Genomic DNA, 56,248 nt, shown 5'->3' on the forward strand with positions numbered 1-56,248 from the left:
CCGTTACCTTCCGCTATGGCGAGCCACTCCCCCCGGGCCTGCCGCGCGAGGAAATCGAGGCGGCGGTACATCGTGGGATCAACGCGTTCGAGGTTTAATCTGTAGCGCCGCGGTTTCCGGCCTTCAGCGCGCGAGCTAGTAGAGCGTTCGCCTCGCCGATGAACTGTTGCGTAATCTCGCCCGCGAACGGGTTGAGGTTCTGGATCGCGAAGAACAGCTCCTCGCTATCGTCACCGATCAGCGCGCACAGCTCCAGCAGATGCTGGTAGCTGTCGGTCTTCAGCTCCTCGTCCGGGATGCGGATATTGACGAGCGTCCGGCCGATGAGGTGCGTGAGCGCCTGGACATAGGCCATTTCGCGATCATGTTCCTCTGCGCTGGTGATCGAAACCTTTAGGCCGAGCTTGCGCCCGAATTCGGCGACGCGATGGTGACGCTCGCCGCGCACTGGGCACACCACCAAAGGCTGTCCCGCCAGCCCGCGCCGGGCGCTCTGCGGGCCGAACAAGGGGTGGGTGGCGACGATATCGACGCTCTCGGGCAGTACCTCTGCCATCCAGCGCGCGGGCAGCATCTTGACCGATGCCACGTCCACGACGAGCGCGCCGGGGCGGACGTGCGGGGCGATGGCGGCGAGCGTCCGCTCGATCGCCTGCACCGGCACCGCCAGCATCACGACATCACACGCGGCGACTGCCCCGAGCGTGTCAGCGGCGACGCCGATCCGCGCCGCATCCTCCGCCACGTCGCGCGAATCATGCACGACCACCGTGAAATGGTCGCGCAGATGCGTCGCGGCGAGCTGACCGAACCGGCCGAAGCCGATGATCCCGAACCGCTTCATTCGGCGTCGGCAGCGGCCACCAGCCGTTGCAGGATCGCCGCGACCGCGCGCGTCTCCTCCTCATTGCCGATGGTGATGCGCAGGCCGTGGGGCAGGCCCTGACCGGGCAGCCAGCGGACAATATAGCCCGCGTCCATCAGCCCCTTATAGGCCGCTTCGCCGGTCAGCTTGCCCTCGAACAGCACCAGCACGAAGTTCGCCTGGCTCGGCACTGCGCGAAGGCCAGCATTGCCGAGCTTGGCGATCTCGTCGCTGAACCAGCGGCGCCACTTCGCATTCTCCGCCTTGCAGCGCGCGACGAAGTCGTCGTCATTGAGCGCGGCGATCGCGGCTGCGGTCCCGGCGATGGTGATGCTGAACGGCAGGCGGATGCGGTGCATCGCCTCGATGATCGCAGGGCTGGCATAGCCCCAACCGATCCGCTCGGCGGCGAGGCCGTACATTTTGGAGAAGGTGCGCGTGACCAGCACATTGGGCGCGGTCATCGCCAGCTCCATCCCGCCATCGTCGATGTCGCCATCGATATATTCGGCATAGGCATGGTCGAGGACGAGCAAAATGTCGTCGCGCAGCCCGGCGTGGAGGCGGGCAATCTCTTCACGACTGGCGTGCGTACCGGTCGGATTGTTGGGGTTGGCGATGAACACGATCCGCGTCTTTTCGGTGACGCTGGCGAGGATCGCGTCGACATCGGTCGCATAATCCTTGTCCGGCGCGACCACCGGCACCGCGCCGACGCGCTTGGTCGCGATCGGGTATACGGTGAAGCCGTAATTGACGTAGATGATCTCGTCGCCCGGCCCGGCGAACGCGCCTGCGGCAAGGTGGAGCACCTCGTCCGATCCATTGCCATAGATGATCCGGTCGGGATCGAGCCCGTGCTTGGCGGCGAGCGCCTCACGCAATTCGGTGCCGCTCGCGTCGGGATAACGCTCGAGGCTGTTCGCCGCCGTCGCAAATGCGGCGCGCGCGGCGGGCGAGGTGCCGAGCGGATTTTCGTTCGACGACAATTTGATCGCCTTGCGACCATCATCGGTCTTCGACTTGCCCGGCACATAGGGGGCGATGTCCATGATCCACGGCTTGGGGGTCGGTCCAGTCATGGGCGACCCCTTTGCCCAATGGTTACGCAATAGCAAGGTCATGGCGCTACGCCCGGCGCAACGAAACCGGGGGTTGGATGCGAAGCGGGGGTTTGTTTTGGAGTGCATTGGCGGCGGCGCGGCGGCGGAATCTGGCCGCGGCGGGTGAGGCTGCGCCGGTTTCGGCCCAGCCCGGCGCGACCCGCCGCGCGCTGCTCAAGGGCTTTGCCGCCGGCGGTGTGGCGGCTGCGATCCCGACTGCGGCCCCCGCACGCACCGGCATCGGTCGGGTCGCAATCGTCGGCGGCGGCATCGCGGGGCTGACCGCGCTGCATCATCTGCGCGAAGCCGGGGTCGATGCCAGGCTCTATGAAGCAGGCGGCCGGTTGGGCGGGCGTGTGTTCACACAGAAGGCGGCAGGCGAGCCTGCGTTCGAACTTGGCGCTCAGCTCGTCAACAGCGACCATCATGACATGCGGATGCTCGCCACGCGTTTCGGCATCGCGCTGTTCGATCGGAAGGTCGATCCGCATCGCAGCATCGTCGTCGCGGGTGGCCGCACGGTGGCGGAAGCGGAGCTGGCCGACGCGCTGGCGCCGATTGCCGCACAGATCGGTCACGACGCCGACCGGATTGACGCCGACCCCGTCGCGTTGCGCGCATTCGACGCGATGTCGGTCGCCGACTATCTCGATCGCCACGGGGCGCTGCTGTCCGCACCCTGGGTGCGCGGTCTGCTCGAAACGACCGGGCGCACCGAATATGGTGCCGAGCCCGATGCGACCTCGGCGATCTCGTTGCTGTTCAACTTGCCGACGGTGAACGGCGAACGTGCCGACATTTTGGGCGGATCGGATGAGCGCTATGCCATTGCCGGGGGCAGCAGCACGCTGATCGATGCGCTGGGCAACCGCCATGCCGACCAGATCGAAACCGGGCGCAGACTGTGCCGCGTGCAGCGGGCGACCGGTGGTGTGCGTCTGAGCTTTGCCGATGGCTCCACGGCGCACGCCGACGTGGTGATCGTCGCGGTGCCAGCGCCGGTGGCGCGCCGGATCGACTTTGCGGTGCCGCTGCCGACCGCGTGGCGCAATTTTATCGATGCTATGACGCTGGGCCGGAACGAGAAGGTGCTGGCCGTGGCGGATTCGCCACGCTGGCGTGACGCGATCGGGTCCGGCGGCGATGTGTGGCACGCCGGCGTCCACGCCAGCTGGGCGAGCGGCTGGGACGGCAGCGTGCGCGGCGTGGACGGTCCACCGGTGTGGACCTGGTATCTCGGCGGCGACGCGACCGCAGCGCCGGAGTCGGCACGCGCGCTGGCGCAGCGTTATGCGTCGGATGCGGGCGCGGCGCTCGGCGATCTTGCCGCTGCCTGCGCCGACGCGCCGGTGCGGCGAACCGCCTGGCATCGCGATCCGTTGATCGGCGGCTCCTATGGTAGCTATCCGCCCGGACACCTCACCCGCTTCGGGTCGTTGCTGTGGATGGAGGGCGAGGACGGCGCGGCAGTGCAGTCGGCCCCGGCGCTCGGCCGTGTCATCTTCGCCGGCGAGCATCTCTCCGATGCCTTCCCCGGTTACATGAATGGCGGGGCGCAGACCGGCAGGTTGGCTGCGCAGGCGATTCTCGGGCGGACCATCCCCACGCGAACCGCTTGAACCTACGCCGCGCGGCTTCTAGGCACGCGGCGATGTCCGACGATGTGCGCTTTGGCCTCGACCGCCGCGTGACGCTTTCGGGGCCGCTGCGCCTCGATGGGGGCGTGCTGCTGTCGCCGGTCGAGATCGCCTATGAGACCTATGGCACGCTCGCGGCGGATGGTGGCAATGCGATCCTGATCTGCCACGCGCTGACCGGCGACCAGCATGTCGCGTCGGACCACCCGATCACCGGCAAGCCCGGCTGGTGGACCCGCATGGTGGGGCCGAGCAAGCCGATCGACCCCGCGCGGCACTTCATCGTCTGCGCCAATGTGCTGGGCAGCTGCATGGGGTCTTCCGGCCCGGCGACGGTCAATCCGGCGACTGGTGCGCCCTGGGGGATGAGCTTCCCCGTCATCACCGTCCGCGACATGGTGCGGGCGCAGGCGATGCTGCTTGACCATCTCGGCGTAGCAAGGCTCAAGGCCGTGGTCGGCGGGTCGATGGGCGGCATGCAGGCGCTGAGCTGGCCCGCCACCTTCCCCGACCGGGTTGAGGCGGCGGTGGTGATCGCCTCAACCGCGCGACATTCGGCGCAGAATATCGCCTTCCACGAAGTCGGGCGACAGGCGGTGATGGCCGATCCGCGCTGGAATGGCGGCGCCTATTATGAGGGCGAGCCCCCTGCATCGGGCCTCGCCGTCGCGCGGATGGCGGCGCACATCACCTATCTGTCCGAGGCGGGGCTGACCGAGAAATTCGGGCGCAAGCTGCAGGCGCGCGAGGCCAAGACCTTCGGCTTCGACGCGGATTTTCAGGTCGAATCCTATCTGCGCCATCAGGGGCTGAGCTTTGTCGACCGGTTCGACGCCAATGCCTATCTCTACATCACCCGCGCGATGGACTATTTCGATCTGGCCGAGGAGCATGGCGGGGTGCTCGCCAATGCGTTTCGCGAGACCAAGGCGCGTTTCTGCCTCGTCAGCTTCGACACCGACTGGCTCTACCCCACCCGCGATTCGCGCGCGATCGTCCATGCGCTCAACGCAGCGGGTGCGCCGGTCAGCTTCGTCGAGCTTTCCTCGCCGTTCGGCCACGACGCCTTCCTGCTCGAAGCACCCGAGCTGAACCGCGTCGTCGACGGGTTCCTGAGGGCCGGCGAATGAGCGAGTTGCGCCCCGACCTTGCGATTATCGCAGCCAATGTCGCGCCGGGCAGCCGGGTGCTCGATGTCGGGTGCGGCGATGGGGCGCTGATGGCGGCGCTGCGCGACCAGCGGCAGTGCGACGCGCGCGGGCTGGAGATCGACGCGCATAATGTCGCGTCGGCGGTCGGACGCGGGTTGTCGGTGATTCAGGGGGATGCCGACACGGATCTTGCCGATTATCCCGACGCCAGCTTCGACTATGCGATCCTCAGCCAGACGCTGCAGACGACGATGCGACCGCATGTCGTGCTCGATCATTTGCTGCGCATCGGCGAGCGCGCGGTCGTGTCCTTCCCCAATTTCGCGCATTGGCGGGTGCGGCTGTCGCTGCTGTGGGGCGGGCGGATGCCGGTGACGCGGCTGTTGCCGGTGCCCTGGTATGCGACGCCGAATATCCATCACGTCACGATCGACGATTTCCGTGCGTTCGTGCGTAAGCGCGGGATTACGGTTGAGCGAGCCTGGTTTCTGTCGGGCGATCAGCTAACCAGCTCCGCCGCGGCGAACTTCCGTGCCGAACATGCCGTCTTCCTGCTGAAGCGCTAGTTTTCGACGAAGCGCGCGTGACGGGTCCGGTTTCGCCCGTTACCAATCGCTCCCAGAACATATTCAGGGAGTCCCATATGCGTCAGTCGGTCGCCGGCGTCCTCGCCGCGCTCTTCGTCATCGGTCAGGCAAACGCGCAGGACAAGCCCGCCGAAAAGCCCAAATGGGACGTCAACGCGCCGCAAGGCGCGACGCTGAAACAGGCGAAGATCGACACCGACGAAGGCACTTGGATCGACGTCGATGTCAGCCCGGATGGCAAGAGCGTCGCGTTCGCACTGCTCGGCGACATCTACACCATGCCGATCGCGGGCGGCACGCCGACGCGAATTGCCGAGGGCATGGCGTGGGAGGTGCATCCGCGCTTCTCGCCCGATGGCCGCCGCATCGCCTTCACCTCCGATCGTGGCGGTGGGGACAATATCTGGATCATGAATGCCGATGGCAGCGACAAGCGTCAGCTGACCAAGGAGGATTTCCGCCTGCTCAACCAGCCGAGCTGGTCGCCGGACGGGCAGTATATCGTCGCGAAGAAGCATTTCACCACGGGCCGCTCGCTCGGCACCGGTGAGGTGTGGCTCTACCACGTCTCGGGCGGCGCGGGCGTGCAGCTGGTCAAGCGCCCGAACGAGAGGCACCAGAAGGAACTCGGCGAGCCGATCTATTCGGCGGATGGCAAGGGCGTGTATTTCACCCGTAACATTACGTCCGGCCCGATCTTCGAATATGCGCAGGATTCGAACACCAATTTGTTCAATATCGAGCGCTATGACCTCGAGACCGGCGAGACGACGACTGCGGTGTCGGGGCTGGGTGGATCAGTGCGTCCCGCGCCTTCGCCTGACGGCAAGTCGATCGCATTCGTCCGGCGTGAGGCGGGCAAGTCGAAGCTGTGGGTCAAGGACATGGCGAGCGGTGCCGAGCGCATCGTCTATGGCGCGCTCGATCAGGACGTGCAGGAAACCTGGGCGGTCACCGGCGTCTATCCCAACATCGACTGGACGCCCGACAGCAAGTCGATCGTGTTTTGGGCGGGCGGCAAGATCCGCCGCGTCGATGCGAACGGCGCAAATGCGGCGGTGATCCCGTTCCGCGTCGCCGATACCCGCGCCGTCGCCGATGCACCGCACCCGCAGATTGCGGTCGCCCCGGCAAGCTTCACGACCAAGATGCCGCGTTTCGCCACCGTCTCGCCCGATGGCAGCCAGCTGGTGTTCGAGAGCCTGGGCAAATTGTGGGTGAAGCCGGTCGCGGGCGGAACGGCCAAGCGGTTGACCAACCTGGCCGATGGCGCGGGGACGGAGCTGTTCCCGGCCTGGTCGCGCGACGGGCGTTCGATCGTGTTCGTCCAGTGGAATGACGAAAGCCTTGGGTCGATCCGCGTGGTTGCCGCTTCGGGCGGCGCGGCGCGGAGCGTGACGCAGCAGCCGGGCCATTATGCGCGCCCGCAATTCTCTCCCGACGGCAAGACGATCGTGTTTGAGAAGGGCGATGGCGGCGGGCTGACTGCGCCCAAATGGGGTGAGAATCCCGGCGTCTATCGCGTCGCGACCGCTGGCGGCACGCCGGTGATGGTCACGCGCAGCCTGTCGCGCCCGCACTATGGCGCATCGAACGACCGCATCTTCATGGTCGAGGGTGGCGAGAAGCTGCAGCTGGTTTCCACCGACCTCAATGGCGAGGCAAAGCGCGTCCATGCGGCCGGCGAGCTGGCGAACGAGTTCGTCGTCGCGCCGGATGGCAAGAGCGTCGCCTTCCGCCAGAATTATCAGGTGTTCGCGATGCCGTTGATGCCCGGTGGGCAGCAGGTGACCGTCGCGCCGCGTGGCGATGCGCTCCCGGTGGTGCGCGTCAGCAGCGATGGCGGCGATTACATCACCTGGTCGGGCGACGGCGCGCGGCTGCACTGGAGCCTCGGTCCGACGCTCTACACCGCCGACCGCAGCGCCTTTTTCGCCTCGGCTCCCGGCGGTGCCAAGGTCACCGTGACCCCGCGTACCGCGTCGATGGCGATGGAGGTCAAGGCCGCCAAGGCGAGCGGCACGGTCGCGCTCACCGGCGCGCGGATCGTCACCATGGCGGGTGCCGATGGCGGGGTGATCGAGAATGGCACCATCGTGATCGAGGGGGACCGCATTGTTCAGGTCGGCCCGACTGCCGCGATCCAGCTGCCAGCCGGGATCAAGACCATCGACGTTACTGGCAAGACGATCATCCCGGGTCTGGTCGATGCGCACGCGCATGGTCCCTATGGCACCGATGAGCTGATCCCGCAGCAGAACTGGTCACTGCTCCAGAACCTCGCGCTCGGCACCACCACGTTGCATGACCCGTCGAGTCAGGCGGCACATGTCTTTGCCGCGGCGGAGATGCAGCAGGCCGGCAAGATCCTCGCCCCCCGCATCTTTTCGACCGGCGAGATCATTTATGGCGCGAAGAACGCCGGGGTCTATGCGCAGATCGACAGCTATGACGACGCGCTCAATCATGTCCGCCGTCTGAAGGCGCAGGGCGCATACTCGGTGAAGAACTACAACCAGCCGCGCCGCGAACAGCGCCAGATGGTGGTCGCCGCCGCACGGGCGGAGGGCATGCAGGTGGTGGCCGAGGGCGGGTCGCTGTTCGGCATGGACATGAACCTGATCGCCGACGGCAATTCGACGCTGGAGCATAATGTGCCCGGCGAGGTGTTCTACAAGGATGTGCTGCAGTTCTTTGGGCAGAGCGACACCAACTACACCCCGACACTGGTCGTCACCTATGGCGGCCTGGCCGGCGATCCCTATTGGCGGCAGGCGACCAACGTCTGGGAAAACCCGCTGATGGTGCACACGCCCCCGGCGCAGCTGCGCGCCGATACGATGCGCGTGACCAAGGCGCCGGAAAGCCAATTTGTCGACGATGACAATGCGCGTGAGGCGAAGAAGGTGATGCAGGCGGGCAAGCTGGTTGCGATCGGCGCGCATGGCCAGCAGGCCGGAATCGGGGCGCATTGGGAGTTGTGGTCGTTCGTGCGCGGCGGCATGACCCCGGTCGAGGCGTTGCGCGCGGGTACCATCGATTCGGCGAAATCGCTGGGTTACGCCAAGGATGTCGGGTCGCTGGAGCCGGGCAAGCTGGCCGACCTGCTTGTCCTCGACGCCGATCCGACAGCGGACATCCGCAACAGCGACAAGATCAACCGCGTCATGCTGGGCGGGCGAATGTACGACCCGCGCACGATGAACGAGGTCGATACCGGGACCGCGAAGCGCCGCCCTTATTGGTGGGAGTGAGGGGCTAACGGCCGGGGCGGCGACGTCCAGGTCGACCCTTCGGGGTTTCGCTGTAAACTGTAACCGGTTACAGTCTCGGCGAGCGCGTCGCTGCGCAGGTTTGGGAGATGATCGATGCGTGCAACCCTTGCTTTGGCGATGGCCGCCCTGTGCACGGCAGGCGCCGCGAGCGCTCAGTCCGGCAAGCGCAGCTATGCCAATCCGATCGATCTCGATTACCGCTACAATTATGAGCAGGTGAACGAGGATATCTCGTACCGCACCGGCGCCGATCCGGTGATCATCCGCCACAAGGGCGCTTATTATCTCTTCCAGACGCTGGCCGAGGGCTATTGGCGCTCGACCAACCTGATCGACTGGACCTTCATCACCCCCAGCCGCTGGGAAAAGGGCGGGTTCGTGGCGCCCGCCGCCTGGTCGGATGGCGAGCGACTATATTTGATGCCGTCGATGATGGAGCCGGGGTCGGTCTATATCTCCGACGCGCCGGAGACGGGCAAGCTCGACTATTTCGTCCGCCGCATGCCGCGCCTGCCTGGCCAGATCTGGCCGGGTGGCGAGGCAAACATGAAGCCCGGTGATGTGCCGCCCGGACCATGGGATCCGGCGCTGTTCCTGGACGATGACGGCAAATGGTATTTCTATTGGGGATCATCCAACGTCTTCCCGCTCTATGGCATCGGGATCGAGTTCAAGGACGGCCGGATGATCTACAAGGGCCGCGCGACCGAGGCGTTCAAGCTCGACCCCGACAATCATGGCTGGGAACGCTTCGGTCAGGATCATTCGGGCACCCTGCCCGACGGCACCCCGATCAAGCCGTTCATGGAAGGCGCCTGGATGACCAAGGTCGCCGGGACCTACTACCTGCAATATGGCGCACCGGGCACCGAGTATAATGCCTATGCCAATGGCGCCTACACCTCAAAATCGCCGCTCGGTCCGTTCACCTATGCGCCGTGGAACCCGGTCGCCTACAAGCCCGGCGGGTTTGTCGAAGGCGCGGGGCATGGCTCGACGGTGCAGGATCATCACGGCAATTGGTGGAACAGCGGCACGCCGTGGCTCGGCCATAACTGGACGTTCGAGCGGCGGATCAACCTGTTCCCCACGCGGTTCGAGGCGGATGGGCAGATGTGGGCCTCATCGCGCTTCGGCGATTTCCCGCACTGGATGCCGGAGGGGAAGGTCGAGGACATCGAGGGGCTGTTCACCGGCTGGATGCTGCTGTCGTACCGCAAGAAGCTGACCGCATCCTCGACGCTGGGCGAATATGACGCGAGCCGCGCGGCGGACGAGAATCCGCGGACCTTTTGGGTCGCCGCCAGCAAACAGCCGGGTGAGACGCTGACGATGGACCTGGGCGCGGCGAAGAGCGTGCGCGCGATCCAGGTCAATTTCGCCGACTATAAGTCCGGTCGCTATGGCGACGCGCCGGACATCTATACCGAGTTCTCATTGGAGGGATCGCTCGACGGCAAGAGTTGGTCAAAGCTCGCAGAGACCGAAGCCCCGCGCCGCGACCGGCCTAACGCCTATTTCCAGCTTGAGGTGCCGGCCAAGGTCCGCTTTGTCCGGTACGTCCATGGCCATATCGGCGGCGCGCATCTGGCGATCAACGACCTGCGGGTGTTCGGGAATGCCGATGGCCGAGCTCCCACCATGCCGGGGGCGGTGGCGCCGGTGCGCGACACGGACGAACGCAATGCGACGGTGCGCTGGCGCAAGGTGCCAGGGGCGGTGGGGTACAACGTCATGTGGGGGATCCGCCCGGACCGGCTGACGCTGACCTATCAGGTCTTTGCCGACGAACTGAGTGACGGCCCGCAGGCGCGCCTCGACCTGCGCGCGCTCAACAAGGGCGTCGGCTATTACGCGGCCGTCGAGGCGTTCAACGAAGCCGGCGTATCGAAACGCAGCAAGCCAGTGCGGGTGCGTTAACCCGCACTGGTCGCCCGAACGACCAGTTCGGCCTGATGAAGCTCGGCGCGCGTGTCGGCGCCTTCACCCTCCAGCACGTTGATCACCCGGCCGATCGCCTCCTCGCCCAGTTCGGCAATCCGCACACGCATCGTGGTGACGCCGAGATAGCGGGCGAGCGGGATATCGTCGAAGCCCGCGACGGCGACCTGTCCCGGCACATCGATTCCGGCGGCGCGCAAGCCTTGAAGACAGCCCAGCGCCATCATGTCGTTGGCAGCAAACACTGCGTCGCATGCGAACTCGCCCGCGGCTACCGCGCGTGCGACAGCCTCTCCGCCCTCTTCGGCGAAGTCGCCGGGCAACACGATCGGCTCGGTCCCGGGCAGGTGCCGCGCGATGCTGGCGCGGAATGCGGTGGCGCGCTCGTCCGCATCGATATTCCCGTCCGGCCCGGCGATATGGACGATCCGGCGGCGCCCGGTGGCAACCAGATGCGCGACCATCGCCTCGGTCGCGGTGGCGTTGTCGAGCCGAACAGTGGCAATATCGGCAATGCTGCGCGGCCCGTTGATGATCAGCGCGGGCAGCGCGGTTGGCAGCGCGCGACGCAGCATCCCTTCCGACAAATGCGGCGCCATCACCACCAGTCCGTCAACACGACCGCGCATCGCGCGCAGCGCCACCGCCGCCTGCTCGCTATCGTCGTGCATCACCGACAGCAGCATCACATAGCCGCGCCGGCTTGCCTCACGGTCCATGCCGCGGACGAACTCGCTGAAGAACTCGCCATGCAAGTCGGGCAAAACGACGCCGATCGCGTGCGCGCGCGCCAGGCTGAGGCTGCGCGCACCGGCATGGGGGACATAGCCAAGCTCGGCAGCGGCGGCGATCACCCGCTCGCGCGTCTCGGCGCGGACGTTGCCCAAGCCATTGAGCGCGCGCGAGACCGAGGCGATCGACACCTGTGCGTGCCGTGCCACATCCCGAATCGTCGCCTCGCCCATCTCGTCTTGTCCCCCCATTTTGAGAACGTTCTTCTCTACCGGGTCATTCCCGATTGCAAACGCGTTCGTTAGGCGTCATGTAACCGGTTACGGTTTGCCGCGACGCCGTCAATTCGGCGCGCGCCAGCCATTGTTATTTCGCATACGCTTGCCGGTGCAACCCGTTCAGGAGAGGATCACCATGTTCGACACCCGGATTTCCCGCCGCGCCGCTCTGATGGGCGCAGGTGCGGTCGCCGCATGGCTGCACAGCCCGGCGCGGGCGTTGATGGGCGAGGCCGCGAAGATCGAGGTCCCCGGTTTCGTTGACGCGCTGATCGCCAAGATGACGCTCGCCGAAAAGGCGGGGCAGCTCAGCCTGATGGCGTCCGCCTGGGGCGGCGGCGCGGCGATCGCGATGAACCCGCCGAGCGGCTCCAACGCGAACTTCGCGCAGCAGGTCGACGAAGTGCGTCAGGGTCGGATCACCGGCGTGTTCAACGGCAACAATGCCCGCATGTGCCGCATCATGCAGACTGCGGCGATGAAGGACTCACGGCTCAAGATTCCGCTGATCTTCGCCGCCGACATCATCCATGGCCACCGGACCATCTTCCCCGTCCCGCTGGGCGAGGCGGCGAGCTTTGAGCCGCTGCTTGCGCAAAAGGCGGCGGCTGCCGCGTCGTTCGAGGCGGCGGCTGCGGGCATCGACTGGACCTTTGCGCCGATGGTCGACATCGCGCGCGACCAGCGCTGGGGCCGCGGGGTCGAGGGTGCGGGCGAGGATGTGCTGCTCGGCAATTTGTTCGCCGAAGCGCGCGTGCGCGGTTTTCAGGGCAAGAGCCTCAAGGCGATCGACACAATGATGGCCTGCGCCAAGCATTTCGCTGCCTATGGCGCGGCGGAGGCCGGGCTCGACTATAACACCGTCGACGTGTCCGAGCGCACGTTGCGCGAAGTCTATTTCCCGCCGTTCCAGGCTGCATTCGCGGCTGGTGCGCCGACCGCGATGGCTGCGTTCAACGAATTGTCGGGCGTTCCGGCGACGGGCAATGAATGGCTGATGCGCAAGATTTTGCGCGACGAATGGGGTTTCGACGGCTTCGTCGTCTCCGACTACACCGGCGACATGGAAATGATCGCGCACGGCTATGCCGCCGATGCGCGTGAAGCGACCAAGCTCGCCTTCATGGCCGGCGTGGACATGAGCATGACCAGCGGCTTCTACCGCGATCACCTGCCCGACCTGGTCGAGAAGGGCGAGGTGCCGATGGCGCGCGTCGACGAATCGGTGCGCAAGGTGCTGGCGCTCAAGGCCAAGCTCGGCCTGTTCGAGGATCCGTTCCGTCGCATCGACGAAAAGCGTGAAGCAGCGCGCACCCGCACCAAGGAGAATCTGGCGCTGGCACGCGAGGCGGGCAAGCGCTCGATCGTCATGCTCAAGAATGACGGCGACCTGCTGCCGCTGCCCAAGAGCGACAAGAAGATCGCGATCATCGGCCCGTTCGCTGAGGGGCAGCACGACCTGAATGGCCCGTGGTGTGTCTATGGCGACAACAAGCAGGCGATCGATCTGGCGACCGGGGTGCGCAATGCGCTCGGCAAGAACGCGCCCGTGACGGTGACGCTCGGCTCCAAGGTCGAAGAACCGCTCGACGGTGGCATTGCTGCGGCGGTAGCGGCGGCGAACGCGGCGGACGTCGTGCTGCTCGCCATCGGCGAGAGCGAGAACATGTCGGGCGAGGCGCAGTCGCGCACCAGCATCACCGTTCCTGCGCCGCAGATGGCGCTGGCCGAAGCGGTCGCCGCAACCGGCAAGCCGATCGTCGTGCTGCTCAAGAATGGCCGCGCGCTGGCGCTGGAGGGGGCGGTCAAGAACGCGCCCGCGATCCTTGTCACTTGGTTCCTGGGGTCGGAAAGCGGCAATGCCATCGCCGACGTGCTGTTCGGCGACTATAGCCCCTCGGCGCGTCTGCCGATCAGCTTCCCGCGCGAATCGGGGCAGCAGCCCTATCATTATGCGCACAAGCCGACCGGCCGCCCGAACCCGAGCGACGACAAGCTCGAGCCCTACAAGACCCGCTGGCGGACCAGCCCCAACTCGTCGCTCTATCCGTTCGGTCACGGCCTGACCTATGGCAAGGTCGAATATGCGGGTCTGGCCCCGCAACAGGGAACGCTGTCGTGGGACGGCGAGATCGCCTTCACCGCGACGATCACCAATCGCGGCACCCGGGCGATCGAAGAAGTGGTGCAGCTCTATATCCGCGACCGCGCGGCGAGCATCACCCGTCCGGTGCGTGAGCTCAAGGCGTTCCGCAAGCTGGCGCTGGCCCCCGGCGCGAGCGAGACGGTGCGCTTTGTGCTGCGCCGCCGCGACCTGCAGTTCATCGGCATGAACCTGAAGCCCACGGTCGAGCCGGGCCTGTTCGACGTGTGGATCGCGCCCTCGGCGGAAGCGCAGGGCGTGCATTCGACCTTTACCCTCGCAGCGGCCTGACGGCCGCGCGCCCCGGACCTGGTCCGGGATTCGGCACCGCTCCAGCTCCCCCTCCTCCCCCGGGGCGGTGCCGAATTTGGGGGAGTTTGAAACGTTTTCAGCTTCGCTGAATCGGCACCGGCCCGCTCCCCCACCCGGCCACCCAACGCCAGTGTATTCTATGGGTGGCCGGGTGGGGGAGCGGGCCGGTGCCGCCTAACTGAAAACAACTCTATCCGCGTAGATCGCGGACAATCTGGGCATGTGCCCCGCGCGCGAGCGGGTTGAGCGCCATCATGACGCACGAGAAGATGAGGAAGGCGAGCGGGACCGCGCCGATCGTCAGGCGCATGGCGGTCAGGGTCGCCGCGCTTTGCTCGACATTGGCGACATAGCCCGCGGCATCGAAGCCAAAGCCGATAATCGCGGTGGCGATGCCGATCGCGACGCGTTGCAGCAGCGCCGCCATGCCGAACACCGCGCCCTCGACGCGCAGGCCGGTGCGCTGCTCGCCATATTCGATCGTGTTGGGCAGCATCGCCCAGAACACGAAATTGAGCCCGACGATCATCGCCTGCATCGCCATCAGATAGGCCTGCATCACCCCCGCGCGGTGGATATCGAACAGGGCGAATGCCGCGAGCCCTGCGCTGGCAAGCCCGGCGGCAAGGAACCACAGCCCGCGCGCGCCGATGCGGCGGCGGAGCAACATCCACAACGGGACCGACACCGCGCTGACCACGCTCATCGACGCGAGCGCCAGCTGCCCGCTCGCCTCGTCGTGCAGGAAATATTTGAAATAATAGAGGACCGACTTGTTGAGGATCGTCACCGCGACGATGACCGCCATCATTGCGAGGTTGAGCGTGACGAAGGCGCGGTTGGCGGCGATCACGCGCAATGCGGTCAGCACCGGAACCGCCGCGGCGCGCTCGGGCACATCGGCTTCGCGATAGCTGGCACCGACCACCGCAAGGATCGCCGCTCCGGCGAGTGCGAACAGGATCGCCGCGCCGAAATAGGCGTCCGCCGCTGCCTCTACGCCGAGCAGACCCGAGCCCAGCGGAACGGTGCCGAGCGCGACGACGATCGCGGCGAGCGTGCCCGACAGCATGCGCACGCCGGCGACGAAGGCGCGGTCATTACTGTCGGCGCTGACCCGCGCGCTCATCGCCAGATAGGGGACGTTCAAAAAGGCATAGGCGGTGCGGAAGAGGATATGGCCCGCAAAAATGCCCGCCATCCCCCAATAGCCGGGCACGAGCGGCGGGAGATAGGCAAGCATGAAGCCAAGCCCGAGCGGCGCCCCGCCGAGCGCAAGCAAGCGCCCGAGTCCCCCGCGCGGCTCATGCCGGTCGGCGAGCAGCCCGGCGGCGAAGTTCGCAATCCCGTCCCACACCGATGCCGCAAGGAAGATCGTCGCCGCCACCCCCACCGGCAGCCCTAAGGCGTCGGTGTAGTAGAACAGCAGGAAGAGCATCGCGCTCTGCCAGTAGAGATTGAACGCAAAGTCCCCGAACCCGAACAAGGCGAGGCGGAAGCGGGTGGGACGCGGCGCGGGGATCGCGTCAGTCGGCAAGGCGCACCGCGATCCCGTTGGTGGCCAGCTGGCGCAGCAGATCCGCCGCGCGCTGCGCGTCGAGCGCCCGTTGCGGAACGATCAGCGGGCCGCAGCGCGATAGCAAAATGATGTAGTCGGGGCTGGCGATCGCGGCACGGATCGACTTCCACGGAAACACGCTATCCGTCCCGTGAATGCATCCGCCATGACGGATTTCGACATCATCCCATGCCGTGAAGGGCGCGCAGAGAGCGTGCTGGTCGATCCATTGCTCGAGCGTCCGGCGAGATAGGCTGGGCGTCAGCCATGCGACAGTGGCGATCGCCACCGCCACCCCTGGAATGGCGACCAGCTTAGCCTCGCCTACTACAAGTGCCAGCAGCCCGAGTGATGCGGTGATGGTCACGAGGATCGCGACCGAGCGCAGCGAGGGGCGTGCGAGTTTGCCGAGAAGCCGCCGTATCGGCGCGATATCCGCGACCGAGAAATAATGAACGTCGCTGCGCATCACTCCGCCGCCAGCAGCGATTCGGCGCCGCCCAGGTCGACCGAGACGAGGCGGCTGACGCCGCGCTCGACCATGGTGACGCCGAACAGGCGATGCATGCGGCTCATCGTCGCGGCGTTATGGGTGACGATCAGGTAGCGAGTCGCGGTTTCGCGCGTCATCGCTTCGAGCAGGTCGCAGAAGCGCTCGATATTGGCGTCGTCGAGCGGCGCGTCGACCTCGTCGAGGACGCAGATCGGTGCGGGGTTGGTGAGGAAGAGGGCGAAGATCAGCGCGACTGCGGTCAGCGCCTGTTCCCCGCCCGACAACAGCGTCAGCGATTGCAGCTTCTTGCCCGGGGGCTGGGCCATGATCTCCAGCCCCGCCTCCAACGGATCGTCGGAGTCGATCAGTGCGAGATGCGCCTGGCCACCGTTGAACAGGGTGGTGAACAGGCGGCGGAAATGCTGGTCGACCGCCTCGAACGCGGTGAGCAGGCGCTGGCGACCCTCGCGGTTGAGCGTGCCGATGCTGCCGCGCAGGCGATGGACCGCCTGAATCAACTCGTCACGCTCGGCAGCGGCGGTCTGCGCGGCGGTGGTGAGTTCGGCGAGCTCGGTTTCGGCGACGAGGTTGACTGGGCCGATCCGCTCGCGCTCGGCGATCAGGCGGTCGTGCGCGGCGGATTCATCCTGTGGTCCGCGCACGCTCTCGGGGTCGAAGCCGACGCGTTGCGACAGGACGGGCGGCGGACATTCGAAACGCTCACCCGACAGGCGGTTCATCTCGACCCGGCGCAGATCGTGATTCTCGGCGCGCGCGACGGCACCGGCGCGTTGCTCGCGCGCTTCGCCCAAGGCGTCGCCGGCAGCGCGGACGGCAACTTCGGTGTCGCGCAGTTCGGCTTCGGCCTCACGCTCGGCCAGCTGGGCGGCGGCGCTTTCGATCCGGGCTTCCTCGCTCGCGCGTTCGGCCTCGCTGACCGATGCGTCCAGTTCGGCCGGGCGGGTCGCCAGTGCTTCCGAGGCTTCGGCAAGCTCGATTGCGCGGGCGTCCATCTCGGCGATGCGGCGCGCGGCCTCACCGGCACGGGAGGTCCAGCCGCGCCGTTCGGCCTGGGCGGCGGCAAGGCGCTCGCGTGCGGCGGCGATATCGCGTTCCAGCGCGCCACGCTCGGCCCGCGCGGTCGCGGCTGCGGTGCGGCGCAATTCGGCTTCGGACGACAGTGCGCTGACCTTGGCGCGGGTTTCGCTGCCATCGGGCAGGGCGGCGCGCGCGGCTTCGGCACGTGTGACTTCGCCCGCTGCTTCCTCCTGCTCGGCGACGGTGCGCGCGCGGCGCCCCTCAAGATCGGCGCGCTGAGCATCGAGGCGTTCGAGCGCGGCGGCGGCGCGGTCTTCGGCGCGGGCGGCCTCGCGCCCGCTGGTTTCGGCGCTGTCGAGCAGGCGGCGGCAATCGGATGCGGCGCGCTTCGCTTCGGCGATCTCGGCCTCGATCCGCCTCAGCTCGGCATCGGCGGCATCGACCGCGCGGACGGCGGCGGGACGCGCTTTCTCGATTGCGTGCAGCCGGTTGACCCGCTCCAGTCGCTCCGCAGCCGCCGCGCCGCCCGAGCGTGCGACATAGCCGTCCCAGCGACGCAGCACGCCCATCAGCGTCACCAGCCGCTGCCCGACCGCGAGCGGCTGGCTGTCGTCGGTTTCGGCCACCAGCACTTGCGCCAGCCGCCGGGCAAGCGCGGGCGGTGCGGTAACATGCGCAGCAAGCGGGGTCGTCCCGCGCGGCGCCGATGGGTCGCCGGGCAGCGTTTCAGCCCCTGCCCAATGGCGCTCGCCCGCGGGATCAAGGCCGGCTTCCAGATCGTCGCCCAGCGCGGCGGCGAGCGCGCGTTCATAACCGGGCGCGACCGTCAGCCTGTCGAGCAGCCGCTCCTTCCCGCTAGGACGGGTCGCCTTGGACAGGGCCGCCGCCTCGCTGTCGAGCTGGGCGAGTTCGGCATGCGCCTCGGCGCGGGCGGATTGAGCGCGGCTGCGCGAGTCGATTGCGGCGCGCTCGGCGGCGTCGGCACGAGCGAGGCCAGTGCGCGCGGATTCGGCCTGATGTGCCGCCTGCGCCCGGGCTTCAGCTGCGCGTTGGCGTTCGGCGGCGAGCGGGGCGGGATCGCCCAGTGCGCGAATTTCGGCCTCGACCCGCGCGGCTTCGCGCGTCGCACGCTCGGCGCGGGTACGGGCAGCGGCCAAAGCGGCATCGGCGACACGGGTCTCGGCGGCCTCGGCGGCCTGTGCGGCGAGGGCTTGCGCCAGCGCCACCTCAGCGTCGCGTGCAGCGCGTTCGGCGTCGGCGAGTGCCGCGTCGAGATCGGGCATCCGTGCAGTAGCCTCGACGACGCGGGCGTTGAGCGCCTGTGTCTCGCTGTCGAGCCGGGCGAGCGCGTCGGCGGCGTCGCGCGCGAGGGCGCCTTCGCGTTCCTTGTCGGTTTCCAGCCGCGCAGCGCTGTCCCGCAGCTCGGCAACGCGGCGGTCGATTGCCGCGCGTTCGCTGCGTAATGTCGCCAACCGGTGCATCGCCTCGCTCGCACGGTCGCGCTGGGCCAGCGCCGCAGCGCGCGCGGTGGCGAGCGTCGTCGCAACCGCCTGTTGCGCGGCGAGCGCCACCTCCTGCGCGGCGGTGCGCTCGGCGACCAAAGCCTCCGCAGCGGCGGCTTCCTGCTTGGCCGCGTCGGCTGCGGCAGCGGCGTCGCGCCAGCGCGCGAAGATCATCCGTGCCTCGGCGACGCGAATCCGGTCGGACAGCTCGCGATAGCGTTCGGCCTGACGCGCCTGACGCTTGAGCGCGGCCGCGCGCGCCTCCTGGTCCGAGATCATCTCGTCGAGCCGGGTCAGATTGGCCTCGGTTGCGCGCAGCTTTTGCTCGGCGTCCTTGCGCCGGACATGTAGGCCGGAGATGCCGGCGGCTTCCTCCAGCATCTGGCGGCGCTCGCCGGGCTTCGCCTGAATGATCGCGCCAATCCTGCCCTGGCTGACCAAGGCCGGGGAGTGCGCGCCGGTTGCCGAATCGGCAAAAAGCAGGCCGACATCCTTGGCGCGCACGTCGCGACCGTTGATGCGATAGGCCGACCCCGCACCGCGTTCGATCCGGCGGACGACCTCAAGCTCGCCGTCATCGGGGCCGCCGGCCTGTTCGGCGAGGATCGAGACTTCGGCGAAATCGCGCTGCGGGCGGCTGGCGGTGCCCGCGAAGATGACGTCCTCCATCCCAGCGCCGCGCATCGATTTGGCGCTGTTCTCGCCCATCGCCCAGCGCAGCGCCTCGAGCAGATTGGACTTGCCGCAGCCATTGGGGCCGACGATGCCGGTCAGTCCCGGCTCGATGCGCAGATCGGCGGGATCGACGAAGCTCTTGAACCCCGTCAGGCGGAGCCGCTTGATCTGCATGTCAGCGGCCCCGCCCGATCATGCGGTTCAGGCGCCTGCAGCCTTCAGCGCGGCTTCGACCTGCGGCCAGGTGCCGGTGTTCTCCAGCACCTTGTCGTTGAGGATGAAGGTCGGCGTGCCGGAGATGTTATACTTTTTCTGGCCCGCCTCGGAAGCCTTGACCAGCGCATCGGTCGCGGCGGCATCGGCCAGGCAGGCGCGCGCCTGTGCTTCCGGGACGCCGCGCTGCTGGACGAAGGCGAGATAGCCGAACTTCTCCGCCACTGCGCCAATGCGCTGTTGCGGCGCCATCGCTTCGACCTGCTGGATGAAGGGGTCGCCCTGCTTCGGTCCGTTGCTCATCAACGTCTGCTGTTCGGCGAACATCTGATCGAGAATCGGGAAGAACGGGCCGGGCCCGGCGCACTGGCCGGCCAGCGCTGCGCCGACGTCGATCTGGTTGAGCAGGAAGTCGCGGAATTCGAAACTGACCTTGCCGGTCGCGATATAGGCCTTGAGCGGCTCCATCCCCGTCACGGCGAAGTTTGCGCAATGGCCGCAGGTGCGCGAGCCATATTCGATGAGCTTGATCGGCGCATCGGGGTTGCCCATGCGAAAGCCGCCTTCGGGCGTCTTGACCACCGTGTCGACCCATGCGGTGCCCGCCGGTGCGGATGCACCCGCGACCGGAGCCGCCGGTGCGGCGGTGCTGTTGTTGCCGGCATTGTCGCCACCGCAGCTGGCCAGCGCCAGTGCCGATACCAGGCCGATTGCAATTCGCTTCAAGTCACGTCTCCACATTTGGGGGTCTGGGTCAGCGCGCTCCGGCGGCGCGCAGTTCGGGTTCGAGCGTGTCCCAGTGGCCGCCCCCGCCGGTCTTGCCATTGATGACGAAAGTCGGGGTGCCCTTGATCACCTTCCACGATGCATCGGCCATCGCGGTCAGGCGGTTGAGGTCGGTCGGGGTCGCGAAACACTGGTTGATCGTCGCATCGCTCATGCCACGGCTGCGCATCAGCGTAGCGAGGCCCGATCCTTCGGCTGCCGCCTTCAACTGCATCAGGCGGGTTTCGGACTGCAGGGCGGCGGCGTTGGCCTGCCACCATGCCGTGCCACGGCGCGCCCAGTCGCCCTGCTGCGCAAAGATCGCGTCGGTCGCACTGGCAAAGCCGCGTGGTCCGGCGCAGCGCGCGAGCAGCGCTGCGGCCATGTCGAGCGGATCGCGTACGGCATGCCGCACCTCGATCCGCACTGCGCCGCGGCGGACATAGCCGTCCTTCAGCGGCGCTTTCGATTCGGCCATGAACTCGGCGCAATGGCCGCAGGTGTAGCTGAGATATTCGACTAGCCGCACTTTCGCCGCCGGGTTGCCGATCAGATAGGCGCCCGATGGGGCCTGAACGACGTGAGTCGACCAATCGCGCGCCGCGACCGCCTTTTTCGGCTGTTGCGCGGTCGCGCCGCCCGCAACCAGCGCGCCGATGGCCAGCGGAGCGAAGATAGCAAACACACGCATCAATCGATCTTTCCCAGTTTGAGCGGCGGCGTAGCGAGCCCGGCCCCCAATCCTTCAAGCACGGCGCGCAATTCCGGATCGACGATCGCGCGCAGGCTGTCGCCCAGCTCGGCGGGAAGCGGCGCGACGGGGGCAGGGGCAGCGGGTTTGGGTTTGCGGGCGACTTCACCCTGGCGAATCGTGACCCGCGCTACGGCGGGATAGCCGAAGAAGCGGTTCACGCGTTCGACGATCTCCGGCGCGATATGCTGCATCATCGGGGCGTGCGCGCCCTGAACGACCAGGCTGAGCACCCCGTTCGACCGCTCGCCGCGCGGGAAGCGGATTGATTCGGGGGATGAGACCCCGGCATAGCGTTCGCCGACGATCTCGCTCCATCGGCTGAGCACGGCGCTCTGGACGAAGCCGAACTTGCGGAACGCCACGCGGCCGACGTCCGGCACCAGATCCGCGACGGCGCGGACCCGGTTGCTGCGGCGAGGTTCGTCGGTGCTGGCGCGCGGCTTACTCATTCGCCCGGTCCATGCCATAGCCGGGGCGTGCCCGACAATGTTTCTCACGTCATCGCCGATCTGTTGCTCGCTTGGTACGACGCCAATGCCCGGTTGTTGCCGTGGCGCGCGCCGCCCGGGACGCCACCGCCCGACCCCTATCGCGTATGGCTGTCGGAAGTGATGCTGCAACAGACCCAAGTTGCGGCGGTGATCCCCTATTTCGAGAAATTCACGACGCGCTGGCCCGATTTTGCCAGCCTTGCGGCGGCGGATGATGCCGATGTGATGAGCGCCTGGGCGGGGCTCGGCTATTATGCCCGTGCGCGCAACCTGCTGGCGGCGGCGCGGGCGGTGGCTGGGGAGCATGGCGGGCGGCTGCCGGAGGATGAGGCTGCGCTGCGCAAGCTGCCGGGTTTCGGGGCCTATACGGCGGCGGCAGTAGCGGCGATCGCGTTCGGGCAGCGCGCGGTGGTGGTCGATGGCAATGTCGAGCGGGTGGTGACGCGGCTGTTTGCCGTGGTCGACCCGCTGCCGGGTGCGAAGCCGCAGATCCGCGCGCTCACCGATTCGATTACGCCGGATGCGCGCGCGGGGGATTTTGCGCAGGCGATGATGGATCTGGGCGCGACGATTTGTACCCCACGCAATCCCAAATGCCTGCTCTGTCCGCTGGCGGAGCCCTGTGCCGCGCGGCGAGCGGGGACGCCGGAAGCGTTTCCGGTCAAGGCGAAGAAGGCGGGGCGGCCGGTGCGCTTCGGCACCTTCTTCTGGCTGGAGCGCGATGGCTCGGTGCTGCTGGTGCGTCGCCCCTCCAAGGGATTGCTGGGGGGCATGCGCGCGCTGCCGACCGGGCCGTGGGCGGATAGCCCGCCGGGGCTGGCAGATGCGCCGGTCGCGGCTGACTGGACGCTGCGCAACGCTGCGATTCGCCACGTCTTTACGCATTTCGAGCTCAACGCCGTGCTTGCGACTGCAACACTCGCGCGTCACATAGACGCGGTCGATGGCGAATGGTGGCCGATCGCGCGACTGGATGAGGCAGGACTTCCGCGGCTGTTCGCCAAGGCGGTCGAGGCGATGGAGAGCGAAGCATGAAGCGGACCTGGATGATCGGTGGCGCGGCCGCGCTGGCGCTGATGACCCCGCAGGCGGCGGTGTTTGGACAGGCGGCGACGGCAACGCGCGTCGCTGGTCCGGTCGAGGCGCTGGCCAAGGATTATGTCGCGCAGAATCGCGCGCAGGGCATCGTCGTCGCTTACGGCGTCGGCGATTCGGCGCCGGTCTTTGCCAGCGCAGGCCGGATCGCGGTGGAGGCCGACGCGGCTGCAGCTGGCCCCGACTCGCTGTGGCGCGTCTATTCGATGACCAAGCCGATTACCGCGATGGCGGCGATGATGCTGGTTGAGGATGGCAAGCTGAAGCTCGACCAGCCGATCGCCGATTTCTTTCCCGGCTTCCGGAACATGAAGGTGCTGACCGATCCGGCCAACAGCCTCGACAGCCGGCCCGCAACGACCCAGATCACGGTGCGGCACCTGCTGACGCACACCGCGGGCCTTGGCTATTCGATCATTACCAAGGGGCCGTTGCTCAAGGAATATGAGCGACTCGGCATCACGCCGGGCGCAGTCAATGCCGCGCTCGAGGCGCAGGCGCGGCCGCTGCGTCCCAAGAGCCTCAAGGAATTTGCCGAGCGCGTCGCCACGCTCCCGCTGATCGCCGAGCCTGGGACCAAATGGAGCTATTCGATCAGCCTCGACCTGCTGCCCGCGATCATCGAGGCGGCGGCGGGCATGCCCTATGAACAGTTCCTGCAGTCGCGGATGCTGACGCCGCTCAAGATGACCTCGACCTATTGGACGGTGCCGCAGTCGGAAGTCGGGCGGTTCGCGACCAACTATGCCTGGGCGGGCGAGAACCGGATTCCGTTCGATCCGGCGAAGAGCTCGGCCTGGCTGACGCCGCCGTCCTTTCCCTATGGCGGGGCCGGGCTGGTGATGTCGGCGCGCGACTATGACCGCTTTCTGCACATGCTGGTGAATGGCGGGACGCTGGACGGCGTTCGCGTGATGAAGCCCGAAACGGTGCGCCTCGCCATGTCCGATCTGTTGCCCGCCAGTGTCACTTATGGCGGTGCGCCGAGCGGAAGCGGCGGCGCGACCGGGCCGAAGATGGGCTATGGCGCGGGCGGATCGGTCCAGCTTGAGGATGTACCGGGCGGAGCGGGCAAGGGGACCTATGGCTGGGGCGGCGCGGCGGGAACGGTCGCGTGGGTCGATCCGTCGAAGAAGATTCGCGGGACGGTGATGGTCAATTACTTCCCGTCGGACAAATGGCCGCTGCGCGCCGATGCGGTCAAAGCGGTCTACGCCCAAGCGGCGCGTTGATGAAGTTGGAGGTCGGCTTCACCGGCGGGGTGCTCGACCGCGCCGATCGCGAGCGCAACAACCCAGATGCGCTTGCCGCCGCGTTGAGCGACTGGCGTGCGCGGCTGTTGAAGCTCAACGGACTCGACCCTGAGCTGGACCGCGACGGGCGGCTGGTATGGGTGAGCCTTGCCGACCTGCCCGACGACGCGGAGCCTTTGTTCCTCGGCTATATCGACGGCAAGCCGCATTTCGCGCCGCTGCGCATGAGCGAGCGGCATGGCGCGGCGCGCTCGCCCGCCTTGTTCGCGATGCTCGGGCTGATGCCGCCGGACCAGGCGAGCCTCTATGCCTGCGCGCGAAGTTTGGTCGACTGGCACCAGCGCCACGGCTTTTGCGCGGCGTGCGGTAGCGTGACCGATCTGTTTCGCGCCGGCTGGGCGCGGCGATGCAGCGGGTGCGGCGCGGAGCATTTCCCGCGCACCGACCCGGTGGTGATCATGCTGGCGGAGTATCGGGATCGCGCGCTGCTCGGGCGCCAGGCAGCGTGGCCTACGGGGCGTTATTCGGCGCTCGCCGGGTTTGTCGAGGTCGGCGAATCGATCGAGGAAGCGGTGGCGCGGGAGACGTTGGAGGAAGCGGGCGTGCGCGTGACCGATGTCCGCTACGTCGCCAGCCAGCCTTGGCCGTTCGCCTCGTCGCTGATGATCGCCTGTATCGCGCGTGCCGAAGACGACACGCTATCGCTCGACACTACCGAGATCGAGGACGCGATGTGGGTAACGCGCGACGAGGTTCGTGCTGCGCTGGCGGGCAATTCGGAGGCGCGGTTCATCGCTCCGCCGCGCTACGCGATCGCCCACAGCCTGCTGACCGCGTGGGTCGCCGAACTCTAACCGGCCGTTTCGATCAGCTCGATCGTCTCCGATTCGCCGAATGAGAAATAGGGGATGGCGGCGGCGTATCCGGCAAGGCCGATGGTCACCAGCAGGGTGACGGCGATGCCGATGCCCCGCCCCGGCATCCATCCGTCCATACCGAACGCGTGCAGGATCCGTGCGAACACGAATAATGCCGCGACCGCCCACAGCCAGGTTTCGGTCCCGACGGCCAGTTCGATCAGCCCGATCAGAATCAGCACGATCGGCGCATATTCGACGAAATTGAGCTGCGCGCGCATCCGCGCGATCAGGCGCGGGTTGCCGCCGTCGCCGATCGAGACCTTCTCGGCCCGGCGCACTTGGCCGATGCGGACGGCAAGCCAGACGTTGAGCAATGCGCAGGCTGCCGCAGTCGCGAGCGTCACCGGCAGGATGATGGCGTCCATTGATTCCTCCCCTTTGGAACGCTGTGGCTGCCACGCCGCGCCCCGCCTTGCAACTTGGACGGAAATCGGTATAGGCGCTCGCTCGCTTCGCGACTGGCCCAGGGCTGTCCGGCGAGTGCCGGACCCCGGTGCTTGCCCGTTCGCCATCATGGGCGTATCGCGATCCAGGTTTTAAGTCGACAGTTCAAGAAGGTTTGCCGAAATGGCCGTCCCCAAGAGAAAAACTTCGCCGAGCCGCCGCGGTATGCGCCGGTCGCACGACGCGCTGCAGGTTGCGGCCTTCCAGGAATGCCCGAACTGCGGTGAACTGAAGCGCCCGCACGTGCTGTGCGGCGCCTGTGGCCACTATAACGGCCGCGAGATCGTTTCGGTCGAGGGCTGAGCCCGATTAAAGGGGGCTGTCGGTCATGACCTCAACCGCGCGAATCGCCGTCGATGCGATGGGCGGCGATGAGGGGCTGGCGGTCATGCTCGCCGGAGTCGCACGCGCGCGACGCCGGTTCGATGGCATGCGCTTTCTGCTCGTCGGCGATGAAGCGGCGATCCGCGAAGGGCTGAAGGCCCATCCCAACCTCACCGCTGCGTCCGAAATCGTGCACGCGCCCGAGGTGGTGACCGCCGACGACAAGCCGAGCCAGGCGATTCGCCGCGCCAAGACGACGTCGATGGGCATCGCGATCGATCTGGTGAAGCGCGGCGAGGCCGCCGCCGCCGTTTCCTCCGGCAATACCGGTGCGCTGATGGCGATGGCGAAGCTGGCGCTGCGTACGATGCCGGGGATTGACCGCCCGGCGCTCGCCGCGCGGATGCCCACGCTGGGCGATAACGACGTGGTGATGCTCGACCTCGGCGCCAATACCGAGGTCGATACCCGCAACCTGATCCAGTTCGCCGTGATGGGTGCCGCTTATGCGCGCACCGTTCTCGACCTCGAATCGCCGCGTGTGGCGCTGCTCAACATCGGCACCGAAGAGCAGAAGGGCACCGACATCATTCGCGACGCCGCGCAGAAACTGCGCGCCGCAACGCATCTTCCGCTGCGCTTTACCGGCTTTGTCGAGGGCAATGCGATGTCGCGCGGTAATGTAGACGTCATAGTGTGCGACGGTTTTTCGGGCAATATCGCGCTCAAGACAGTCGAGGGCACCGCGCGCTTCGTCGCCGACCTGCTGCGCCGCGCCTTTTCCAGTTCGATCCGCTCGAAGATCGGCTTCCTGATCTCGAAGCCCGCGACCGATCTGCTGCGCCATCACCTCGATCCCAACAACCATAATGGCGCGGTGTTTCTCGGCCTCAACGGCATTGTCGTGAAGAGCCATGGCAGCGCCAATGAGATCGGGGTCGAAACCGCGATCGGCGTCGCCGCCAAGATGGTGCGCGACGATCTGACCCGCCGCATCGCCGAGGATCTCGGCAATTTCGAGGCCCAGGCAGCATGAGCGAATCGAGCGCCGTCGCAACCATGCGGCGTGCAGTGATCACCGGAACGGGATCGGCGCTGCCGCGCCGCCGCATGTCGAATGCCGAGCTGGCCGAGCAGGTCGACACCACCGACGAATGGATTGTCGAGCGTACCGGCATCCGCTTTCGCCATATTGCCGGGGATGACGAGACGACGTCCACGCTGGCGACCGACGCCGCGCGGGTGGCACTGGCGGCGGCGGGCATCGACGCGCAAGCAATCGACCTGATCGTGCTGGCGACCGCGACGCCCGATCAGACCTTTCCGGCAAGCGCCACTCGCGTGCAGGCGGCTTTGGGCATCGACGATTGCGTCGCGTTCGACGTGGCAGCGGTCTGCTCGGGCTTTCTCTACGCGGTGCAGGTCGCGGAGAGCATGATCCGGGCGGGCAGCGCCAATCGCGCGCTGGTGATCGGTGCGGAAACGTTCAGCCGCATACTCGACTGGGAAGATCGCACCACCTGTGTGCTGTTCGGCGACGGGGCCGGTGCGATCGTGCTGGAGGCGCAGGAGACGGCGGTCGCTGGCGGGCGCGGCGTGCTCGCGACCAAGCTCCACGCCGATGGGCGGCACAATCAGCTGCTCTATGTCGATGGTGGACCCTCGACCACCGGCACGGTCGGCAAGCTGCGTATGAAGGGCAAGGAAGTTTTCCGACACGCCGTGGTCAATCTGGCCGCCGTCATGAACGAAGTGCTCGCCGCCGCGGGGCTGGGGCCGGAGCATGTCGACTGGGTCGTGCCGCATCAGGCCAACGCTCGGATCCTCGACGCCACCGCCAAGAAACTGGGCCTCGCACCCGAAAAGGTCGTGGTGACGGTCGATCAGCACGCCAATACCTCGGCCGCTTCGGTTCCGCTCGCGCTCGACGCGGCGGTGCGCGACGGGCGGATCAAGGTTGGCGACCTGCTGGTGCTGGAGGCAATGGGCGGCGGCTTTACCTGGGGCGCGGCGGCGGTGCGCTTCTAAGCGCTGGCGACACCGGTCTTGCCGTAATACTACGGTATCGTAACGTGCACGCAACGATGGTTGCACCAGTCCATCAATGTGTTACGGTAACAAGACGGGGCAGGAGGGTTAAGAATGGCAGCCGCCGCGACGTTGACCAGGGCCGATCTCGCCGACGCGTTGCATCGCGACGTCGGACTTTCACGCGCCGACGCCGCGCGCTTCGTCGAACAAATTCTGGGCCATATGTGCGAAGCGCTGGCCAAGGGTGAGAATGTCAAGATTTCGGGCTTCGGCAGCTTCGTGCTGCGCGACAAGGGGGAGCGGATCGGGCGCAACCCCAAGACCGGGGTCGAGGTGCCGATTGCGCCGCGCCGTGTATTGACCTTCCGGGCCAGCCAGATGCTGCGCGACCGGATCGTCAACGGGGGATGACATGGCAGCCGGTCCGGAGAAGGGCCCCGAAGCCTTCCGGACGATCGGTGAGCTTGCGCAGGAAATCGGGCGCCCGCAGCATATATTGAGATATTGGGAAACGCGCTTTCCGCAGCTCCGACCGCTCCAACGCGCCGGGGGACGACGTTACTATCGCCCCGACGACGTGGCGCTTGTGCGGCGCATCGATTCGCTGCTCAGCCGCGAGGGCTATTCGATCCGGGGCGTGCAGCGGCTGCTTGATGCCGAGCGCGGCGCGCGGCGCGGGCGGACTGATTCGCTGCGTGCGGTGCGCGACTCGCTGCAGGTGGCGCTCACCGAAGACGGCTGATCAGTCTTCCGGTCCCAGCCCGACATCGAGATCCCGCGGGCGGACAAAGCGCACCAGCGTGCCGCTGTTCGTACGAATCGCACCCCAATCGTCGGTCTCGAATGTGATCACCGCGAGTGCGGCGGTGGGGAACTTTTCCTCCACCGCATCGCGCAATGCGTCGCCGGTGCGATCGGGCACCAGCATCAGGATCAGGTCCTCAAGGCCCGGATTGTGGCCGATCAACAGCGCGCTGTCCGCTCCGGCGGGCAGCTCATGCACCACGTCCATCAGTGTCGCAGCGGAGGCGAGGTAGATGCGCCGATCCCAGGCGGGGGCCAGCGCGCTGCCATAGCCGGTCTCGACCTGTTCGACCGTTTCGGTGATCCGGACCGCGGGTGACGCGACGACATGATCGAAGCTCAGTCCCTGGCTCCGCATATGACGACCGACCGTGACCGCCGCCTTTTGCCCACGTGCATTGAGCGGACGGTCGAAATCGCGGGCGACGGCATCGTCCCAGCTCGACTTGGCGTGGCGCAATACCGTCAACGTCTTCATCGGCCCTCCGGATCGGCGGTTTCGTGCGCCTTCTGCCCCAGCGATGCGACGGAGGAAAGACGGCGCGCATGTTCGACCGCTTCATCCAGTGTCAGCCGGCGGATCGGGGTGCCGGGGGGGAAGGCGTCGAGCAGGCGTGACGGCGTTGCGGCGGAGAGCAGAACGAACGCCCCCGAGTCATCGGCGCGGCGGATCAGGCGACCAAACGCCTGGGCAAGCCGGGCGCGGACCATGCGGTCGTCATAGGCGCTGCCGCCCCCGGCGAGCCGCCGCGCCGCGTGCAGGACGCTCGGTTTGGGCCAGGGTACGCCCTCCATCACCACCAGCCGGAGCGAGTGGCCGGGCACATCGACCCCGTCGCGCAGCGCGTCGGTGCCGATCAGCGAAGCGCGCGGATCGTCGCGGAAGATGTCGACCAGCGTGCCGGTATCGATCGGATCGACATGCTGGGCATAGAGCGGCAGGCCTTCGCGCGCGAGCCGGTCGGCAATGCGGGTATGAACTGCGCGCAGCCGCCGGATCGCAGTGAACAGGCCCAACGTCCCGCCCTGTGCCGCCACGATCAACCGCGCATAGGCAGCGGCGAGCGCGCCCATATCGCCGCGCTTGATATCGGTGACGATCAGCACTTCGGCCTGGCGTGGATAGTCAAATGGCGAAGCGGCCTCGAACCGTTGTGCGGGATGCGCGAGGTGCTGGGCACCGCTGCGTTGTTCGGCGACGTCCCAATCCCCGCCAGCCCGCAGCGTCGCCGAGGTGACGAGCGCACCATGTGCAGGCTTCAACACCGTTTCGGCGAACGGCTTGGTCGGGTCGAGCCAGCGGCGGTGGATGCCGATGTCGATTTCGCGCCCTTCGATGCGTTCAACGGCGAGCCAGTCGACGAAGTCGGCGGTGGCGGGACCGCCGATGCGGGCGACGAGCGACAGCCAGGCGGCGACGGTTTCGGCGCGCCAGTTGAGTGAGGCGATCGCACCCTCGATCCGAGCGCGCGCCTGTCCGTCCATCCAGTCGGGCGCCTCGTCCAGCACCGCCTCCAGCCGTCGACCGAGCGCCATCATCGGGCGCAGCAGCAATCCGAGCGCGGCGGCGGCGGGCGGGATCGCGTCGATCAGCTGGGCGTCGGGTTCGGCGAGTTCGGTCTCGATGCCATAGCCGGCTTCGCCCGACCCGTCGGTGTCGCGGGCGTAGACAAGGCCACGCACAGCGGCGAGGAGGTGCTCGATCGCGCCGAAGGGCTGGCCCTCGGCCAGACGCTGCAGCCAGCCATCCGAGGGAAGTGCGCGCGCGGCATCCACCGCCTCGCTGATTGCGCGCGCGCCGGCGTCGTCATAGCTCGCGACATCCGACAGTCGCGCGGCCAGCCCGCGCCGCCGCCCGCGCGACCCGCTCTCCGGCCCGGTGATCCAGCGGCGCAGCTCGATCGTCTCCTGCCCCGACAGGGCGACGCCGAACATCGCGTCGGCCGCGTCGAAAATGTGATGGCCTTCGTCGAACACATAGCGCGTGGGGCGGGTGGCGGTTTCGCGCCCGCGCGCGGCGTTGACCATCACCAGCGCGTGATTGGCGATGACGATGTCGGCGTCGGCGCTGGCCCGAGCGGCGCGCTCGATGAAGCATTTGCGGTAGTGCGGGCAGCCGGCATAGACGCACTCGCCGCGCCGGTCGGTCAGCGCGGTGGATCCGTTGCGCCGGAACAGCACTGGCAACCAGCCGGGCAGATCGCCGCCGACCATGTCGCCATCGGCGGTATAGGCGGCCCAGCGCGCGACCAGCTGCGCCAGCACTGCGGCGCGCCCGGCGAATCCGCCCTGCAGCGCGTCCTCCAAATTGAGCAGACAGAGATAGTTTTCGCGGCCCTTGCGCGTGACGATGCGGCGCTTGCGCTCTTCGGGGTCAGCGAACAGCCGCTCGCCCTCATGGCCCAGCTGGCGTTGCAGCGCCTTGGTGAAGGTCGAGATCCACACCACGCCGTCGGCCTGCTCCGCCCAGAGGGATGCGGGCGCGAGATAGCCGAGCGTCTTGCCGATGCCGGTTCCCGCTTCGGCCAGCACCAGATTGGGCGAATCGCGCATCGTGCGCGGCGCAAAGGCACTGGCCGCCGCATCGGCGTAGAGAAGCTGGCCCGCGCGCACCTCGGCGCCCGATCCGGTCAGCGCAGCCAGCCGTTCACGCACCGCGTCGGGATCGAGCGCGACAGTGCGCGGCGGCGTGCGCGGCGCGCCCTCGCTCCATTCGGGCAGTCGCGAGAATAGCCAGCGTTCGGCCTGTTCAGGGCGGGTCAGCCGCTGCGACACCGCCGGCCCCCAGCTCCAGCGCAATTTGGCGAGTGACTGGGCGGCGTGCCATGCACCCTCGCGTTCCGGCCAGTCGGTCTGCGCGATCGCCAGCATCGCTTCGGCAGCGTCGCGCAGGAACGGGGCAACTGCCGCATCATCGGCTGGCTCGGCGATACCCAGTGCGCGCGCCACGCCGCGCGGGGTTGGCACCATGAAGCGCGCGGGGCGGAGAAAGGCGAACAGCTCGAGCAGGTCGAGTCCCGACAGGTCGGGATAGCCGAGCCGCTGCGCCGTCAGCGGCGCGTTGAGCAGAATGACCGGCGTATCGGCGGCGATGCGCACGGCTTCGCCGCGTCCGATGCTGCGTGTCCCCTCCGCCGTCGCAATCCAGATGCCGCCATGGCTGGCATGAAGTGCCGGATAGGGAAGCGGGTTCACCGTGCGTTGTAGCGCAGGCGGCCGATGAAGCGCGACATGCTGAATCGGTGGTCGGATCGCGCGGCCAGCTTTGCCTTGGCCTTTTCGAACTGCATGATGTTCTCGATCCGCCGCGACAGAAAGGCGCGGGTTTCTGCCTGACCCTCGCTGTCGTCGTTGAGGAACACTGCAATGGTTGCGGCATAGATGCCCGCCAGCATCGCGCGCTTGGTATAATGGTTATAGTCGGTGGCGGTGTCGCCCGCGAGCCGCCACATCGCATCGGCCGAGCGCCAGCCCAGGCGGGTCGCGCGCGCCGCATTCTGGGGCATGGCAAGGATCGCGACCGCGCGGCGCAACGCTTCGCGATCGGGCGCGAGGATGTCGAGCCGGGTTTCGACGAGCGCGGTGATGCGGGCGCGGATCTTCATCGCGGCCAGCGTTTCGGGCGGAAGACGCTGTGCCATCTCCCGGTCGACATGGGCGAACCACAGGTCGATCATCTCGACCGCCTTGGCCGGAATGGCGAGGCGGGCGATGTCGTGGTCCGCGCCGATCGCATCGGCCGCAGCGGTGACCGCCGCCGCGCTCCAGCCGTCAAAGGCAGCATTGGGCGCGAGGTGCGGCGAAAGCGCTTCGCGCAGCTCGTCCAGCGTCATGTCGGCAACATCGGTCATGTTCACGTTTTAACCTCTGCCTCGTTCGACGCAACCTGTCCCGGAGGGCTTTTGCCGCGTCGGACGAGGACAAGCGCGACCGCGACCAGCGTGGCGCCCAGGAAATCCGGCACGCCCAGCCGCTCGTCATAGACGATCCAGCCCACCGTTCCGGCGACCACCGGCTGGGTCAGTAGCGCGATTCCGACGACGAGCGGCGAGAGATGGCCGAGCGCATAGATCATCAGCCCCTGCCCGATGACCTGACTGGCGAGCGCGAGGCCGACCAGCACGGTCCAGCTTTCGGGCCAGATGCGCTCCCCCAGCGCCCAGGCGAAGAGCAGCATCGGGAGCGTCCCGAACAGGCTGGACCAGGCGAGCGCGGGCAAGGGTGCCATGGCTTCGCGCGCGCGGGCCATCAGGATGAAATAGACGGTATAGAGCGCTCCGGCGAGGAGGCAGAGCAGGTCGCCGAACAGGTTCTGGGGCGACAATTCATAGGAGCGACCCAGCAACAGTCCGGCGCCGATCGCGGCGAGCAGGAGCGCAAGACCCTGTTGCCGCGTCGGCCAGGCGCGGGCGATGAAGAACCCCCAAATCGGGTACATCAGCGTCGCCGAATTGCCGAACAGCGTCGAATTGGCGAGCGTCGTGTGCAGGATGCCGACATGCCAGGAGGCGAGATCGGCGGCAAAGGCGATTCCCGACAGCAGCAACACGCCCCACAGGCCGCGCGTCCCCTGAACCGCATTGCCGCGGCTCATCAGGATGATCGCGAACAGGAACGGGACGCCGAGCGTCAGCCGCCAGAACCCCGCCGCCACCGGCCCCACATCGGCGGCGCGGACGAACCACGGCCCGAAGGCGAGCGCGAGATTGCCCAGCAGCAGCGCGGCGAAGGGCAATGCAGCGCTGCTTGTTACGGATGCAACTTTTCTTGGCGGGCTGGAGTCGTGCATGTCGCCCTTAGCGCCCTAACTCTTGTGCAACGCAACTGATTTGGAGACCCGCATGTCCGACCTGTTCGATCCGATCCGCCTTGGTGCCATCGAAGCGCCCAATCGCGTGCTGATGGCGCCGCTGACGCGTGGTCGTGCGGGACGCGACGGTGTGCCGACCGCGATCATGGCCGAATATTATGCGCAGCGCGCATCGGCGGGTCTGATCATTTCCGAGGCGACCGGGATCAGCCGTCAGGGACTGGGCTGGCCGTTCGCGCCGGGGCTGTGGACGCAGGCGCAGGCCGAAGGATGGCAGCCGGTGACCGAAGCAGTGCATGCCGCAGGCGGGCGCATCGTCGCGCAGCTGTGGCACATGGGCCGACAGGTGCACAGCGCGGTGACGGGCGAGCAGCCGGTGTCGTCCTCGGCCACCCAGACCAAGGGGCATTTCCACACCTATGAAGGGCGGCAGCCATCGGAGCAGGCGCGCGCGCTCGATCTTGCGGAGATTCCCGGCATCATCGAGGATTATGCCCGCGCGACCGAACATGCGCTCAATGCCGGGTTCGACGGCGTGCAGATCCACGCCGCCAATGGCTATCTGATCGACCAGTTCCTGCGCGATGGCGCGAATCATCGCAACGATGCCTATGGCGGGTCAGTCGACAATCGCATCCGCCTGCTCAGCGAAGTCGCCGAGCGCGTGGTCGCGGTGGCGGGTGCCGATCGCACCGCGGTGCGGCTTTCGCCCAATGGCGAGAGCCAGGGGGTCGATGACAGCGATCCGCATGCGCTGTTCCTGCCGGCTGCCAAGCGCCTGTCCGAACTCGGCATCGCCTTCCTGGAACTGCGCGAGCCGGGGCCGGAGGGGACGTTCGGCCGCACCGATGTGCCCAAGCTCAGCCCGGCGATCCGCACCGTATTCGACCGCCCGCTGGTGGTGAACTCCGACTATGTAACGCGCGAAGCGGCGCAGGCAGTGCTCGACAGCGGGGTGGCCGATGCAGTGAGCTTTGGCCGCACCTTCATCTCCAATCCCGACCTGCCCGAACGGCTGCGCACTGGCGCGCCGCTCAACGAGGGCAACATGGCGACGTGGTATAGCCAGGGGCCGGAGGGGTATATCGATTATCCGGCGCTTGCGCGTCAGGAGGCGTAACGGAGTTGGGCGTTCTTTAGCCCCGCTCTACCTCGTCTAGCCGCGCGGTGATCCATTGGCGGAGCGCCGCGCGGATCTTGGGCTGGAGGGCGAGCACGAACGGCACGACGATCAGCCAGGGGAAGATCAGGAAAGCGATGGTGAAGGCGAAGAACAGGGCGATCAGCCAGCCGCCGATCGCTGCGCCGATCTTCTCGTTGAAACGGTCGCCCATCACGATCCTGCGCGGAGCCTTGAGGTCATAGAGCGGGGAGGTCGTCAGGATCTGCGCGCCGCTGCGATCGTCGATCTGGCGCGGCTCGTCTTCGGTGACCGGGCGTTCGGCAGGGGAACGCTGCTCGGGCCGAGTCACGGGTGCAACCGGGCCGGGTGTGCTGGTCGGCTTGCCGGTCAGCGTATCGATCACCACGAGCCGGCGGTCGCGTTCGACCACCTTGTAGCGGCTGGGCGGGATTTCGGTCACCGCGCCGCGCGTCCCGCGCGCCATTGCGCCGCGCTCTGCCCCCAGGCGTCGACCTTGACCTCGGCATAGGGGGCCGGAAGCTGGACCGGGCGCAGGTTGGTCGAGCCGAGCCGCTGGGCGAGGCGGATCGAGCGGGTGTTTTCGGGCGCGATCGTGTGGATCACCTCGTCCCAGCCGAGCACATCGACGGCATAGTCCATCGCCGCGACCGCGCCTTCATAGGCATAGCCGCGCCCCGCGAACTCGGCGGCAACGCCCCAGCCGACCTCGGTGCCGGGCCAGCCATCGGGCATCCACGGGCCGAGGCGACCGACCCATTTGCCGGTCGCGCGCTCGATGACCGAGAACATCGCGAAGCCGTTGATCTCCCACGCGCCGGCCATGGTGCACAGCTGCCGCCAGGCGACGCTGCGCTCGACCGGGCCGCCGAGATGTTCGGTCGCCACGGGGTCTGCCGAGAAGGCGGCCCAGCCATCCAGATCCTCCGCCGCCGGACGGCGCAGGATCAGCCGCTCGGTGAAAAGGATCGGGTGGGCCATTACAGCCGCTGCTTCAACGCCAGCATCGCGAGCGCCGCTTCGGCGGCGCCGCCACCCTTGTTCAGTTGGGCCGGATCCGCGCGGCGGATCGCCTGTGCCTCATCCTCGGTCGTCAGGATACCGTTGCCGATCGGGATGCCGTCCATGGTCAGCGCCATGATGCCGCGCGCGCTTTCGTTCGAGACGATCTCGAAATGATAGGTCTCGCCGCGGATCACCACGCCGAGCGCGACATAGCCGTCGTAGCGCTGCGTCTCTTCGGCCAGCACGATCGCACCGGGCACTTCGAGCGCGCCGGGGACGGTGACCGTCTCATGGCTGTGACCCGCCGCCTCGATCGCGGCGCGGGCACCGGCGAGGAGCATGTCGTTGAGATGGTCGTAGAAGCGGGCTTCGACGATCAGGATATTGGCCATTATGCGCCTTTCAGATCGATTGCGCGCTCACCGACGATGCGCAGGCCATAGCCGTCGAGGCCGACCAAAGTGTGATGGGTGTTGGTGAGCAGCACCATTTCCTCGACCCCCAGTTCGTTGAGGATCATCGCGCCGACGCCATAGTCGCGCAACTCCTCCATCTCGACTTCGGTGCGTTTCCCCGCCTTGCGCTCGACCGCCATGGTGAAGGCGTCGGCGCGCGGCTTGTTGATCACGACCACCACGCCCGCGCCCTCTTCGCCGATGATTTCCATCGAGCGCTGGAGCATCAGGCCGCGGTCGCCCGCCTCGCCGAACACATCGGCGAAGGGCGACAATGCGTGCATGCGGACAAGGGTCGGCTTGTCTGGGGTCACGCGGCCCTTGACCAGTGCGAGCTGTTCGGTGCCGGTCGCCTTGTTCCAGAAGGCGATGGTGCGCCAGTCGCCACCCCAGCGGCTGGTGAAGACCGACTCCGCCCGGCGCTCGACCAGATGGTCGTAGCGGCGGCGATAGGCGATCAGGTCGCGGATCGTGCCGATCTTGAGATTGTGCAGCTGGGCGAAGGCGACGAGGTCGTCCATCCGCGCCATCGTGCCATCGTCCTTCATGATCTCACAGATCACGCCCGAGGGGCTGAGACCGGCGAGACGCGAGACGTCGACCGCCGCCTCGGTATGGCCGGCGCGGACCAGCACCCCGCCTTCGCGCGCGACGAGCGGGAAGACATGGCCGGGCGAGACGATGTCGGCGGCGCTCTTGGTCGAATCGGTCGCGACGGCGATGGTGCGCGCGCGATCGGCGGCGGAAATCCCGGTCGTCACGCCTTCCTTCGCCTCGATGGAAACGGTGAAGGCGGTGCCCATGCTGGTGCCGTTGCGGCGTGACATCGGCTCCAGGCCGAGCTGGTCGGCGCGCGCCTGGGTGATGGCGAGGCAGATCAGGCCGCGACCATGTTTGGCCATGAAGTTGACCGCGTCGGGGGTCGCCATCTGGCCGGGGATGACCAGATCGCCCTCATTCTCGCGATCCTCGTCATCGACCAGGATGAACATTCGGCCATTGCGCGCCTCGTCGATGATCTCTTCGGGCGTGGAGAGGAATGCGTGGGGCAGGCGGGAAAGTTCAGCGTTGGCCACGGACGGCCTCCATACGTTGCAGATAGCGTGCGAGCACGTCGATCTCGAGATTGACTGCCTGACCCGGGGCGAGCGCGCCGAGCGTGGTGACCGCCTGGGTATGGGGGATCAGGTTGATCGCGAAATGCGCGGTGCCGTCGGGTTGGTCGGTCACTTCGTTCACCGTGAGCGACACGCCGTCGATGGTGATCGATCCCTTGGCAGCGATGAACGGGGCGAGGCTGGCGGGCACGGCAAAGCCGACGCGCTGCGAGTCGCCCTCGGGGCAGATGCCGAGCACCGTCCCGACGCCGTCGACATGGCCGGTGACGATATGGCCGCCCAGCTCGTCGCCGACCTTGAGCGCGCGTTCGAGGTTGAGGCGCTGACCCGCCTGCCATTGTGCGGCGGTGCGCGAGACGGTTTCGTGGCTGACATCGACCGCGAACCAGCCCGGGCCCTTGTCGACCACGGTCAGGCACACGCCCGAGCAGGCGATAGACGCGCCCATGTCGACCGTCGTCATGTCATAGGCGGTGGTGATGCGCGCGCGCAGGTCGCCGCGATTCTCGATCGCTTCGATCGCGCCGACATCGGTGATGATTCCGGTGAACATATCCTATCCTCTGGCGCGCTCGTAGACCTCGAGCCGGTCGCTGCCAAGCATTCGCGCATCGTGCAGGTTCCAGCGGCCATGCGCGGGATCGAGGGTGGCGAGGCCAAGCTCGGCAAGGCCGGGCTTGCCGCCGAGCAGGATCGGCGCGCGGTACAGCAGCAGGCGGTCGACGAGATCGGCGCGGAGGAAGGCGGCGGCGGTCTGTGCACCGCCCTCGACCAGCAGATGATCGACGCCGTCGAGATCGGCGATGGCTTCGGGTGTCGCGATGCGGGCCCAGCCGGGTGCGTCACTTGCAGAGAGGAGGACGCGGTGCGGGCTGCGATCTTCCAGTCCCGCGAGCCGTACGTCGAGCTTCGGTGTGTCGATGTCGAAGGTGCCGCGGCCGACCAGAATCGCCTCATGCCTGGCGCGTTCGAGATGGGCGTGGGCGCGGACGCGGGAGCCGGTGATCCAGCGGCTCTCTCCATTTGCAAGGGCGATGCAGCCGTCGAGCGAAGTGGCGAGCTTGAGCGTCACCGCCGGGCGGCCGTGCGCGCGCCGGGTGAGGAAGCCGGCCATGCTGCGCGCGGCTTCATCGGCGCGGATGCCCATCGTCACGGCGATTCCGGCCGCTTCGAGTCGGGCGATGCCGCGTCCGTCAGTGCGCGGATCAGGATCACGCAGGGCAATGACGACCTGCGCCACGCCGGCGGCGATCAGCGAGTCGGCACAGGCGGGACCACGCGCCGATTCATGCGCGCACGGCTCCAGCGTGACATAGGCGGTGGCGCCGCGTGCGGCTTCGCCCGCCTGCGCCAGTGCCATCGCCTCGGCATGAGGGCGGCCGCCGGGTTGGGTCCAGCCACGCCCGACGACGCGATCCGCGCTGACGATCACGCAGCCGACATTGGGATTGGGCGCGGTACGACCGCGCGCACGCTCGCCCAGCGCGAGCGCGGCCCCCATCCACGCGGCGTGGTTCAAATCCCGTATTCTTTCAGCTTGTCGTCGATCTTCTTGTATTCCAGCCGCTTCTTTTCGGCCTTCGCCTTTTCCTCGGCGAGTTTCTTCTGGCGGATCGGCTCGTCGATCTCTTGCTGCGCGATGATCTCTTCAACCGTCCGATCGGCGCGCCAGTTCTGGAAATAGACGATCTCGCGCTTGTAGGGCTTCTCGAAATAGCTGTCCTTGTAGAAGCCGAACAGGACGAGCCCGGTGGTGACCGCTGCCGCAACCAGGAACCAGACCTGATAGCGGTGGCGGATGCGCAGGGCGTTGCGCAGATCCGCCAGCGCGCCGACCGTGGATACGGGGCGATCGGGTTTGAAGAACCTCATGGCCGCCAAGATAGGGAATGCGGAGGCATGAGGCCAGACCCCGTCAATCCACCAATTTGAAACTCAGCGTCATCGTCATCCAGTCTTCATAGGGGACGCCGTCGCGGGTCGCGGGCTTGAACCGCCATTTGGACAAGGCATGGCGGCGGGTGGCTTCGGACAGGCCCTTGCTGGGGCTGCGCAGGATCTCGATCGCCTTGACCCGACCGTCGACCCCGACCAGCACGCGGGCGGTGAGGCGACCCTCGGTCTGATTGCGGATTTCGGAACTGGGATAGGGCGGCTGGAGCGAGTCGGCATAGCGCGGATCGACCGTCGCCCCGACGAAGACCGGCGGCTTGGGCGGATCGACCACGGTGCCGGTCGACGGTGGCCCGGGGTCGGCGGGCGGGTCCATCGGGACCGGGTCAAAGCCCGTTGTCGATCGAATCGGATTGCCGGCCCCGGGAATCGGCACGACCGGATCGGGCTGGTTGGGCAGCGGCTGGGTCGTCGGGACGGCTTCGCGCTTGTCGCGGACCTGCTCGATCGGCTTGGGGTCGGGCTTGGGCGGATCGAGCTTGATGGGAATGACCTGGATCGGGGGATCCTTGAGGATCGGCACCAGCGTCGGACCGACCAGCGTCGCGCCGAAGCCGATAGCGGCGAGAATGAGCAATGAGGCCCCGGCGCTCGCCGGGCGTGAAGCGGAAGGCTGATAGCGGGTGGTGTGCATGACAGGCTCTCCATCATTCCGGTCTGGGCCGGTGGAAGGATGATATACCATTACATGCGACTTGCAAATTCCTTTTCGTTCAGGCGACTAGGCTCCGCGGCGCAGGGAAATGGCGCGAGCGGACCCGTTCAGCCGCGCAAGCGCTCGATGGCGCGATCACGCCCGATGAGGGGGAGCAACGCGCCCATGTCGGGGCCCGAGTCGCGCCCGGTGAGCGCGCGGCGCAGCGGGTGAAACAGCGCGCGGCCCTTGCGCCCGGTCGCCTCCTTGAGCGCACCGGTCAGCGCGTGCCACGGGTCGGCGCGCCAGTCGAGCGTTGCGGCGAGATCGGCGGCGGTGTCGAGAAAGGCGCGATCCCCCGGATCGGCCGGGGCATCGACCGGCCCGGCAACGACCTGCCACCAGTCGGCGGCACCGCCGACGGTCTCGAGGTTCGGCCGGATCGCGTCCCAGGCAGCTGCGTCCATGTCCGCCGGCAGTCGGTCGGCGACCGCCGCGAACGGCAGCTGATGGACAATGCGGGCGTTGAGCTGGGCCAGCTCGGCTTCGTCGAAACGGGCGGGCGCACGACCGAAGCGGGCGAAGTCGAATGCGGCGATCAGCGGCGCAGGGTCTGGCTGCGGCTCGACCGGATCGCTGGTGCCGAGCCGTGCGAGCAGGGCGATGATCGTCTGCGGCTCCAGCCCCGTGTCGCGGAAATGGTCGCAGCCGAGCGAGCCGAGGCGCTTCGACAATTTGCCCTCGCTCCCGGTCAGCAGCGCTTCGTGCGCGAAGGCCGGCGGGGTCGCGCCGAGCGCGGCGAACATCTGCACCTGCGCCGCCGTGTTGGACACATGGTCCTCACCGCGCACGACATGGGTGATATCCATGTCGATATCGTCGATCACCGAGGGAAGAAGGTAGAGCCACGAGCCATCGGCGCGGCGGATCACGGGATCGCTCATCGTCGCGGGATCGAAGCGCTGGGGTCCGCGGATCAGATCGGTCCATTCGATCGGTGCGGCGCTGTCGAGCTTGAAGCGCCAGTGCGGGCGGGTGCCGGCGGCTTCGAGGCCGGCGCGGTCGGCGTCGGTCAGCGCCAGCGCCGTGCGATCGTAGATCGGGGGCAGCCCGCGACCGAGCTGGATCTTGCGCTTCAGCTCGAGTTCCTGCTGGCTTTCATAGGCAGGGTAAATTCGGCCCGCCGCGACCAGCTCAGCAAAGCGGCGCTCATACAGGTCGAAGCGCTGCGACTGGCGTGCCTCGCCATCGGGGACGAGGCCGAGCCAGGCAAGGTCGGTGCGGATCGCATCGACGAACGCTTCTTGCGACCGTTCGGGATCGGTGTCGTCGATGCGCAGCAGGAAGCGGCCGCCCTGTTTGCGCGCCCACATCCAGTTGTGGAGCGCGGTGCGGATATTGCCGACATGCAGGCGGCCGGTGGGGCTGGGCGCAAAGCGGGTGACGACGGGTGAACTGGTCATGCGCGCCCGCTAGCCCATTTGGTGGTGCGATGGAAACCACCGCGCGTCTTTACGCGCGCGCCGCTTGCGCCTATCGGAGCGCGGTCCGGGCGCTTAGCTCAGTTGGTAGAGCATCTCGTTTACACCGAGAGGGTCGGCGGTTCGAGCCCGTCAGCGCCCACCATGAAAATACCGTAAAATCAACGCCTTCACCCCTTTTTGGGGGTGATGATCTTGTTGCGGTCCGCGGTGATGGTCAGCAAATGGCCAGCACGCCAACGCTCCGCCTCCTTTTCGACCTGCTGCCAGAGCTTAGTCAGTGCCCGAATCGCAGCTCGCATCTTGGTTGGTTCGATGTGGGCATAGTCTTCCGTGATCTCCTCCAGCGTATCGTCTTCGTCCTTGTGGCCGAGCAGCGCGCTGATCTGTTCACCGGGCACGCCGCTGCTGCGGAGATGCGTCGCGACTGTATGGCGGATCGTCTTCGGAACGGCGCGTGGAGGAAGGTTTAGCTTCTCGCGCATCGTCCCCCACCAGATCTTGCGAGATTTGACGATCGGGCCTGACGGCCAGGCTCCCATCAGGTCACGTAGCGGCGCGATCAGGGGCACCACCGGGTTCCGCTTGTTCGTGAGCGGCCAGTGGGGCGGATGCATGTCGGCGATTGAGTGGTGCCATTGCACGGCAGGATCGAAGGCAAGTCCGGCGTCCGGTCGCACGGCGGTGCCGATCATCAGCCACACCCAAGCCTGCGCATCGGGTTCCTGATCGGCGTAGGCAACGATGGCGCCCAACTGGGCGATCGTCAGTCGCAGCTTGCGCGGCTTGGACCGGAGGTTCTTGGCGACGGACGGTATCTTTGGGACTTCATCGATCCGCTTTTCGCCTTTCGCGTGGTTGAGCGCGGCGCGCAGGTCCTCGATGTTCCGCTGGACGGCCTCACCCGTCACGCCGGAATGCTGATGGCGATAGACCTTTCCGCCCCATTCGACCTCCCAGGAATGGGGTTGCATGCGCCAGCGACGGAAGCGTGCGACGACGTTGTTCGTAAGTTCGTCGATGCGAACGCTGGTGGTCAATTCGTCCTGCATGAAGAAGCCGATCCATGCTCTGAAAGACGATTTGATCGTATCGATGCGATGGACGTCCGGTCCACGCTCACGGAGATAGAGGAACAGATGCGGGAGCAATTCCGCCTGTGTGGTTGGCTGCCGTGTCTTCGACCTGTGCCACGCCTCATGGCTACGCAGCACTTCACTGGCGTCTTTTACAGACCTGCACTTAGTGCTGCGATAGATAATGGTCCGCCCGCTGGCAGTGGCGATTTGCCAGATTTCGGGCGATTTTCCATCGCGGCGTTTGTCGAGCCAGAAGTCTCCGACGATGAGTGGGCTGGTTTCTCGTGACACTCGGATCTCATTTCATTCAATTTTTCTTGGTAGATCGCATCTCCGATTGGACTCCGGAGAACCGCCGCTATCTCTTCCGGCGTTATTCTCAGGCTCGTCTGGTTGCGCAGAGCGCGCTCGAGCTTGGCTACGAATGACGTGATGGCAGTCATGTGGAACCTCGGGCTGCCTTGGGAGACTGACCAGCGAGGTCAGCGGCGTGGCGGATTTTCGATTGCGACCGTGCGTGCGTTGCTGGCCGGCTCAGCCGCGACCGATCATTCGCTGGCCCCGGAATTTTCATCGCTCGCTTTCGGCGGGGCGCTCGTCAGGCCGAGATGCTGCCGCAACTCGACGGTGAGCGCTGCGAGCACCCTGGTGCGATCACGTTGACGCACGTCGTCACCGAGCGCCGAGAGGCGGAGGGTGGCGCCACCTTTTTCATCCTTCTTCCACGTAACGGCCCGCTGGTTCTCACCCAGCGCCCAGCTTTGCGGACGCGTCTGCTCAACCTCCGCCGGCGACAGCAGCAGGCGTTCAACGAGGCGAGGTCCGGCGAGCTTGACGCCCGCACTGGCCAGGTTCGCGGCGATCGTCACGACGTTGCGGCGGCGGTCGGTGTCCCGCAACGCGGGCACGACCTGCTCGGCAAAATGGACCGAGGCGCGCTCGAAGTCGGTGTGCGCCGCTTGGATGACGGGTGGAATGTCGAGCAGCGAAAGCGTCCGGCTGATGACGCCCGGATCGATCCCGCGCGCGGCGGCAAACGCCTGCTGCTCACCGTTGTGCGTATTGTCGATCGCCCATTTCCAGCTGCGCGCGAGTTGCAGCGGCGTGTAAGCCGAGCGACCGACGTTCTCGGCCGAGCTTTCGCGCCATGCGGTTTCGTCGTCGAGATCGACGACACACACCTTGAACAGCGTGTCGGGGGCACCATTCTCGCGAAGGTGCCTGACGGCGTGCCAGCGCCGCGTCCCGGCGACGATTTCATAGCGGTCTGGCTCAACACGGCGCACGATCGCCGGGGCCACCTGGCCATCGACGCGGATGCTTTCGATCAGGGCGCGGTTACGCGCAGGGTCGAAAGGGCTTTCGGCGCGGCCATTGCCCTTGAACGCGCGGCACAGAACCGGATTGATGAGCAGGATATTGCCGGGGGTCTCATCCGCTACGGTGGTGCTTGCGGTCTCCGGCGCCATGCTGATGGCTACCGGAAATTCAGGCCGGTCGAGATTGAGTTCGGTGACGGTCATGTCGGTTCCCCGCCGCGCGGGATGCGCGGCAGGTCACCTCATGAAGAGATCAAACCAGACATAATGAACCGTTCAGTCGCGGCTGAATCGGAAATTCCGGTTCGCCCATGCGACATCGGCCGAGCCGTTTCGGTTTCCCATCGACAAGGCCCGAGCAGCATCCACCGTGCGCTGTGGCAGGCGCTCGGCGCTCAACATGTGGTCGGTAGAATAGATCAACCAGTCAGCGGGCTTCATCGTCTTTGCAAACTCGATGGCATGGGCCGCCGTGCTCATGTCAGCAGGCTTGGTGTTCTCAAACCTGCTCCCGACCGGAGGATAGCGTTTCACCGCGTCGGCGTGCCGCGCATCGCGCAGGATGAGCGCGCGGAAGATGGTGAACAGTTCCCGCTCCAGACGCCGCCGCGCATGCGGGCTGAGCAGCTTACCCGTCTGCGGTTTCCGCACGCCGGTGACGACCGGGATGTTGCCGATTGCGGCGGCGGTATTCTGGACGGCGAAGACAAAACCGACCAGCGTGGTGACGCCCAGCCGCGATACGGTGGTCTCGCGCTTCAGATCGGCAAGCTCCTGCTTCATGTTCGCCTCTGCCTCACGGCGTTCAGCCCCGCCGGCCGCCTTGCGACCCATGGCGAGGAGTTTCGCGACCGCCCGGGCCATGATGCGGTGGAGATAGTCGAGATAGTCGGCGAGAGCGTGCAGATAGGCCTCATTCTCTCCATTCGGATCATACCGCACGACGTCGCCTGCAGCTGCATCGGGTGTCGCACCGACGGCCGCGAGGTGGTCGCGGTTCTTGCTCGCAAGCAGTTCCAGATCGAGATCGGAGATGAAACGCGTGAGCGTCGGATCAATGGTGTTGCCGTCGTGACCGGCCCTGAATGCGCTCTCCGCCAGTTTGGCCATCTCGAACATCTCTTTGATGAGAGTCTGCAACGAGCGCAGCGTGGTGAGCTGAGGCGTCCCGTTTTCGAATGCCTTCATCTCGGCGGCGTGCAACCGGTAGGTCATGATCTGGAGGTCGAATACCGACCAGGCCATCCGGATGCATCGCACCGCATATTGCCATTCCGGCTGGCGGGGCTGCTCGATTACGAGCGCTTCCGCGTCGGCCAGTCGGCCGTTCAGCAGCGCGGTGACAAGGGCCGGCGCCTCTTGTGACCGGGCGGCGAGGAAGCGGGCCAGCCACCGCCTGTCGACCGCCGCCCGGGGAGCGATAGTCACTCCTGCGTCATCATTTGTGGGGCCAGGCTTCAACGAGTCGTTGAGAGCCTTGAACAGCCGAGTGACGATGACCTGGTCGCCCGGCAGAAACAGCATCCGTGCCAGCCGGTTGCCGATCGCTGTGGGGTCGCCGAGCAAACCATCGGTTGGTAACAACGACCCGTTTTCGTCGAAGTGCCCCGACGGCAACAGGTCGATATCGTCGGCGTCCAGGATCGCGGCGCCAAGACGCTCGAGATCCTTTGCCTGATTGTGCGACAGCGTGCCGAAGCGGGCACGGTGGATCGCGTTGGCGAGATCGGGGCGGAAATACTCCGCGCCGATGGCCGTCAGCAGGATCGCCTTGAGAAAGTCGGTGAGCATAAAAACCTCGCTGGTCGAGGCACTAAACAGCGCGCCTTAAGTATCTGCTATCCGCTGATATCTTCGTCAAACGATGCGATGATGCGTTCAACCATTGCGACCTTTGCGGTGAGCTTGCGCTGCTGAGAGGTTACCTCCTTCAACAACGCGGCGGCCTTCGCGGGCGTGTGGACACCCGCATTGAACTCTGCCGCGATCGCGGCGGCGCGTTTGCTCAGGTCGGTCATGGTATCACGCATCGCCGTCAGCGCATCCCGCAGGCGCATGAGCCGCATCGGCCCGGACAGATTGGCTTCGTTATAGACGTCGGGGAGCACATCGTTCATCTGTCTTCTCCTTGTGATTATTCGTCGAAAACTGGCGGGTGTGCCGGCGGCGCCCAGAAATCAGGGTGGCCGCCGACTTGCGCGATCCAATCATGCGCGCGGCCGCAATTCAGGTTTGCGGGCGCGCGAAAGCCGCCGCGCACCTCGATCAGGGTGATCAAATAATGTTGGAATTCGGTGATGGCGTTTTTCCGCCAATGCTTGCTGCCGCGCGCCTGTCGCGCGTGGAACAGGGCGGTCTCGCGCTCACGCGCGGCCCGGACGAATTCCCACGCCAGCCGCGCGCCTTCCGCGCGGCACCATGTAAAGCGGCCCTGATTGGCGAAAACGATCTGCAGCAAGCCGCCACGATCAGTGGATGGATTAGCGGCGGCTGCCGAAGCGATCCATAGCGCGTAAAGGTTGCCGTGTGCCTCGAGCCCGGCAATCGCATAGTCGTCGATATGCAGATAGCCGCCGCGCTCGGCGATGGCGCCGTGCGCGAACACTTCATTCGCCCGCGTGCGCGAGCCCTCCGCAACCTGCTTCGCCTGACGCGCATGTGCAGCGATGGTCTTGAGTTCGCCGAGACGAATTTTCTCAGCCTGTTCGAGAACGAGCAGACGAGCACGCAGCGACGTGATATTTCGCTCGATATCGCTGACGCGTGGGGCGGGAAGAGTGTCCATGCTTTTCGCAATGCCGGTCGCGAAACGCGAAATCTGAAGCGTTCACTCCAGCGCATGAAAAAAGCCGGACTCGCGCCCGGCTTCCTCACTTTGGCATTCTTTGCCAATCATTCCGGTCGATGACTGACGACACCAGCCCTGATGTCACCGCGCAGGGGCCGCGACGATCGCATCAGCTGGTCGACACGCCGTGCTGCTCGCTCGACGCCGGCGGCGAGGTCCTTTGGCTTGCCGTCACGATGAAGCAATTCCCCGGGTAGCGCCGAGAAATGTCCACGAACGTTCTCCCGCGGCACAAGCACCGCACATCGCGCGCCCTTGGCGAGATAGAGCCAACAATCGGTCGCAACGAGGCAGAGATTGTCCCGCGGTATGATCAGATTGATGGAGGTGAGATAACAGCCGGCGGTATAGTTGAACTCGAAGTGGACCACGTCCGCGCGGCTGGCGACGGCGGCGCGGGCAAAAGACAAGCGCCCTTCGTCATCCTGCTCGCCTCCGGCGCAGAAGATCAGGCCTTGTTCCATGCGCTTCTTGCCCAGCATTAACTCGACCATGGCGTCGACATGAGCCTGGATCACTGCGTCGGTATCGAGAGACATTGAAATTCCTTCTGGTTTTCCTCCCACCATCGGGAGGTCACCTTCTCGGTCCCAAAGTCGTCGGGCTGCGGCGGCGGGGGTATCCCGCCGCCGCGCCACCCTTCACTGGCCCGCGATGCGGTCCCACGCGGTGCGGAAGCTACGCCACTCCTCCATGAAGTTGCAGTGGAGGTCGCTCGCCTCACCTTTAAACAGCGCATTCTGCTCGGCGAACCCGCTCGGACGGTGCGTGCGCGAAAGGCAGAGCACATGCGCGTGCGGTGCGCGGGCCGACAGCCCTTCCCCCGGACGATGGCAGACGACCAGACTGCTGAGCCGGTGCTGCCGCGCGAGAATCATTTCCGCGTAGCTGCCGGCCGCCGACATCATGTCGTGGACCATGACGTCGTTGTCGAACCGCATGGTCATCACCACCGCGAGCAGCTTCAGCCGACGCGGCGCGTTGTCGTCATAGCCCTGGAAGAACGCGCCGATATCGTCCGTTTCACCGACCCCCGGCGCCAGCACCAGCCGGTGCGCCGCCGTGGTGATCGGCAGTTCTGCTGCCTTAGCCTCCTGCGCGGTTGGTTCGCGCGGCTGGAGCTTGGCACGGGCGAGATCGAGCACGCTGTTCGAGTGGCCCTTCGCCTCGCGCCGTAGCAAGGCGAAGCCGAAGTCGGTGTTGCCGCCGGCAGGATCATCATAGACCATTTGCATCGCCGCGGCCGGGCTGATCCAGTTCCCCATCTCAACGCTCTCCCAGGTAGGCAAAGAGCGTGCGGGCGCGATCAAACCCCGCAGCGCGCTCGCCGGTCGGGTGATCATCCAACCGTTCCATCCGATCGGTGCCCACGCGGAACGCTGGCCCGCTATCGGTCGCATCGGGCAGGAACCAGAGCGTATCGTCGTCACCGAGCCATGCGGTGCGCGGTTCCGACCACCGCTGCGCCTGGCGGGTCCATTCGCACACCGTGCCATGCACGCGAAGATCGCCGGTGTCGCTCGCGCTGATGCTGATGCACAACGCATCGCTGCGCGCCGCGCGGACCAAGCTGTTGATCGGTGCGCGGTGCAGATCGCCGATCACCGGCACGAGCAACAGCTCTGGCTCGGTCACATAGAGATAATCCGCGAACTTCTGCGCGATCAAGGCCGGCGCATAGCGATCGAGGCTCCAACCCGCGTGGCGAACAATCGCCACCGTCGCCCCCAGGACGCGCGCTTCCGCGATGCGGCGAGCGCGATCATTGATAAACTGCATGTAGGTCACTTCGTCTTTTGCGCGCGCAGGGCTGCACTGCGTCGCGACGGGATTTTCACCCTTCCGGGGCAGCCGATCAGGCTCCCATTTTTTCGCCTAACTTCATTCAGGCGCGGCACGGTCAGCGACCTGTGCCGCCGCGCTCCGCAGCAGCGCGGAACAGCCGTTCAAGGCTGCCGTCATCGACAACATGCTCGGTAAGCGCCGATCGATCGGCAAGCGGTGCGACATAGGATGCGATGAACGTCAGGATGCGTTCGCCAAGGGTGCCCGTCGCCAGCGCATCGATACGCTGCGCGACTGCGCTATTGGCGACGAACGCGTGGAAATCGTTACCCCGTCGCTCGACATCGATACGGCGGGCAAGCACTGCCTTCTCGATCCAGTTGACCTCAGCGTCGAGCGAGATGCGCTGGGCTTCATCAAGGCCGGCATATTCCGGCGTCTCGCGCAGTTTCCTGCGCATCGCCGCCATCACTTTGCCGCGCGATGGCGGGGCGGGCGGGGCAGGCTGTGCCGATGCCGGTGCCGGCTGTGACGAAGCGACGGCATCGTCGGGCTTGCCGACCTCTGGGCTGGCGGCGCGGTCGATCGAGCGCACCCACTGGTCTTCACGCTCCGGTTGCGAGCTCGCAATCGCGCCGGCCTGCGCGGCGCGATACGGGGCGACAATCGTCTCCATGCGAGTCGCGATGGCGGCGAAGCCAGCGGCCAGACGCTCGACCTGATCCAGCGCGCGGCCTGCCAGGCCCAGCAGATCGAGACGCTGGCTCGACGCATCGACTGCCTGCTCGGACCGTGACGCCGCTGGCGCGACATTGCGCACGCCCTTGCGCTTGGTGAAGCCACCCGGTGCCAGCCCGTCGCTGACGCGAGACCGATGGGTCCAGCGAGTCGCGATCCGCTCGGCGGCGAGCGCGCGGTTGAACGCACTCGCAATGATGCGGCGCTGAAGCATCAGCCCGGCGGTGGTGTTGAGCCAGGTCTGTTTGGTCAGCGCGAACTCAAGCCGGTCGTCGTGACGGGTCATCGACCGCAGGCTGAGCAGGATATGAGCGTGGTAATTCCGATTGCTGCCGGACGGATCGGGTTTATGGAGCGCCGCGCTGAACGGCAGATTCAGCCGATCATAGTGCCCGATCAGTTCCTTAAGCAGCCCGGCCCGGCCGCGCGGCGACAGGTCCGCCGGTAATGGCAGGATGATGTGGACATAGACCCCCGCATTGGATCGGCTCTCACCCTCAAGCTCTTCGAGACGGTCGGCGCAGTCGATGCGATCGGATTGCGCATCGCCCATGTTGCTGATCACATTGCCGGCAACCTGTTCGAGCGCATCCTCGCGCTCGATGTAGACCACCTTGTCGCCGAACTCGCCATCGCGCCATTTAGCGAGGCGCGCGTTAATGCGCGGGGAGCCGGCCTTCTTGAAGGCGCGGCTGCCGCCCGAGGTAAACCCGCGTGGAATCCATTCGAAGATCAGGTCGCGCTTCGAGCGGACCTGCTTCGCCGGGCTCGCCGCCACGACATCGAACTCGAAGTCCGGGAACGACCGACCAACACGCGAGCGCTGGAGCTTTAGGTCGCGTTCGCTGCGCCGTATTGCCGCGCCCACGCGGCGGAGGTCGCGATCCATCTCGCGCGCCTGCCGCTGACGAAGGCGGCGGGTGTAGGCGATGCTTTTCTTCCACAGCGCCCGATCGACCAGTTCGGCGCGGATCGGGTCGGCGACATCGAGCAGGCGCCGCGCTCGCTTCTTGATCGCCGCGTTGTCACGTTTGCCCTCGGCGAAGCGCTTGCGGTGGGCGTCGCTCAGAAGCGCCCGCGTATCTTTCTGCGAATGGGTCCAGCCGTGCCACTTTTTCATGGCCCCAGGCTAGATTTTGCTACCGCCTGAAACTGAAGCGTTCACGAAAATGGGGGGTGAGGCGGTCTTTGGTCCACGGAACAAGACGTTGACGCGCCTCACCCCCCAACTAACCCCACTCAAACTTCTCATAAAAGCACGCGACCGCGCTGGCTGTCGTCAGCACCCGATCACATTGCTACATTTAGGCGCGGTTCGAGTTGGTCCAGGAGGTCAGCGATCCTCGCTACCGAAGCCATCAAATACGTCACCGATACCATTCGGCGCCGCGTCAGTGAAGGCGGTCCATACAGCGCTGCCGGATCTAGGGAAAGAGCGGGCGTTCCCAGCCGTTGGCGGTCTTTACCTCGATCAGCCGCTCAGCGCCGTCCGGCCCGAAACCGGCGATATCATAGCCCGCGCCATCGCCGTCTTCGTTCGACACCCAGGGCACACGTCGAGCAAGGTCACCCCGGCCAGCGGCGTTCAGCGTGGTCCTCGCTTGCCACCACACGCGCTTCGCCTCCGCGGCCCAGCGCGCGGTTGCGCGCATCGCGCTCGGCAACATCGAATTTGGCGGCTACCGCGAGCATCTGAGCGAACTCATCGGACGGCGGCGCATTGAACTGCGTGGGTGGCGACCCGATCGCTAATGGGCGTTCGTTGCGCGCGCCATGCGCCGGCGCGGTGGCATCTACATTGAAGCCGCTGATGCGCAGCCGGCCCCGTCAGACGATGGTGCAGCGACAGACGACGGGAGCAAATCGGGCGCGGCAAATCGCCCCGCGGGCAGATCCGCCATCGGATCGGGTTCGGCGATGTCGGCTTCAGTTGAGCCTCAAGCAGCATGGACGGCCCGCTGCCGTCAGCAAGGCTCACCTCATGGCAAGTCCGACCCGCGCGCACGTTAGTGGCCCCCGCCGTCTGGCCGGCACGCGCCGGATCGTGAACGAAGGCGGACTACCCTGCCAGGTGGAAACATCCTGCTCTTGCCCCCTTATCAGCTCATCTCACGTCAGAAAAACGGTCATCTCAGCGCGAATGCCCGCTCAGAACCCGTATACTTCCCAGTGCCAAGCCAGCTTGGCGCGGTGCGCGTCCGTCAGCGCCAGCGGCTCGGGCATACCGAGTGCCGTGCGCGCCGCGTGTCCCAGTATCGGCGCGAACAACGCCGTCCCGTCGTCACCAAAGCTCACCAGTCCCGCATCGAATGCGGCGTCCCAATGCGCCGCGAGGAGCAGGCCGTTGTGGACGTCGAGTCGCTCGGCATCGCTCGCGCATTCGGCCCATGGCACGATATGGCTCGCCCGCAGCAGGGCCGGCTCCTCGATTCCCGTTAGAGGGCAGCGACCACCCCAATAGCTGAGCACCGCGCGACGGAAATGATGCTGTCCAATCCGCACGCGGGTCAGGCGGTCGGCTTCGGTATCGCCCAGCCCGGCGACCTCCGCCTCGAATTCGTGAAGCGGCATCGTGGGCAAGGTGGTGGCCAGGACGTAGGCCCGGTGCAGCGCCGCACGCATCGCGCGCTGATCGTCAAATGCGAACGCCGCACGCATATTTACTGGCATCGGGGCGGCGGCGGGCACGTCCAACTCGGCCGCCACGCCGGGGTGCTCGACGCACAGAAACCACCCAGCCCCGTCCCCGGAAACGGCCAGCCCGACCTCCCCCGGCACATCAATGTCCGACCGGAAATACAGCCAGCCATCGGCTTCGCCCTCGAACCGGCGATAGCCGTGGTTGAAGGCGGCCTCTTCCAGTTCGGATCGAAGTGCAGCCGGAATGGCGCGGGCGCGCAGCTGGGTGGAATGCATCACCGACCCGCCTGGCTCGACCGTCGGATCGACATCAGTCGAATGTCCGATTCCGCTCAATAAGCGCCTCGATGTCGGGCATTCCCGACTGGATGATGCCGAGTGCGTCCGTCACTGGTGCCATGGCGGCGGAAAGATCTCCGATCTCGAAGCCATTGGCGAGCGCCTCGCCATCAATCGCGACTGGCAAGTAGAGCCACTGGTCGCTGTCTTGCCTAAACCCCGCATCGAGCAACCGGTCGATCAGGTCGGATTGATCATCCAACAGCTTCTTCCAACGGCGCTTTGCATGGAATGTGTCGGACCAGAGGTATAGCACGGCGGAGCTACCATTCGGCCCATCTCCTAGCAGCGTCATCAACCAGGTTTCGTCCGTTTCTCCGCCAGCACCGTTTTTCTCGCTGAGTGAGAAATGATAGGCGCCCGACAGAGATTGCGGTTGCCCATCGAGCCATGCTCGTTTTGAGAAGCGGATAGGTGGATTGTCGTCCACCTCGACAGCGACCTCCCACGTGTCGTCCAGACCCAATCGGATCGCGCTTCCGATCGCTTCGACGACTTCGTCGCCAATATCGTAGGCTCGGAGCAGCGCCGCTTCGACATCTCCGATGTTGCGCACGATCAGCGCATCCAGTTCCGACGTATCAGCCATGCTTACCTCCCAAATTCGATGCAGTGACGAACGAATGTTTCGAGCAAGAACGAATGCGTCGTCGGTGCCCCTGCACGAAGACGCAGCACGTCGCGCCCAGCGTGCATCACGTCACGCCAAGTCGCGCGCAGCACTCCCTGCTCGCTAGGATAAAAAGGTGCCAGGAACACCACCGCCGCCTTTTTGCCACCGCGCTGCTTGCCCCAGCGTTGCACCGAGCCAACGTAGCGACGCAGCTGCTCCGGCCCTTCGGCGGCGTCGATCTTCACCTCGATGCCAAGCACGAAGCTCGGCCCCTCGATGGTGATATCAACCCGCTCGCTTACCGCTCCAACCGGGCAATGCTCGGTCCGCACCGAATAGCTGGCGGCCAGTTCTTCGCTAGTGGGCAGCAAGCCGGCGGGGTCATTGATCCGGCGGCAGAATGCCTCCAGAAACGCACGGCCCAGCGCACCGCACTGCTGAGGCGACCACAGCGTCGCCAAGACCGCCGAGTTGCGCACTTCCTTCCGCCCGACGCCCGCGACGCCCCACGGGTTGATCATCGTGCCGCTGGCCCGCAGTTGCTCCAGTGGAGGCTGCGCTGCCGTCAGAAAACTGCCCAGCCTCGCCGGATCGAGTTTCGGACGTGCAACCACGATTGGGGGCGGGGGGCGATGCTGCCGATAGGCCGACAGGAATGCGTCCATCCGCTTGACCTGCGCGCGTTCGGGCGCGTGCGAACGCCAAGCTGAAAGGAAGCCTCGCAGACGCTCGGTGCGGTTCCGGGTCGAAAGTTCACCGCTCATACGATCAAGTCCTCGAACACATGCAGCTCTTCGACCGCCTCAGGTCGCGACACTAGAAACCCGGCTAATGGCACGCGCTCGTATGCGATCGGATTTTCGGTCAGCAGGTCCATTGCGAAAACCCAGGCCGGCCGGCGCAGATGATGCACACTCTCTACCCAGCCGCGCTCCTCCGCCTCGCACGCGAGTCGCGCCATCCATTCCTCCGCCTCGTCGGCTGGTAGCGCCTCGAGCATGTGGGTCAGTCGTCCAGCTAGCCGTGCCAGATAGTCGCGGCGGTCCTCCAGCGGATCGGCCTCATCTCCCCCGGCCGGCCCGAACATCCCTTCCGGCATCGGCGGCAGCCCGGCCTCGCGCGCGATGCGCTGGGCGGCGTAGTGGACCCTTGCCGCCGACACGCCCTGACCTGTCGGGCGCTCTGCGTGCATTAGGTCCAGCCGCTCTTGCACACCATGCGGCGCGCCGGGGTCGAGCCCAGCATGCACGCCGATCAGCGCGGCAACCATCTCCGCCTCGACTTCCGCAACGCTGCTCGCGATCGGGCGCGCCTCTACCCAGTCGCCGGGCGCGTGCGATGGGCCGAGATGGCCGCAATAGATATGCCCTAGCTCGTGCGCGAGCGTCACGAAGCGCTCGGCCGCTGAGCCGCGGTCATTGGCGACGATGCGCCACGCGATGCCGTCGTCGCGCGGGCCGATGAAGTCGGCCTCCACGAAATGCAGGTCGCCGTGAAAGCCGATGCCGATGTCACAGTCGCCGCGCACGCACATGCCGGCGGTCTCGCTCGCCAGCGGATGCCAGCGCAGTTCCATCCGGTCCGCGCGCGCCGGATGCGCGATCACCGCGCTCAGCCGGTCGAGCAGGGCGGGGTCGAGCGCGCCCGTCACCTTGAACGCGCGGGGAATCATCACTTCGGCAAAGAGCGGATTGTCGGGATCGCAGAATTCAAGCTCGTCCCACGCCTTGACCCTCGGCGTCGCCTGAGGCGGCGGAGCCGCGCGGCCGAACAGGCGCTTGAGCAAGCTCACCGCTGTCCCTCCATCGCTATCATGGCTGTGGCACCTCGCGCCCGTCGCGATAATCGCCGACGACCCAGATCACGCTTTGTATATCGATCATGTCGCGGGGCTGCAGGTCGGCAAAGGCGGCGCGGATGCCCCCCGCCATGTCGAGCAGGCTGGCATAGACCGGCAGGCTCAGGCCGGCTGCATAGTCCTGCGCCAGCGGGTGCATTACACGCGACGCAAAGTCCTTGGTCACTTCCGGCTTTAGGAAGATGTGCGTGTCCGGCCGCCACAGGAACGGCAGATAGGTCGCCACCGTCCACTTGGCGTTGTCGTGCGGGAGCAGCAGCCGCTCCATCGCCGCCAGCGCCGATTTGGCCTCCACCCCCAGCCCATCGCTTAACGCGAAGCGGGCAGCGGCTTGCACGAAGCGATCCGCATCCGCCCCCCGCAACAGCTTTTGCAGGCGCGTCTTCTCGACTGGATATCGCAGGCTCGTCGCGCGATACGCCGCCAGCACCGCCTCGCCATGCCCCGATCCGGTCGCCGCGGCTTCGACCGGCGTGGTCGCATCAAGCCTGGCCTTGGCCTTCAGCTTGTAATCGCGCTCGTCCTTCAGATAGGAGGACGATTGAAAGCCGCCGGCGAACCAGTGCAGAAAGCGCGATCGCGCGCCCGCATGACCAAACCAGTTGACGCCGCCGCGCGACAGTTCGGCTTGCAGCGTCGACCACACCGCGTCCGCATCCCGCCCGCGCGTCTGGAAGCTGGTCTTGCCTCCCTCGATCACCAGGCCGACAAACTCCTTGTCGGTCTGCACCAGCCGCAGCTTGGCCTTGCCGTGGCTTCCCTCGCGGACCGTCTTCATACCTAACCCTCTATCAGTTGGCTGCTGAATCCAACTACGCCTGACCAGCAAGCCCTGTCGCTTCCATGCGAAAGCGTCCGTCGTCAATCGAGCGAGCGGGGCGCAAGAATGCGTAAAGCCTAAAGATCTTGGCGGAATAGACGCGACATTGGCGGCGCGCTACTCAGCTTCAATATAGTCCATGGCGCCGTCTTGAGCTTTTCGGGCGGGGCCGTTGTTGTCGTGATGATGTATTGGAACTGCGGACCCATCGTTCGATGCTCGAGCCACAGCATCAAATCAAAGATTCGATGGTAGATCGCCAGACCAAGGTCGGCCTCACGAGGGCTATCATGCAGCCAGAAGCCAGGAAGCTCCGTCTTCCCCTCCATCGTCAACAGCAAGGCCGCCAAGTCGAACGCAACCACCTTCAGCGAATCGACAGCGGCAGTCGTCAAATCGCCGTGCAGCGCAATGAGCGGCTGAATGCCGCTCTCATTGAGTTGAACGCTGCCTTCCGCCCCCTCCGGAACAAGAAAACTTATGGTAACGCCGAACAATGCGGAAAGTCGCGCGACGACATCCTGCGCATGCCGGCGGATCGCCGTCGCCGAGTTGCGCTCGCTAGCATCGGCAGCGGTTTCGCGCTGAATCTCCGCTTCATGCTTGGCAATTTCAACGAGGTATGGGGCGCAACGCGCCTCTCGTGCCGCTATTGCATCTTCGCCTCGCTTCACGACCTGTCGGCTTCTGCCGCAGCCCCGGCGAACACCGAGGTTTATCGCGAGCTCGTCGGCATCGAGGCGCGATCGACCTTTCCATTCCAGCCGACACGCTGGCTCGCCGACATCGCACCGCATCTGTTGAGCGGCGGGCTCCGCGCGGACGTCGAACGCGCCAAGGCCGACCAGCTCGAGCGCCGGCATCTCGAGGCCTCGATGCCGGCAGGCCTAAGATACGTCAAAGGCTGGCCTCCGCGGATGCCCACCCTCGCCGAGGCCGAGGACATCGCCGCGGCACGCCGGCCCATCCTGGCGCGCCACAGGCTCGAGAACCGCTATCCGACAGGATCAGCCGTCCAGGCGCGCTTTGCAGAGCTGAGGGTCGCGGCCGGGTGGCAGAAGTCGGCGTGACGACGATCGATGCCGCCGTCGGCTCCTTCCGGATCGTCGCCCGCATCGAGGACCCGCCGCCCCTCGGCTGGCGCTTCTGGATGCTCGCCGGCTTTCCGGGCGATCCACTGGATCCGAGCCCCTATGGCGGCTCGCGCTGCCTCGCGCTCACCGTCGTC

Annotated in this window: 57 protein-coding genes and 1 tRNA gene (2 of these 58 only partly in view); 20 read left to right on the top strand and 38 right to left on the bottom strand. The window is 66.5% G+C overall.

All coding sequences use genetic code 11. The features are described from left to right. Positions 1-98, top strand: partial view of a 1-acyl-sn-glycerol-3-phosphate acyltransferase gene (locus KYX69_RS09035; protein WP_300496286.1) — the 3' portion only. Its footprint begins 589 nt before the window's first position; only the last 98 of its 687 coding nucleotides appear in the window; the start codon falls outside the window, past its left edge; it ends in the stop codon at positions 96-98. Here the strand turns inward: KYX69_RS09035 and KYX69_RS09040 are convergent. Continuing rightward, the gene (locus KYX69_RS09040; protein ID WP_300496289.1) at positions 95-844 is read right to left on the bottom strand and encodes a prephenate dehydrogenase/arogenate dehydrogenase family protein; all 750 of its coding nucleotides are present in this window, start codon (positions 842-844) and stop codon (positions 95-97) included. The genes KYX69_RS09035 and KYX69_RS09040 overlap by 4 nt on opposite strands. Continuing rightward, positions 841-1,947, bottom strand: a complete 1,107-nt coding sequence (gene hisC, locus KYX69_RS09045; RefSeq protein ID WP_300496290.1) for a histidinol-phosphate transaminase — start codon at positions 1,945-1,947, stop codon at positions 841-843. Before hisC ends, KYX69_RS09040 begins: the two co-directional genes overlap by 4 nt. Before the next feature lie 77 nt (positions 1,948-2,024). Between hisC and KYX69_RS09050 the strand changes: the two genes are divergently transcribed. The 5 genes from KYX69_RS09050 (at position 2,025) to KYX69_RS09070 (ending at position 10,538) form a co-directional block, all read left to right on the top strand. After that, on the top strand, positions 2,025-3,587 hold the full coding sequence (locus KYX69_RS09050) for an NAD(P)/FAD-dependent oxidoreductase (RefSeq protein WP_300496293.1): 1,563 nt from the start codon (positions 2,025-2,027) through the stop codon (positions 3,585-3,587). A gap of 32 nt (positions 3,588-3,619) precedes the next feature. After that, positions 3,620-4,735, top strand: a complete 1,116-nt coding sequence (locus tag KYX69_RS09055) for a homoserine O-acetyltransferase (RefSeq protein ID WP_300496295.1) — start codon at positions 3,620-3,622, stop codon at positions 4,733-4,735. Next, complete coding sequence (metW, locus tag KYX69_RS09060; protein ID WP_300496297.1) at positions 4,732-5,322, top strand: methionine biosynthesis protein MetW; 591 nt, start codon at positions 4,732-4,734, stop codon at positions 5,320-5,322. The genes KYX69_RS09055 and metW overlap by 4 nt, the downstream gene beginning before the upstream one ends. Before the next feature lie 77 nt (positions 5,323-5,399). Further along, the gene (locus KYX69_RS09065; protein WP_300496298.1) at positions 5,400-8,597 is read left to right on the top strand and encodes an amidohydrolase family protein; all 3,198 of its coding nucleotides are present in this window, start codon (positions 5,400-5,402) and stop codon (positions 8,595-8,597) included. A 114-nt stretch (positions 8,598-8,711) separates the two neighbouring features. Further along, the gene (locus tag KYX69_RS09070; protein ID WP_300496300.1) at positions 8,712-10,538 is read left to right on the top strand and encodes a family 43 glycosylhydrolase; all 1,827 of its coding nucleotides are present in this window, start codon (positions 8,712-8,714) and stop codon (positions 10,536-10,538) included. Here the strand turns inward: KYX69_RS09070 and KYX69_RS09075 are convergent. Continuing rightward, positions 10,535-11,542 (bottom strand): LacI family DNA-binding transcriptional regulator, encoded by a 1,008-nt coding sequence (locus KYX69_RS09075; RefSeq protein WP_300496302.1) that lies wholly within the window; start codon positions 11,540-11,542, stop codon positions 10,535-10,537. The genes KYX69_RS09070 and KYX69_RS09075 overlap by 4 nt on opposite strands. Before the next feature lie 163 nt (positions 11,543-11,705). On the opposite strand from KYX69_RS09075, the gene KYX69_RS09080 reads away from it, so the two are divergent. After that, entirely contained in the window at positions 11,706-14,003 is a 2,298-nt protein-coding gene (locus tag KYX69_RS09080) for a glycoside hydrolase family 3 N-terminal domain-containing protein (protein ID WP_300496305.1), read from the top strand. 211 nt (positions 14,004-14,214) lie between these two features. Here the strand turns inward: KYX69_RS09080 and KYX69_RS09085 are convergent, their stop codons facing one another. Genes KYX69_RS09085 through KYX69_RS09110 form a run of 6 tightly spaced genes read right to left on the bottom strand, consistent with a single transcriptional unit; the run spans position 14,215 to position 21,471 of the window. Then, positions 14,215-15,561, bottom strand: a complete 1,347-nt coding sequence (locus tag KYX69_RS09085) for an MFS transporter (RefSeq protein ID WP_300496307.1) — start codon at positions 15,559-15,561, stop codon at positions 14,215-14,217. Then, a complete protein-coding gene (locus tag KYX69_RS09090) occupies positions 15,551-16,051 on the bottom strand; it encodes a YcxB family protein (RefSeq protein WP_300496309.1) in 501 nt (166 codons plus the stop codon). Before KYX69_RS09090 ends, KYX69_RS09085 begins: the two co-directional genes overlap by 11 nt. Beyond that, positions 16,051-19,464, bottom strand: a complete 3,414-nt coding sequence (gene smc, locus KYX69_RS09095) for a chromosome segregation protein SMC (RefSeq protein WP_300496311.1) — start codon at positions 19,462-19,464, stop codon at positions 16,051-16,053. Before smc ends, KYX69_RS09090 begins: the two co-directional genes overlap by 1 nt. Before the next feature lie 27 nt (positions 19,465-19,491). Beyond that, complete coding sequence (locus KYX69_RS09100; RefSeq protein WP_300496314.1) at positions 19,492-20,229, bottom strand: thioredoxin domain-containing protein; 738 nt, start codon at positions 20,227-20,229, stop codon at positions 19,492-19,494. Between the two features lie 28 nt (positions 20,230-20,257). Continuing rightward, positions 20,258-20,959 (bottom strand): thioredoxin domain-containing protein, encoded by a 702-nt coding sequence (locus KYX69_RS09105; RefSeq protein WP_300496316.1) that lies wholly within the window; start codon positions 20,957-20,959, stop codon positions 20,258-20,260. Further along, positions 20,959-21,471 (bottom strand): DUF721 domain-containing protein, encoded by a 513-nt coding sequence (locus tag KYX69_RS09110; RefSeq protein WP_300496319.1) that lies wholly within the window; start codon positions 21,469-21,471, stop codon positions 20,959-20,961. The genes KYX69_RS09105 and KYX69_RS09110 overlap by 1 nt, the downstream gene beginning before the upstream one ends. 27 nt (positions 21,472-21,498) lie before the next feature. On the opposite strand from KYX69_RS09110, the gene mutY reads away from it, so the two are divergent. From mutY to nudC, 3 genes are read left to right on the top strand one after another with little or no spacing between them, the layout of a single operon-like run. Continuing rightward, complete coding sequence (mutY, locus tag KYX69_RS09115; protein WP_300496322.1) at positions 21,499-22,548, top strand: A/G-specific adenine glycosylase; 1,050 nt, start codon at positions 21,499-21,501, stop codon at positions 22,546-22,548. After that, positions 22,545-23,840, top strand: a complete 1,296-nt coding sequence (locus KYX69_RS09120) for a serine hydrolase (RefSeq protein ID WP_300496325.1) — start codon at positions 22,545-22,547, stop codon at positions 23,838-23,840. Before mutY ends, KYX69_RS09120 begins: the two co-directional genes overlap by 4 nt. Continuing rightward, entirely contained in the window at positions 23,840-24,715 is an 876-nt protein-coding gene (gene nudC / locus KYX69_RS09125) for an NAD(+) diphosphatase (RefSeq protein ID WP_300496328.1), read from the top strand. Before KYX69_RS09120 ends, nudC begins: the two co-directional genes overlap by 1 nt. On the opposite strand, the gene KYX69_RS09130 is transcribed toward nudC, so the two are convergent. After that, on the bottom strand, positions 24,712-25,146 hold the full coding sequence (locus KYX69_RS09130; RefSeq protein WP_300496331.1) for an MAPEG family protein: 435 nt from the start codon (positions 25,144-25,146) through the stop codon (positions 24,712-24,714). The genes nudC and KYX69_RS09130 overlap by 4 nt on opposite strands. A 202-nt stretch (positions 25,147-25,348) precedes the next feature. On the opposite strand from KYX69_RS09130, the gene rpmF reads away from it, so the two are divergent. The 5 genes from rpmF to KYX69_RS09155 all read left to right on the top strand — a co-directional run bounded on the left by rpmF (position 25,349) and on the right by KYX69_RS09155 (position 28,322). Continuing rightward, the gene (gene rpmF / locus KYX69_RS09135; RefSeq protein ID WP_300496333.1) at positions 25,349-25,528 is read left to right on the top strand and encodes a 50S ribosomal protein L32; all 180 of its coding nucleotides are present in this window, start codon (positions 25,349-25,351) and stop codon (positions 25,526-25,528) included. Between the two features lie 25 nt (positions 25,529-25,553). Beyond that, positions 25,554-26,585: a phosphate acyltransferase PlsX gene (gene plsX / locus KYX69_RS09140; protein ID WP_300496334.1), complete on the top strand. Its 1,032-nt coding sequence runs from the start codon at positions 25,554-25,556 to the stop codon at positions 26,583-26,585. 23 nt (positions 26,586-26,608) lie between these two features. After that, positions 26,609-27,577, top strand: a complete 969-nt coding sequence (locus tag KYX69_RS09145) for a beta-ketoacyl-ACP synthase III (RefSeq protein WP_300496461.1) — start codon at positions 26,609-26,611, stop codon at positions 27,575-27,577. 114 nt (positions 27,578-27,691) lie between these two features. Then, complete coding sequence (locus KYX69_RS09150; RefSeq protein WP_300496336.1) at positions 27,692-27,991, top strand: integration host factor subunit alpha; 300 nt, start codon at positions 27,692-27,694, stop codon at positions 27,989-27,991. 1 nt (position 27,992) lies between these two features. Then, entirely contained in the window at positions 27,993-28,322 is a 330-nt protein-coding gene (locus tag KYX69_RS09155) for a MerR family transcriptional regulator (protein ID WP_300496338.1), read from the top strand. Here the strand turns inward: KYX69_RS09155 and KYX69_RS09160 are convergent, their stop codons facing one another. Genes KYX69_RS09160 through KYX69_RS09175 form a run of 4 tightly spaced genes read right to left on the bottom strand, consistent with a single transcriptional unit; the run spans position 28,323 to position 33,173 of the window. Next, positions 28,323-28,862, bottom strand: coding sequence for a histidine phosphatase family protein (locus KYX69_RS09160; RefSeq protein WP_300496340.1), 540 nt, complete (start codon positions 28,860-28,862; stop codon positions 28,323-28,325). Next, entirely contained in the window at positions 28,859-31,579 is a 2,721-nt protein-coding gene (locus KYX69_RS09165) for an ATP-dependent DNA helicase (protein WP_300496342.1), read from the bottom strand. Before KYX69_RS09165 ends, KYX69_RS09160 begins: the two co-directional genes overlap by 4 nt. Further along, a complete protein-coding gene (locus KYX69_RS09170) occupies positions 31,576-32,235 on the bottom strand; it encodes a COQ9 family protein (protein WP_066660273.1) in 660 nt (219 codons plus the stop codon). Before KYX69_RS09170 ends, KYX69_RS09165 begins: the two co-directional genes overlap by 4 nt. A 2-nt stretch (positions 32,236-32,237) precedes the next feature. Next, positions 32,238-33,173: a DMT family transporter gene (locus tag KYX69_RS09175; RefSeq protein ID WP_300496345.1), complete on the bottom strand. Its 936-nt coding sequence runs from the start codon at positions 33,171-33,173 to the stop codon at positions 32,238-32,240. A gap of 52 nt (positions 33,174-33,225) precedes the next feature. Between KYX69_RS09175 and KYX69_RS09180 the strand changes: the two genes are divergently transcribed. Beyond that, positions 33,226-34,314 carry an alkene reductase gene (locus KYX69_RS09180; RefSeq protein ID WP_300496347.1) on the top strand — a complete coding sequence of 363 codons (1,089 nt, stop codon included), beginning with the start codon at positions 33,226-33,228 and terminating at the stop codon, positions 34,312-34,314. A 16-nt stretch (positions 34,315-34,330) separates the two neighbouring features. Here KYX69_RS09180 and KYX69_RS09185 read toward each other — a convergent pair whose 3' ends face one another. The 9 genes from KYX69_RS09185 to gltX all read right to left on the bottom strand — a co-directional run bounded on the left by KYX69_RS09185 (position 34,331) and on the right by gltX (position 40,963). Next, the gene (locus tag KYX69_RS09185; protein ID WP_300496348.1) at positions 34,331-34,801 is read right to left on the bottom strand and encodes a hypothetical protein; all 471 of its coding nucleotides are present in this window, start codon (positions 34,799-34,801) and stop codon (positions 34,331-34,333) included. Beyond that, positions 34,774-35,316 (bottom strand): GNAT family N-acetyltransferase, encoded by a 543-nt coding sequence (locus tag KYX69_RS09190; RefSeq protein WP_066660260.1) that lies wholly within the window; start codon positions 35,314-35,316, stop codon positions 34,774-34,776. Before KYX69_RS09190 ends, KYX69_RS09185 begins: the two co-directional genes overlap by 28 nt. After that, the gene (ribH, locus tag KYX69_RS09195; RefSeq protein ID WP_066660257.1) at positions 35,316-35,732 is read right to left on the bottom strand and encodes a 6,7-dimethyl-8-ribityllumazine synthase; all 417 of its coding nucleotides are present in this window, start codon (positions 35,730-35,732) and stop codon (positions 35,316-35,318) included. Before ribH ends, KYX69_RS09190 begins: the two co-directional genes overlap by 1 nt. Further along, entirely contained in the window at positions 35,732-36,871 is a 1,140-nt protein-coding gene (gene ribB, locus KYX69_RS09200) for a 3,4-dihydroxy-2-butanone-4-phosphate synthase (RefSeq protein WP_066660254.1), read from the bottom strand. Before ribB ends, ribH begins: the two co-directional genes overlap by 1 nt. Next, positions 36,858-37,466, bottom strand: a complete 609-nt coding sequence (locus KYX69_RS09205; RefSeq protein WP_300496353.1) for a riboflavin synthase — start codon at positions 37,464-37,466, stop codon at positions 36,858-36,860. Before KYX69_RS09205 ends, ribB begins: the two co-directional genes overlap by 14 nt. Before the next feature lie 3 nt (positions 37,467-37,469). Beyond that, complete coding sequence (gene ribD, locus KYX69_RS09210) at positions 37,470-38,432, bottom strand: bifunctional diaminohydroxyphosphoribosylaminopyrimidine deaminase/5-amino-6-(5-phosphoribosylamino)uracil reductase RibD (protein ID WP_300496355.1); 963 nt, start codon at positions 38,430-38,432, stop codon at positions 37,470-37,472. Then, a complete protein-coding gene (locus tag KYX69_RS09215; RefSeq protein ID WP_300496357.1) occupies positions 38,429-38,785 on the bottom strand; it encodes a hypothetical protein in 357 nt (118 codons plus the stop codon). Before KYX69_RS09215 ends, ribD begins: the two co-directional genes overlap by 4 nt. Positions 38,786-38,828: 43 nt before the next feature. After that, positions 38,829-39,500 carry an energy transducer TonB gene (locus KYX69_RS09220; RefSeq protein ID WP_300496358.1) on the bottom strand — a complete coding sequence of 224 codons (672 nt, stop codon included), beginning with the start codon at positions 39,498-39,500 and terminating at the stop codon, positions 38,829-38,831. A gap of 128 nt (positions 39,501-39,628) precedes the next feature. After that, positions 39,629-40,963: a glutamate--tRNA ligase gene (gene gltX, locus KYX69_RS09225; RefSeq protein WP_300496361.1), complete on the bottom strand. Its 1,335-nt coding sequence runs from the start codon at positions 40,961-40,963 to the stop codon at positions 39,629-39,631. Between the two features lie 87 nt (positions 40,964-41,050). Between gltX and KYX69_RS09230 the strand changes: the two genes are divergently transcribed. After that, a tRNA-Val gene (locus KYX69_RS09230) sits at positions 41,051-41,126 on the top strand. A gap of 25 nt (positions 41,127-41,151) precedes the next feature. Here KYX69_RS09230 and KYX69_RS09235 read toward each other — a convergent pair. From KYX69_RS09235 to KYX69_RS09255, 5 genes are all read right to left on the bottom strand, one after another. After that, entirely contained in the window at positions 41,152-42,351 is a 1,200-nt protein-coding gene (locus tag KYX69_RS09235) for an integrase (protein ID WP_300496364.1), read from the bottom strand. A 257-nt stretch (positions 42,352-42,608) separates the two neighbouring features. Then, complete coding sequence (locus KYX69_RS09240) at positions 42,609-43,583, bottom strand: ParB/RepB/Spo0J family partition protein (protein WP_300496367.1); 975 nt, start codon at positions 43,581-43,583, stop codon at positions 42,609-42,611. A gap of 72 nt (positions 43,584-43,655) precedes the next feature. Beyond that, positions 43,656-45,170 carry a hypothetical protein gene (locus tag KYX69_RS09245; protein ID WP_300496369.1) on the bottom strand — a complete coding sequence of 505 codons (1,515 nt, stop codon included), beginning with the start codon at positions 45,168-45,170 and terminating at the stop codon, positions 43,656-43,658. Between the two features lie 47 nt (positions 45,171-45,217). Then, on the bottom strand, positions 45,218-45,496 hold the full coding sequence (locus tag KYX69_RS09250) for a hypothetical protein (protein WP_300496371.1): 279 nt from the start codon (positions 45,494-45,496) through the stop codon (positions 45,218-45,220). A 17-nt stretch (positions 45,497-45,513) separates the two neighbouring features. Then, positions 45,514-45,984, bottom strand: a complete 471-nt coding sequence (locus KYX69_RS09255; protein WP_300496373.1) for a hypothetical protein — start codon at positions 45,982-45,984, stop codon at positions 45,514-45,516. Here KYX69_RS09255 and KYX69_RS09260 point away from each other — a divergent pair. Beyond that, the gene (locus tag KYX69_RS09260) at positions 45,973-46,287 is read left to right on the top strand and encodes a hypothetical protein (RefSeq protein WP_300496375.1); all 315 of its coding nucleotides are present in this window, start codon (positions 45,973-45,975) and stop codon (positions 46,285-46,287) included. The genes KYX69_RS09255 and KYX69_RS09260 overlap by 12 nt on opposite strands. Here the strand turns inward: KYX69_RS09260 and KYX69_RS09265 are convergent. The 10 genes from KYX69_RS09265 to KYX69_RS09310 form a co-directional block, all read right to left on the bottom strand. Continuing rightward, entirely contained in the window at positions 46,272-46,766 is a 495-nt protein-coding gene (locus KYX69_RS09265) for a hypothetical protein (protein ID WP_300496378.1), read from the bottom strand. The two genes, KYX69_RS09260 and KYX69_RS09265, sit on opposite strands and share 16 nt — an antisense overlap. 102 nt (positions 46,767-46,868) lie before the next feature. Further along, the gene (locus KYX69_RS09270) at positions 46,869-47,570 is read right to left on the bottom strand and encodes a hypothetical protein (RefSeq protein WP_300496381.1); all 702 of its coding nucleotides are present in this window, start codon (positions 47,568-47,570) and stop codon (positions 46,869-46,871) included. Beyond that, positions 47,494-48,006, bottom strand: a complete 513-nt coding sequence (locus tag KYX69_RS09275; RefSeq protein WP_300496383.1) for a hypothetical protein — start codon at positions 48,004-48,006, stop codon at positions 47,494-47,496. The genes KYX69_RS09270 and KYX69_RS09275 overlap by 77 nt, the downstream gene beginning before the upstream one ends. 121 nt (positions 48,007-48,127) lie before the next feature. Continuing rightward, positions 48,128-49,870 carry a hypothetical protein gene (locus tag KYX69_RS09280; protein ID WP_300496385.1) on the bottom strand — a complete coding sequence of 581 codons (1,743 nt, stop codon included), beginning with the start codon at positions 49,868-49,870 and terminating at the stop codon, positions 48,128-48,130. A gap of 304 nt (positions 49,871-50,174) precedes the next feature. After that, on the bottom strand, positions 50,175-50,402 hold the full coding sequence (locus KYX69_RS09285; RefSeq protein WP_300496387.1) for a DUF3883 domain-containing protein: 228 nt from the start codon (positions 50,400-50,402) through the stop codon (positions 50,175-50,177). 496 nt (positions 50,403-50,898) lie between these two features. Further along, the gene (locus KYX69_RS09290) at positions 50,899-51,666 is read right to left on the bottom strand and encodes an HNH endonuclease (protein ID WP_300496388.1); all 768 of its coding nucleotides are present in this window, start codon (positions 51,664-51,666) and stop codon (positions 50,899-50,901) included. Between the two features lie 34 nt (positions 51,667-51,700). After that, on the bottom strand, positions 51,701-52,318 hold the full coding sequence (locus KYX69_RS09295; RefSeq protein ID WP_300496391.1) for a hypothetical protein: 618 nt from the start codon (positions 52,316-52,318) through the stop codon (positions 51,701-51,703). Between the two features lie 2 nt (positions 52,319-52,320). After that, a complete protein-coding gene (locus KYX69_RS09300) occupies positions 52,321-53,106 on the bottom strand; it encodes a PD-(D/E)XK nuclease family protein (protein WP_300496393.1) in 786 nt (261 codons plus the stop codon). Further along, positions 53,103-54,134 (bottom strand): ImmA/IrrE family metallo-endopeptidase, encoded by a 1,032-nt coding sequence (locus KYX69_RS09305; protein ID WP_300496395.1) that lies wholly within the window; start codon positions 54,132-54,134, stop codon positions 53,103-53,105. The genes KYX69_RS09300 and KYX69_RS09305 overlap by 4 nt, the downstream gene beginning before the upstream one ends. A gap of 19 nt (positions 54,135-54,153) precedes the next feature. Further along, a complete protein-coding gene (locus KYX69_RS09310) occupies positions 54,154-54,978 on the bottom strand; it encodes a hypothetical protein (RefSeq protein ID WP_300496396.1) in 825 nt (274 codons plus the stop codon). Positions 54,979-55,211: 233 nt separating this feature from the next. Between KYX69_RS09310 and KYX69_RS09315 the strand changes: the two genes are divergently transcribed. Both KYX69_RS09315 and KYX69_RS09320 read left to right on the top strand, forming a co-directional pair. Then, a complete protein-coding gene (locus KYX69_RS09315; RefSeq protein ID WP_300496397.1) occupies positions 55,212-56,090 on the top strand; it encodes a hypothetical protein in 879 nt (292 codons plus the stop codon). Beyond that, a protein-coding gene (locus KYX69_RS09320; RefSeq protein WP_300496399.1) for a transposase crosses the window boundary here: on the top strand, positions 56,087-56,248 show its 5' end (the start). Its footprint extends 162 nt past the window's final position; the window shows 162 of its 324 coding nt (coding positions 1-162); its start codon is at positions 56,087-56,089; its stop codon lies beyond the right edge, outside the window. The genes KYX69_RS09315 and KYX69_RS09320 overlap by 4 nt, the downstream gene beginning before the upstream one ends.

This window comes from Sphingomonas sp., assembly GCF_030145815.1.
Taxonomy (GTDB): domain Bacteria; phylum Pseudomonadota; class Alphaproteobacteria; order Sphingomonadales; family Sphingomonadaceae; genus Sphingomonas.

Coding starts and splice junctions, on each gene's coding strand:
- KYX69_RS09040 (WP_300496289.1), bottom strand. CDS start 844: ATGAAGCGGTTCGGGATCATCGGCTTCGGCCGGTTCGGTCAGCTCGCC.
- hisC (WP_300496290.1), bottom strand. CDS start 1,947: ATGACTGGACCGACCCCCAAGCCGTGGATCATGGACATCGCCCCCTAT.
- KYX69_RS09050 (WP_300496293.1), top strand. CDS start 2,025: ATGCGAAGCGGGGGTTTGTTTTGGAGTGCATTGGCGGCGGCGCGGCGG.
- KYX69_RS09055 (WP_300496295.1), top strand. CDS start 3,620: ATGTCCGACGATGTGCGCTTTGGCCTCGACCGCCGCGTGACGCTTTCG.
- metW (WP_300496297.1), top strand. CDS start 4,732: ATGAGCGAGTTGCGCCCCGACCTTGCGATTATCGCAGCCAATGTCGCG.
- KYX69_RS09065 (WP_300496298.1), top strand. CDS start 5,400: ATGCGTCAGTCGGTCGCCGGCGTCCTCGCCGCGCTCTTCGTCATCGGT.
- KYX69_RS09070 (WP_300496300.1), top strand. CDS start 8,712: ATGCGTGCAACCCTTGCTTTGGCGATGGCCGCCCTGTGCACGGCAGGC.
- KYX69_RS09075 (WP_300496302.1), bottom strand. CDS start 11,542: ATGGGGGGACAAGACGAGATGGGCGAGGCGACGATTCGGGATGTGGCA.
- KYX69_RS09080 (WP_300496305.1), top strand. CDS start 11,706: ATGTTCGACACCCGGATTTCCCGCCGCGCCGCTCTGATGGGCGCAGGT.
- KYX69_RS09090 (WP_300496309.1), bottom strand. CDS start 16,051: ATGCGCAGCGACGTTCATTATTTCTCGGTCGCGGATATCGCGCCGATA.
- smc (WP_300496311.1), bottom strand. CDS start 19,464: ATGCAGATCAAGCGGCTCCGCCTGACGGGGTTCAAGAGCTTCGTCGAT.
- KYX69_RS09105 (WP_300496316.1), bottom strand. CDS start 20,959: ATGCGTGTGTTTGCTATCTTCGCTCCGCTGGCCATCGGCGCGCTGGTT.
- KYX69_RS09110 (WP_300496319.1), bottom strand. CDS start 21,471: ATGAGTAAGCCGCGCGCCAGCACCGACGAACCTCGCCGCAGCAACCGG.
- KYX69_RS09120 (WP_300496325.1), top strand. CDS start 22,545: ATGAAGCGGACCTGGATGATCGGTGGCGCGGCCGCGCTGGCGCTGATG.
- nudC (WP_300496328.1), top strand. CDS start 23,840: ATGAAGTTGGAGGTCGGCTTCACCGGCGGGGTGCTCGACCGCGCCGAT.
- KYX69_RS09130 (WP_300496331.1), bottom strand. CDS start 25,146: ATGGACGCCATCATCCTGCCGGTGACGCTCGCGACTGCGGCAGCCTGC.
- rpmF (WP_300496333.1), top strand. CDS start 25,349: ATGGCCGTCCCCAAGAGAAAAACTTCGCCGAGCCGCCGCGGTATGCGC.
- plsX (WP_300496334.1), top strand. CDS start 25,554: ATGACCTCAACCGCGCGAATCGCCGTCGATGCGATGGGCGGCGATGAG.
- KYX69_RS09145 (WP_300496461.1), top strand. CDS start 26,609: ATGCGGCGTGCAGTGATCACCGGAACGGGATCGGCGCTGCCGCGCCGC.
- KYX69_RS09150 (WP_300496336.1), top strand. CDS start 27,692: ATGGCAGCCGCCGCGACGTTGACCAGGGCCGATCTCGCCGACGCGTTG.
- KYX69_RS09155 (WP_300496338.1), top strand. CDS start 27,993: ATGGCAGCCGGTCCGGAGAAGGGCCCCGAAGCCTTCCGGACGATCGGT.
- KYX69_RS09160 (WP_300496340.1), bottom strand. CDS start 28,862: ATGAAGACGTTGACGGTATTGCGCCACGCCAAGTCGAGCTGGGACGAT.
- KYX69_RS09170 (WP_066660273.1), bottom strand. CDS start 32,235: ATGACCGATGTTGCCGACATGACGCTGGACGAGCTGCGCGAAGCGCTT.
- KYX69_RS09175 (WP_300496345.1), bottom strand. CDS start 33,173: ATGCACGACTCCAGCCCGCCAAGAAAAGTTGCATCCGTAACAAGCAGC.
- KYX69_RS09180 (WP_300496347.1), top strand. CDS start 33,226: ATGTCCGACCTGTTCGATCCGATCCGCCTTGGTGCCATCGAAGCGCCC.
- KYX69_RS09185 (WP_300496348.1), bottom strand. CDS start 34,801: ATGGCGCGCGGGACGCGCGGCGCGGTGACCGAAATCCCGCCCAGCCGC.
- KYX69_RS09190 (WP_066660260.1), bottom strand. CDS start 35,316: ATGGCCCACCCGATCCTTTTCACCGAGCGGCTGATCCTGCGCCGTCCG.
- ribH (WP_066660257.1), bottom strand. CDS start 35,732: ATGGCCAATATCCTGATCGTCGAAGCCCGCTTCTACGACCATCTCAAC.
- KYX69_RS09205 (WP_300496353.1), bottom strand. CDS start 37,466: ATGTTCACCGGAATCATCACCGATGTCGGCGCGATCGAAGCGATCGAG.
- KYX69_RS09215 (WP_300496357.1), bottom strand. CDS start 38,785: ATGAGGTTCTTCAAACCCGATCGCCCCGTATCCACGGTCGGCGCGCTG.
- KYX69_RS09220 (WP_300496358.1), bottom strand. CDS start 39,500: ATGCACACCACCCGCTATCAGCCTTCCGCTTCACGCCCGGCGAGCGCC.
- gltX (WP_300496361.1), bottom strand. CDS start 40,963: ATGACCAGTTCACCCGTCGTCACCCGCTTTGCGCCCAGCCCCACCGGC.
- KYX69_RS09240 (WP_300496367.1), bottom strand. CDS start 43,583: ATGACCGTCACCGAACTCAATCTCGACCGGCCTGAATTTCCGGTAGCC.
- KYX69_RS09245 (WP_300496369.1), bottom strand. CDS start 45,170: ATGCTCACCGACTTTCTCAAGGCGATCCTGCTGACGGCCATCGGCGCG.
- KYX69_RS09250 (WP_300496371.1), bottom strand. CDS start 45,496: ATGAACGATGTGCTCCCCGACGTCTATAACGAAGCCAATCTGTCCGGG.
- KYX69_RS09265 (WP_300496378.1), bottom strand. CDS start 46,766: ATGTCTCTCGATACCGACGCAGTGATCCAGGCTCATGTCGACGCCATG.
- KYX69_RS09270 (WP_300496381.1), bottom strand. CDS start 47,570: ATGATCACCCGACCGGCGAGCGCGCTGCGGGGTTTGATCGCGCCCGCA.
- KYX69_RS09275 (WP_300496383.1), bottom strand. CDS start 48,006: ATGCAGTTTATCAATGATCGCGCTCGCCGCATCGCGGAAGCGCGCGTC.
- KYX69_RS09280 (WP_300496385.1), bottom strand. CDS start 49,870: ATGAAAAAGTGGCACGGCTGGACCCATTCGCAGAAAGATACGCGGGCG.
- KYX69_RS09285 (WP_300496387.1), bottom strand. CDS start 50,402: ATGCGCGCAACCGCGCGCTGGGCCGCGGAGGCGAAGCGCGTGTGGTGG.
- KYX69_RS09290 (WP_300496388.1), bottom strand. CDS start 51,666: ATGCATTCCACCCAGCTGCGCGCCCGCGCCATTCCGGCTGCACTTCGA.
- KYX69_RS09295 (WP_300496391.1), bottom strand. CDS start 52,318: ATGGCTGATACGTCGGAACTGGATGCGCTGATCGTGCGCAACATCGGA.
- KYX69_RS09300 (WP_300496393.1), bottom strand. CDS start 53,106: ATGAGCGGTGAACTTTCGACCCGGAACCGCACCGAGCGTCTGCGAGGC.
- KYX69_RS09310 (WP_300496396.1), bottom strand. CDS start 54,978: ATGAAGACGGTCCGCGAGGGAAGCCACGGCAAGGCCAAGCTGCGGCTG.